59 protein-coding genes and 1 tRNA gene (2 of these 60 running past the window's edge) are annotated in these 55,431 nt (G+C 68.7%); 16 read left to right on the top strand and 44 right to left on the bottom strand.

Going from position 1 to position 55,431, the window contains the following annotated elements; genetic code table 11:
* The 8 genes from ACZYY4_RS09625 to ACZYY4_RS09590 form a co-directional block, all read right to left on the bottom strand.
* Window positions 1-2,779, bottom strand: the 5' portion of a protein-coding gene (locus tag ACZYY4_RS09625; RefSeq protein WP_463809759.1) for a DEAD/DEAH box helicase. 14 nt of this gene lie to the left of the window's left edge; the window shows 2,779 of its 2,793 coding nt (coding positions 1-2,779); it begins with the start codon at window positions 2,777-2,779; its stop codon lies off the left edge, out of view.
* Window positions 2,772-3,608, bottom strand: a complete 837-nt coding sequence (tatC, locus tag ACZYY4_RS09620; protein WP_463809758.1) for a twin-arginine translocase subunit TatC — start codon at window positions 3,606-3,608, stop codon at window positions 2,772-2,774. Before tatC ends, ACZYY4_RS09625 begins: the two co-directional genes overlap by 8 nt.
* 111 nt (window positions 3,609-3,719) lie before the next feature.
* On the bottom strand, window positions 3,720-3,953 hold the full coding sequence (tatA, locus tag ACZYY4_RS09615; RefSeq protein WP_463809757.1) for a Sec-independent protein translocase subunit TatA: 234 nt from the start codon (window positions 3,951-3,953) through the stop codon (window positions 3,720-3,722).
* Between the two features lie 39 nt (window positions 3,954-3,992).
* Complete coding sequence (locus ACZYY4_RS09610) at window positions 3,993-4,226, bottom strand: DUF2510 domain-containing protein (RefSeq protein WP_463809756.1); 234 nt, start codon at window positions 4,224-4,226, stop codon at window positions 3,993-3,995.
* Complete coding sequence (locus ACZYY4_RS09605; protein ID WP_463809755.1) at window positions 4,223-5,173, bottom strand: helix-turn-helix transcriptional regulator; 951 nt, start codon at window positions 5,171-5,173, stop codon at window positions 4,223-4,225. The genes ACZYY4_RS09610 and ACZYY4_RS09605 overlap by 4 nt, the downstream gene beginning before the upstream one ends.
* Window positions 5,170-6,165, bottom strand: a complete 996-nt coding sequence (locus ACZYY4_RS09600) for a helix-turn-helix transcriptional regulator (protein WP_463809754.1) — start codon at window positions 6,163-6,165, stop codon at window positions 5,170-5,172. The genes ACZYY4_RS09605 and ACZYY4_RS09600 overlap by 4 nt, the downstream gene beginning before the upstream one ends.
* Window positions 6,166-6,183: 18 nt before the next feature.
* The gene (pafA, locus tag ACZYY4_RS09595) at window positions 6,184-7,545 is read right to left on the bottom strand and encodes a Pup--protein ligase (RefSeq protein WP_463809753.1); all 1,362 of its coding nucleotides are present in this window, start codon (window positions 7,543-7,545) and stop codon (window positions 6,184-6,186) included.
* Window positions 7,546-7,582: 37 nt separating this feature from the next.
* Window positions 7,583-8,206, bottom strand: coding sequence for an ANTAR domain-containing response regulator (locus tag ACZYY4_RS09590; protein WP_463809752.1), 624 nt, complete (start codon window positions 8,204-8,206; stop codon window positions 7,583-7,585).
* 79 nt (window positions 8,207-8,285) lie between these two features.
* Between ACZYY4_RS09590 and ACZYY4_RS09585 the strand changes: the two genes are divergently transcribed.
* Window positions 8,286-8,362: transfer RNA gene (locus ACZYY4_RS09585), tRNA-Leu, on the top strand.
* Between the two features lie 136 nt (window positions 8,363-8,498).
* Here the strand turns inward: ACZYY4_RS09585 and ACZYY4_RS09580 are convergent.
* Window positions 8,499-8,867 (bottom strand): nuclear transport factor 2 family protein, encoded by a 369-nt coding sequence (locus tag ACZYY4_RS09580; protein ID WP_463809751.1) that lies wholly within the window; start codon window positions 8,865-8,867, stop codon window positions 8,499-8,501.
* Between the two features lie 172 nt (window positions 8,868-9,039).
* On the opposite strand from ACZYY4_RS09580, the gene ACZYY4_RS09575 reads away from it, so the two are divergent.
* Window positions 9,040-9,855: a helix-turn-helix domain-containing protein gene (locus ACZYY4_RS09575; RefSeq protein WP_463809750.1), complete on the top strand. Its 816-nt coding sequence runs from the start codon at window positions 9,040-9,042 to the stop codon at window positions 9,853-9,855.
* On the opposite strand, the gene ACZYY4_RS09570 is transcribed toward ACZYY4_RS09575, so the two are convergent.
* Window positions 9,836-10,162 carry a YnfA family protein gene (locus ACZYY4_RS09570; RefSeq protein ID WP_463809749.1) on the bottom strand — a complete coding sequence of 109 codons (327 nt, stop codon included), beginning with the start codon at window positions 10,160-10,162 and terminating at the stop codon, window positions 9,836-9,838. The genes ACZYY4_RS09575 and ACZYY4_RS09570 overlap by 20 nt on opposite strands.
* Before the next feature lie 77 nt (window positions 10,163-10,239).
* Here ACZYY4_RS09570 and ACZYY4_RS09565 point away from each other — a divergent pair, with 77 nt between their 5' ends.
* The 4 genes from ACZYY4_RS09565 to ACZYY4_RS09550 all read left to right on the top strand — a co-directional run bounded on the left by ACZYY4_RS09565 (window position 10,240) and on the right by ACZYY4_RS09550 (window position 14,131).
* Window positions 10,240-11,550 carry an adenylate/guanylate cyclase domain-containing protein gene (locus ACZYY4_RS09565; RefSeq protein WP_463809748.1) on the top strand — a complete coding sequence of 437 codons (1,311 nt, stop codon included), beginning with the start codon at window positions 10,240-10,242 and terminating at the stop codon, window positions 11,548-11,550.
* A gap of 60 nt (window positions 11,551-11,610) precedes the next feature.
* Entirely contained in the window at window positions 11,611-12,861 is a 1,251-nt protein-coding gene (locus ACZYY4_RS09560) for an alpha/beta hydrolase fold domain-containing protein (protein ID WP_463809747.1), read from the top strand.
* A 23-nt stretch (window positions 12,862-12,884) separates the two neighbouring features.
* Complete coding sequence (locus ACZYY4_RS09555) at window positions 12,885-13,496, top strand: HdeD family acid-resistance protein (RefSeq protein ID WP_463809746.1); 612 nt, start codon at window positions 12,885-12,887, stop codon at window positions 13,494-13,496.
* Window positions 13,497-13,597: 101 nt separating this feature from the next.
* Window positions 13,598-14,131, top strand: coding sequence for a DUF4190 domain-containing protein (locus ACZYY4_RS09550; protein ID WP_463809745.1), 534 nt, complete (start codon window positions 13,598-13,600; stop codon window positions 14,129-14,131).
* A gap of 18 nt (window positions 14,132-14,149) precedes the next feature.
* Here ACZYY4_RS09550 and ACZYY4_RS09545 read toward each other — a convergent pair whose 3' ends face one another.
* The 9 genes from ACZYY4_RS09545 to ACZYY4_RS09505 form a co-directional block, all read right to left on the bottom strand.
* Window positions 14,150-15,028, bottom strand: coding sequence for an acyl-CoA thioesterase domain-containing protein (locus tag ACZYY4_RS09545; protein ID WP_463809744.1), 879 nt, complete (start codon window positions 15,026-15,028; stop codon window positions 14,150-14,152).
* On the bottom strand, window positions 15,028-16,446 hold the full coding sequence (pyk, locus tag ACZYY4_RS09540; protein ID WP_463809743.1) for a pyruvate kinase: 1,419 nt from the start codon (window positions 16,444-16,446) through the stop codon (window positions 15,028-15,030). The genes ACZYY4_RS09545 and pyk overlap by 1 nt, the downstream gene beginning before the upstream one ends.
* Window positions 16,447-16,536: 90 nt before the next feature.
* Window positions 16,537-16,932 carry a TM2 domain-containing protein gene (locus tag ACZYY4_RS09535; RefSeq protein ID WP_463809742.1) on the bottom strand — a complete coding sequence of 132 codons (396 nt, stop codon included), beginning with the start codon at window positions 16,930-16,932 and terminating at the stop codon, window positions 16,537-16,539.
* 45 nt (window positions 16,933-16,977) lie between these two features.
* Window positions 16,978-18,393, bottom strand: coding sequence for a prolipoprotein diacylglyceryl transferase (gene lgt / locus ACZYY4_RS09530; protein WP_463809741.1), 1,416 nt, complete (start codon window positions 18,391-18,393; stop codon window positions 16,978-16,980).
* Window positions 18,390-19,196, bottom strand: coding sequence for a tryptophan synthase subunit alpha (gene trpA / locus ACZYY4_RS09525; RefSeq protein WP_463809740.1), 807 nt, complete (start codon window positions 19,194-19,196; stop codon window positions 18,390-18,392). The genes lgt and trpA overlap by 4 nt, the downstream gene beginning before the upstream one ends.
* A complete protein-coding gene (gene trpB, locus ACZYY4_RS09520) occupies window positions 19,193-20,461 on the bottom strand; it encodes a tryptophan synthase subunit beta (protein ID WP_463809739.1) in 1,269 nt (422 codons plus the stop codon). Before trpB ends, trpA begins: the two co-directional genes overlap by 4 nt.
* On the bottom strand, window positions 20,462-21,280 hold the full coding sequence (gene trpC / locus ACZYY4_RS09515; protein ID WP_463809738.1) for an indole-3-glycerol phosphate synthase TrpC: 819 nt from the start codon (window positions 21,278-21,280) through the stop codon (window positions 20,462-20,464).
* A 69-nt stretch (window positions 21,281-21,349) separates the two neighbouring features.
* Entirely contained in the window at window positions 21,350-22,009 is a 660-nt protein-coding gene (locus tag ACZYY4_RS09510) for a TIGR02234 family membrane protein (protein ID WP_463809737.1), read from the bottom strand.
* Window positions 22,002-23,510: an anthranilate synthase component I gene (locus tag ACZYY4_RS09505; RefSeq protein WP_463809982.1), complete on the bottom strand. Its 1,509-nt coding sequence runs from the start codon at window positions 23,508-23,510 to the stop codon at window positions 22,002-22,004. Before ACZYY4_RS09505 ends, ACZYY4_RS09510 begins: the two co-directional genes overlap by 8 nt.
* A gap of 83 nt (window positions 23,511-23,593) precedes the next feature.
* Between ACZYY4_RS09505 and ACZYY4_RS09500 the strand changes: the two genes are divergently transcribed.
* Window positions 23,594-24,058 (top strand): peroxiredoxin, encoded by a 465-nt coding sequence (locus ACZYY4_RS09500; protein ID WP_463809736.1) that lies wholly within the window; start codon window positions 23,594-23,596, stop codon window positions 24,056-24,058.
* Window positions 24,059-24,086: 28 nt separating this feature from the next.
* Here ACZYY4_RS09500 and ACZYY4_RS09495 read toward each other — a convergent pair whose 3' ends face one another.
* The 10 genes from ACZYY4_RS09495 to hisD form a co-directional block, all read right to left on the bottom strand.
* Window positions 24,087-25,139, bottom strand: coding sequence for a hypothetical protein (locus ACZYY4_RS09495; RefSeq protein WP_463809735.1), 1,053 nt, complete (start codon window positions 25,137-25,139; stop codon window positions 24,087-24,089).
* A 169-nt stretch (window positions 25,140-25,308) separates the two neighbouring features.
* A complete protein-coding gene (locus ACZYY4_RS09490) occupies window positions 25,309-26,034 on the bottom strand; it encodes a M protein (RefSeq protein ID WP_463809734.1) in 726 nt (241 codons plus the stop codon).
* 93 nt (window positions 26,035-26,127) lie between these two features.
* Window positions 26,128-26,490, bottom strand: a complete 363-nt coding sequence (gene hisI / locus ACZYY4_RS09485) for a phosphoribosyl-AMP cyclohydrolase (protein ID WP_463809733.1) — start codon at window positions 26,488-26,490, stop codon at window positions 26,128-26,130.
* Window positions 26,487-27,290: an imidazole glycerol phosphate synthase subunit HisF gene (hisF, locus tag ACZYY4_RS09480; protein WP_463809732.1), complete on the bottom strand. Its 804-nt coding sequence runs from the start codon at window positions 27,288-27,290 to the stop codon at window positions 26,487-26,489. Before hisF ends, hisI begins: the two co-directional genes overlap by 4 nt.
* 1 nt (window position 27,291) lies before the next feature.
* Window positions 27,292-28,110: an inositol monophosphatase family protein gene (locus ACZYY4_RS09475; RefSeq protein ID WP_463809731.1), complete on the bottom strand. Its 819-nt coding sequence runs from the start codon at window positions 28,108-28,110 to the stop codon at window positions 27,292-27,294.
* Window positions 28,111-28,120: 10 nt separating this feature from the next.
* On the bottom strand, window positions 28,121-28,861 hold the full coding sequence (priA, locus tag ACZYY4_RS09470; protein WP_463809981.1) for a bifunctional 1-(5-phosphoribosyl)-5-((5-phosphoribosylamino)methylideneamino)imidazole-4-carboxamide isomerase/phosphoribosylanthranilate isomerase PriA: 741 nt from the start codon (window positions 28,859-28,861) through the stop codon (window positions 28,121-28,123).
* A gap of 20 nt (window positions 28,862-28,881) precedes the next feature.
* A complete protein-coding gene (hisH, locus tag ACZYY4_RS09465) occupies window positions 28,882-29,487 on the bottom strand; it encodes an imidazole glycerol phosphate synthase subunit HisH (protein WP_463809980.1) in 606 nt (201 codons plus the stop codon).
* A gap of 20 nt (window positions 29,488-29,507) precedes the next feature.
* The gene (gene hisB / locus ACZYY4_RS09460; protein ID WP_463809730.1) at window positions 29,508-30,122 is read right to left on the bottom strand and encodes an imidazoleglycerol-phosphate dehydratase HisB; all 615 of its coding nucleotides are present in this window, start codon (window positions 30,120-30,122) and stop codon (window positions 29,508-29,510) included.
* Window positions 30,123-30,129: 7 nt separating this feature from the next.
* A complete protein-coding gene (locus ACZYY4_RS09455; protein WP_463809979.1) occupies window positions 30,130-31,257 on the bottom strand; it encodes a histidinol-phosphate transaminase in 1,128 nt (375 codons plus the stop codon).
* 14 nt (window positions 31,258-31,271) lie between these two features.
* Window positions 31,272-32,588, bottom strand: coding sequence for a histidinol dehydrogenase (gene hisD / locus ACZYY4_RS09450; protein WP_463809978.1), 1,317 nt, complete (start codon window positions 32,586-32,588; stop codon window positions 31,272-31,274).
* A 172-nt stretch (window positions 32,589-32,760) separates the two neighbouring features.
* Between hisD and ACZYY4_RS09445 the strand changes: the two genes are divergently transcribed.
* The gene (locus tag ACZYY4_RS09445) at window positions 32,761-33,165 is read left to right on the top strand and encodes a nitroreductase family deazaflavin-dependent oxidoreductase (RefSeq protein WP_463809729.1); all 405 of its coding nucleotides are present in this window, start codon (window positions 32,761-32,763) and stop codon (window positions 33,163-33,165) included.
* A 23-nt stretch (window positions 33,166-33,188) separates the two neighbouring features.
* Window positions 33,189-33,599 carry a nitroreductase family deazaflavin-dependent oxidoreductase gene (locus ACZYY4_RS09440; protein WP_463809728.1) on the top strand — a complete coding sequence of 137 codons (411 nt, stop codon included), beginning with the start codon at window positions 33,189-33,191 and terminating at the stop codon, window positions 33,597-33,599.
* A 6-nt stretch (window positions 33,600-33,605) separates the two neighbouring features.
* On the opposite strand, the gene nadC is transcribed toward ACZYY4_RS09440, so the two are convergent.
* The 3 genes from nadC to nadA are packed head-to-tail and all read right to left on the bottom strand — an operon-like array spanning window position 33,606 to window position 37,095.
* Window positions 33,606-34,460 carry a carboxylating nicotinate-nucleotide diphosphorylase gene (nadC, locus tag ACZYY4_RS09435; protein WP_463809977.1) on the bottom strand — a complete coding sequence of 285 codons (855 nt, stop codon included), beginning with the start codon at window positions 34,458-34,460 and terminating at the stop codon, window positions 33,606-33,608.
* 11 nt (window positions 34,461-34,471) lie between these two features.
* Complete coding sequence (locus tag ACZYY4_RS09430; protein ID WP_463809727.1) at window positions 34,472-36,046, bottom strand: L-aspartate oxidase; 1,575 nt, start codon at window positions 36,044-36,046, stop codon at window positions 34,472-34,474.
* Window positions 36,043-37,095, bottom strand: coding sequence for a quinolinate synthase NadA (nadA, locus tag ACZYY4_RS09425; RefSeq protein WP_463809726.1), 1,053 nt, complete (start codon window positions 37,093-37,095; stop codon window positions 36,043-36,045). Before nadA ends, ACZYY4_RS09430 begins: the two co-directional genes overlap by 4 nt.
* A 46-nt stretch (window positions 37,096-37,141) precedes the next feature.
* Between nadA and ACZYY4_RS09420 the strand changes: the two genes are divergently transcribed.
* Entirely contained in the window at window positions 37,142-37,852 is a 711-nt protein-coding gene (locus ACZYY4_RS09420) for an NUDIX hydrolase (protein WP_463809725.1), read from the top strand.
* A gap of 25 nt (window positions 37,853-37,877) precedes the next feature.
* Entirely contained in the window at window positions 37,878-39,215 is a 1,338-nt protein-coding gene (locus ACZYY4_RS09415; RefSeq protein WP_463809724.1) for a lipase family protein, read from the top strand.
* Here ACZYY4_RS09415 and ACZYY4_RS09410 read toward each other — a convergent pair.
* The 3 genes from ACZYY4_RS09410 to bioB are packed head-to-tail and all read right to left on the bottom strand — an operon-like array spanning window position 39,181 to window position 41,155.
* Window positions 39,181-39,822, bottom strand: coding sequence for a DUF2567 domain-containing protein (locus tag ACZYY4_RS09410; protein ID WP_463809976.1), 642 nt, complete (start codon window positions 39,820-39,822; stop codon window positions 39,181-39,183). The two genes, ACZYY4_RS09415 and ACZYY4_RS09410, sit on opposite strands and share 35 nt — an antisense overlap.
* Before the next feature lie 59 nt (window positions 39,823-39,881).
* Window positions 39,882-40,118, bottom strand: coding sequence for a biotin synthase auxiliary protein BsaP (bsaP, locus tag ACZYY4_RS09405; protein WP_463809723.1), 237 nt, complete (start codon window positions 40,116-40,118; stop codon window positions 39,882-39,884).
* 14 nt (window positions 40,119-40,132) lie between these two features.
* A complete protein-coding gene (gene bioB, locus ACZYY4_RS09400) occupies window positions 40,133-41,155 on the bottom strand; it encodes a biotin synthase BioB (RefSeq protein WP_463809975.1) in 1,023 nt (340 codons plus the stop codon).
* A gap of 116 nt (window positions 41,156-41,271) precedes the next feature.
* Between bioB and ACZYY4_RS09395 the strand changes: the two genes are divergently transcribed.
* The gene (locus ACZYY4_RS09395) at window positions 41,272-41,853 is read left to right on the top strand and encodes a TetR/AcrR family transcriptional regulator C-terminal domain-containing protein (RefSeq protein WP_463809722.1); all 582 of its coding nucleotides are present in this window, start codon (window positions 41,272-41,274) and stop codon (window positions 41,851-41,853) included.
* Window positions 41,854-41,872: 19 nt separating this feature from the next.
* On the opposite strand, the gene ACZYY4_RS09390 is transcribed toward ACZYY4_RS09395, so the two are convergent.
* From ACZYY4_RS09390 to ACZYY4_RS09375, 4 genes are read right to left on the bottom strand one after another with little or no spacing between them, the layout of a single operon-like run.
* On the bottom strand, window positions 41,873-42,382 hold the full coding sequence (locus ACZYY4_RS09390) for a 2'-5' RNA ligase family protein (protein ID WP_463809721.1): 510 nt from the start codon (window positions 42,380-42,382) through the stop codon (window positions 41,873-41,875).
* 3 nt (window positions 42,383-42,385) lie between these two features.
* Window positions 42,386-43,066 (bottom strand): dethiobiotin synthase, encoded by a 681-nt coding sequence (bioD, locus tag ACZYY4_RS09385; protein ID WP_463809720.1) that lies wholly within the window; start codon window positions 43,064-43,066, stop codon window positions 42,386-42,388.
* Window positions 43,063-44,220 carry an 8-amino-7-oxononanoate synthase gene (locus ACZYY4_RS09380; RefSeq protein ID WP_463809719.1) on the bottom strand — a complete coding sequence of 386 codons (1,158 nt, stop codon included), beginning with the start codon at window positions 44,218-44,220 and terminating at the stop codon, window positions 43,063-43,065. The genes bioD and ACZYY4_RS09380 overlap by 4 nt, the downstream gene beginning before the upstream one ends.
* Before the next feature lie 32 nt (window positions 44,221-44,252).
* The gene (locus ACZYY4_RS09375) at window positions 44,253-45,545 is read right to left on the bottom strand and encodes an adenosylmethionine--8-amino-7-oxononanoate transaminase (protein WP_463809718.1); all 1,293 of its coding nucleotides are present in this window, start codon (window positions 45,543-45,545) and stop codon (window positions 44,253-44,255) included.
* 161 nt (window positions 45,546-45,706) lie between these two features.
* Here ACZYY4_RS09375 and ripD point away from each other — a divergent pair, with 161 nt between their 5' ends.
* From ripD to glgX, 3 genes are all read left to right on the top strand, one after another.
* Entirely contained in the window at window positions 45,707-46,390 is a 684-nt protein-coding gene (ripD, locus tag ACZYY4_RS09370) for an NlpC/P60 family peptidoglycan-binding protein RipD (protein WP_463809717.1), read from the top strand.
* An 82-nt stretch (window positions 46,391-46,472) separates the two neighbouring features.
* Window positions 46,473-48,698 carry an acyltransferase family protein gene (locus tag ACZYY4_RS09365; protein WP_463809716.1) on the top strand — a complete coding sequence of 742 codons (2,226 nt, stop codon included), beginning with the start codon at window positions 46,473-46,475 and terminating at the stop codon, window positions 48,696-48,698.
* Window positions 48,689-50,836, top strand: coding sequence for a glycogen debranching protein GlgX (gene glgX, locus ACZYY4_RS09360; RefSeq protein ID WP_463809715.1), 2,148 nt, complete (start codon window positions 48,689-48,691; stop codon window positions 50,834-50,836). Before ACZYY4_RS09365 ends, glgX begins: the two co-directional genes overlap by 10 nt.
* A 13-nt stretch (window positions 50,837-50,849) precedes the next feature.
* Here glgX and ACZYY4_RS09355 read toward each other — a convergent pair whose 3' ends face one another.
* The 3 genes from ACZYY4_RS09355 to ACZYY4_RS09345 all read right to left on the bottom strand — a co-directional run bounded on the left by ACZYY4_RS09355 (window position 50,850) and on the right by ACZYY4_RS09345 (window position 54,064).
* Window positions 50,850-52,199, bottom strand: coding sequence for a threonine/serine exporter family protein (locus ACZYY4_RS09355; protein WP_463809714.1), 1,350 nt, complete (start codon window positions 52,197-52,199; stop codon window positions 50,850-50,852).
* 85 nt (window positions 52,200-52,284) lie between these two features.
* Window positions 52,285-53,580 (bottom strand): threonine ammonia-lyase IlvA, encoded by a 1,296-nt coding sequence (gene ilvA / locus ACZYY4_RS09350; protein ID WP_463809974.1) that lies wholly within the window; start codon window positions 53,578-53,580, stop codon window positions 52,285-52,287.
* A 46-nt stretch (window positions 53,581-53,626) separates the two neighbouring features.
* Complete coding sequence (locus ACZYY4_RS09345; protein WP_463809713.1) at window positions 53,627-54,064, bottom strand: nitroreductase family deazaflavin-dependent oxidoreductase; 438 nt, start codon at window positions 54,062-54,064, stop codon at window positions 53,627-53,629.
* Between the two features lie 145 nt (window positions 54,065-54,209).
* Here ACZYY4_RS09345 and ACZYY4_RS09340 point away from each other — a divergent pair, with 145 nt between their 5' ends.
* Entirely contained in the window at window positions 54,210-54,419 is a 210-nt protein-coding gene (locus ACZYY4_RS09340) for a hypothetical protein (protein ID WP_463809712.1), read from the top strand.
* Window positions 54,420-54,425: 6 nt separating this feature from the next.
* On the opposite strand, the gene ACZYY4_RS09335 is transcribed toward ACZYY4_RS09340, so the two are convergent.
* The gene (locus tag ACZYY4_RS09335; protein WP_463809973.1) at window positions 54,426-54,914 is read right to left on the bottom strand and encodes a DUF488 domain-containing protein; all 489 of its coding nucleotides are present in this window, start codon (window positions 54,912-54,914) and stop codon (window positions 54,426-54,428) included.
* A 59-nt stretch (window positions 54,915-54,973) separates the two neighbouring features.
* Window positions 54,974-55,431, bottom strand: partial view of a fatty acid--CoA ligase FadD11 gene (fadD11, locus tag ACZYY4_RS09330; protein WP_463809711.1) — the 3' portion only. It continues 1,351 nt past the right edge of the window; only the last 458 of its 1,809 coding nucleotides appear in the window; the start codon falls outside the window, past its right edge — the gene reads right to left on this strand; it ends in the stop codon at window positions 54,974-54,976.

The following is a 55,431-nucleotide window of genomic DNA, read 5'->3' as shown; positions in this document are numbered from 1 at the left end:
CGGCGACGACGCCGCGCAAAACCGTGTCGATCGCCCGTTTTGCGGTGGCCCGCAGTTCCGGGCTGGGCGCCGCATTGCGCAGCTGATCCAGCAGGTCGAGCACCTGGCGACACCAGCGCACGAAGTCGCCCGCCGACAACGGCGAACCCGCGCCGCCCGCATCGCTGGCGTCCAGTGCCGAGGCCAGGTCACCGGAGCGTGCCCAGCGATACACCGCGGCGACGAAGCCGTCGTCGGGTTCACGGCTCGCGGTGATGCCGTGCCGGCGCTCGTCGGCTCGCAGCGCCGCCGAGAGCTTGCGGGTCTGATACAGCGCGCGGCGCACCGGCTCGGTGGGCGGTTGCAGGGTCGGGGGCCCACCCGGGCCGTCCGCACCCCGTGTCTCGTAGAGCACCGCGGAGACCACCGCGGCCAGTTCTTCGGGCCCGAGCCCGTCCCACGCCCCGGTGCGCAGACATTCGGCGACCAAAAGGTCGCTCTCGCTGTAGATCCGGGCCAGCATCCGGCCGCCGGCCGTCACTTTCGGATCGCCGTCACCGATCGCAATGAAATCCCGCTCCGCGAGCAGCCCGACGATCCGGTCGAAAGTGCGGGCCAGCGAGTTGGTGGCCGCTTCGACCTTCCTGCGCAGTTGCGCGTTGTCAGCCTCGACTCGCAGGTAGCGCTCGGCAGTGTGCACCTTGGCCTCGCGATCGGGCTCACCGTGGGTGGGATGGTCGCGCATCCGCTGGCGTAGGGCGATCAGTTCCGGATCTGTCGGTCCCTCATCCTGCGGGCCGGCGCCGCGGCGTCCGCGCGAGCTGGGCACCACCAGGTCGGCTGCCGCGGAACGCAACGCCGAGGCCAGATCGCGGCGGACCCGCGGCTGGCGGTGTTCTACCCGCTTGGGCAGGCTCATGGTGCCGATCGGCGGCACGGTGCCCGAGTAGTCCGCAGAGGAGATCCGGCCCGCCCAGCGGTGCTCGGTGAGCACCAGCGGCCGCGGTTCGTCCGAATCCCGATCGGCTTGCAGCACCACCGCCAGACCACCGTGGCGGCCGTGGTTCAGGGTGATGATGTCCCCCTTTCGCAGCGCCGCCAAGGCGTCACCGGCGGCCCGACGGCGCTGCAGGCGGGACGCACGAGCCTGGGCGCGTTCGCGGTCGGAGATCTGCGCCCGCAGCCGGGCGTAGTCCAGCACCGCCGAATCGCGGCCGCCGAATTCGGCGGCAATCTCGTCGAGGGTCCGTTCGCCACGTTCGGCGCCGCGCACCAGGCCGACGACGGACCGGTCGGCCTGATATTGGGCGAACGACTGTTCCAGCAGCCGGTGCGCCTGCTCGGGGCCCATCTGCGCGACGAGGTTGATCGTCATGTTGTAGGACGGCGCAAACGAGCTGCGTAGCGGGAAGGTACGGGTGGAGGCCAGTCCGGCCACCTGGTCGGGATCGGCGGTGCTCTCCCCCGGATGCCACAACACCACCGCATGGCCCTCGACGTCGATGCCGCGGCGGCCTGCCCGGCCGGTCAACTGGGTGTACTCGCCCGGGGTCAGGGCGGCGTGCTGCTCGCCGTTGAACTTGACCAACCGTTCGAGTACCACCGTGCGGGCAGGCATGTTGATGCCCAGCGCCAGGGTCTCGGTGGCGAACACGGCTTTGACCAGGCCGGCGGCGAACAGCTCTTCGACGGTGTGGCGGAACACCGGCAGCAGCCCGGCATGGTGGCCGGCCAGCCCGCGCAGCAGCCCCTCCCGCCATTCGTAGTAGCCGAGGATGTCCAGGTCGTCGTCGGCGAGGTCACCGCAGCGGTGGTCGATCACTTCGGCGATGCGGGCTCGCTCGGACTCGGTGGTCAACCGCAGCGGTGAGCGCAGGCACTGTTTGACGGCGGCATCGCAGCCGGCCCGGGAGAACACGAAGGTGATCACCGGAAGCAGCCCGGCCGAGTCGAGGACCGCGACCACGTCGGGGCGCATCGGCGGCCGGTAGCTCGGCCGTCCGGACCGCCCCGGGCCTCCATGTCCCTGCCGGCGGGGCCCTCGCCACTCGGTCAGCCGGTCGGCCTCTCTGCGATGCGCGATGTGCCTCAGCAACTGGGGGTCGACCCGCGGGCGGCCCGCGGTGCCGGAACCGTCGCTGTCGGGCCGCGATTCGAACAAGTCGAAAAGGCGCTTGCCGACCATCATGTGCTGCCACAGCGGCACCGGGCGGTGTTCGTCGACCACCACGGTGGTGTCGCCGCGCACGGTCTGGATCCAGCCGCCGAACTCCTCGGCATTGCTGACCGTCGCCGACAGGCTGACCAGCCGCACCTCGTCGGCGAGGTGCAGGATGACCTCCTCCCAGACCGCGCCGCGCATCCGGTCGGCCAAAAAGTGCACCTCATCCATCACTACATGGGAAAGTCCTTGTAGTGCAGGAGAATTCGCATAAAGCATGTTGCGCAACACTTCGGTGGTCATCACCACTATCGGCGCGTTGGCGTTGATCGACAGATCGCCGGTCAAAAGACCCACCCGATCCTTGCCGTAACGGGCGACCAAGTCGGTGTGCTTCTGGTTGCTCAGCGCCTTGATCGGGGTGGTGTAGAAGCACTTTCCGCCCGCCGCCAGGGCAAGGTGGACCGCGAACTCGCCGACGACGGTCTTGCCGGCGCCGGTCGGGGCGCACACCAGCACGCCTCGACCGTCCTGCAGGGCCTGACATGCCCGGCGCTGAAAGTCGTCCAGCCCGAACGGCAGTTCCGCGGTGAACCGGCTCAGCTCGGTCGGCCCGGGCTTCTCCGGCGGGTTACTCATGCGGCGCGGTGACGGGTGCGGGGGCCTCGATGGGAGAGGCCTCGTCGTCGCGCAGCTGCGCGGCGCCCTCCCGCCTGGCCTTGCGCTTGTCGTGCAACCGGGCGATCTGGATCGCGAACTCCTGCAGCAGGGTCAGTGTGCAGCCGAGCACGATCATCGAGAACGGGTCCGATCCGGGAGTGAAGAAAGCCGCGAACACGAACATCGCGAAAATCAGCCCGCGTCGCCACTCCTTCAACTTGGCGTAGCTCAGGATGCCGACCATGTTGAGCATGACGATCATCAGCGGGAACTCGAAGCTGATCCCGAACACCACCAGCAGGTTCAGCAGGAACCCGAAATAGCGATCGCCGGACAAGGCGGTCACCTGGACGTCACTGCCGACGGTCAGCAGGAAACCCAGCGCCTTGGCCAGCACCAGGTACGCCAGGATGGTGCCGGTCACGAACAGAAGGGCCGCCGACACGACGAAGACCACCGCTAGGCGCCGCTCCTTGCGGTAGAGCCCCGGGGTGATGAACGCCCACAACTGGTAGAACCACACCGGGCAGGCCAGCACGATTCCGGCGGCCAAACCCACCTTGAGCCGCAGCATGAACTGGTCGAAGGGCGCGGTGGCCAGCAGCCGGCACTGCCCGTCGGGCGCGATGGAGGCGCGCGCGGAGGCCGGCAACTCGCAGTAGGGGTGGCGCAGCCACTCGCCGAGGCTTTCCAGCCCGAAGAACGGCCGGCCGTACCAGATGAAGCCGATGATCGTGGTGAGCACGATCGCGGCCAGCGAGATCAGCAGCCGGGTCCGCAACTCACGCAGGTGGTCGACGAGCGACATCGACCCGTCAGGATTGGTGCGACTGCGCCGCAGACGCGGATCCAGCCGTCGCAGAGCTCCGAGCGTGGGCACAGTCGATGGATGCGTGGTCGCCGCGACGGCGAGGCCGGGCTACGCCGACTGACCGCCGCCCGCCGGCGGATCGACCCGCTCGGACTGGACGGTGGTAGGAGTGGCGGTCGAATCCGGCTTGCTGTCGCCCTGCAGTTCACGAACCTCGGATTTGAAAATGCGCAGTGACTTACCGAGCGAGCGCGCCGCGTCGGGCAGTCGCTTGGAACCGAACAGGACGACCACCGCGACCGCAAGGATCGTCAGGTGCCACGGTCCTAACGCATTGAACACTTTGGTTACCTCCAGACGTCGCCACGATGCTACCGCAGCTCAGGACCCCGGCGGTGCAGCCTGCGGCCGGGTGGCACCCGTCCAGCTTTGACCGTCGAAGTAGCGCAGCAGCTCCGGGTCGACGGGATCCGGGTACCAGTCCGGGACCGCTGCCGGTTGGCTCGCCGGCTTCGACTTGGCCTTGACCAGGAAAACGATGCCCGCCACGACCCCGACCGCCAGGACCAGAAAGACGATATCGGCCATCAGGGCTCCGGTGTTGTATGCGGTCACGGGCGAACTTTCTCATACACCGCCACCGCGGCCGCCGCGGCGTCACGCACCCGGGCCGCCAGCGATTCGGGCGCCACGACCTGCACCTCGTCTCCCATGCCCAGCAGCAGCCGGGTCAACCACTCGTCGGAGGCATAGGTCATCTCCGCCTCGCGCCAGCCGTCAGCCGACTCACCGAGCAGCCGCATCGGGTAGTACTCGAACGTCCACGCCGCCGACGGCGCCACCCGCACGGTGGCGACCGGCAGTGACGGGTCGGCGTCGAACAGCGAGGTGTCGGTCTCGGCCTGCCGCGCCGGTTCCGGTGGCGCCGACGGCTCGTCGAGCAGCTCGGCGTCGTCGATGCGGTCGAATCGGAACAGCCGCACTCCCCCGGATTCGCGGCACCAGGCCTCCAGGTAGCTGTGGTTGGCGATCAGCACCACCCGGATCGGGTCGACGACCCGGCGCGACGAGCTGTCGCGTGAGGCGGCGTAGTAGTCGATGGACAGCGCCCGGTGCCGGTGCACGCCGTCGCGGACGATCCCGGCGACCGGGTTGTCCTCGCCCGCGGATTCGGTCGCCCGGTGGGCGGCCTCGCCGGCGGCGTTCTCGATCTTGGCGATCGCGCTGCGGGCCGCGCGGGGGTCGACGATGCCGGGCATGTCGACCAGCGCCCGCAACGCCATCAGCATGGCGGTGGCCTCCGGCGAGGTCAGCCGGAACGGCCGATCCACCCCCGCGGACTCGTGGACGTCGAGGCGGTCCTCGTAGAACGTCACGTCGATCAGTTCGCCGGGCCCGTAGCCGGGCAGGCCACACATCACCAGCTGATGCAGATCGGCCTGCAGCTGAGTGAGGCTCACGCCGAGTTCGGCGGCGGCCTGCGTCTTGGTGATCCCGGGGCGAGCCTGCAGATACGGCACCATGTTCAACAGCCGGACCAGCCGCTTCGACAGATGGCTCACGCGGGCACCTCCCGGCCGGCGGCGGTCAGTCGGGCGACCACGTCGTCGCGCAGTGACGGCGGATCCAGTACGACCGCGTCGGCCCCGTGTCCGGCGATTTCGCGGGCCAGCCGATCGTGGGTGCCGATGTCGACACCGATGACGTCGCCGTCGCGGCCGGCCAGGCACCGGCGCTCCAAGACGGTGCCGGCCCGGCGCAGTGCCACGGCGCGGCCGTCGGCGACCCAGATGCGGGCCTGCAGACCGCTGGGGGCCTCGCCGACGGCGTCCGCGACGATCGAGCGCAGGTCAGCGCTGTCGGGGCGGGTGACAGCATCCGGTGGCCCGATCGATTTGACGTCATCGGCGATTCGCGACATCCGGAAGGTGCGTACCGCGTCGCGGTCGCGGTCATGGCCGACCAGGTACCAGCGGCCGCCGTGTGTGACCACACCCCACGGCTCGACGGTGCGGGTGACGTACGGTGCGACCGGCGACGGGCGGTGATCGAACTGCACGGCCTGTCCCGCCTGAACGGCATCCATCAGGGCACCCAGCGCCGGCTCGGCTCGATGGATGCCCGGAAGCGCCGCCGGAGGCGCCACCAGCACATCGGCTCGATCCGGGTCCACCTCGACGCCGGCGGCGTGCAGTTTGGCCACCGCGCCCTGGGCATTGGCCCGCAGCTCCGGCGACTGCCACAGCTGGACCGCCACGGCGACCGCGGCCGCCTCCTCGCTGGTGAGCTCGATCGCGGGCAGCGCGTAGACGTCGGGGTTGATGCGGTACCCCTCGATCGTGTCGAATCCCGAGGCCTTCCCGGTTTCGAGCGGAATGCCCAAATCGCGCAGCTCGTTCTTGTCGCGCTCGAACATCCGGGAGAACGCCTCGTCGCTGGGGCTGTCGCCGTAGCCGACCACGGTGGCGCGGATCTTCTCCGCGGTGAGATAACCGCGGCTGGACAGCAACGCGATAACAAGATTCAGAAGTCGTTCGACTTTGGCGGTCGCCATGAACACAGAGGATAAGCGCTACATGCTGGCGATGAGCCGCTTGACCCGCTCGTCGACCGACCGGAACGGATCCTTGCACAGCACGGTGCGCTGCGCTTGGTCGTTGAGCTTGAGGTGCACCCAGTCGACGGTGAAGTCACGGCCGGCCGCCTGTGCGGCACTGATGAATTCGCCGCGCAGCTTGGCGCGGGTGGTCTGCGGCGGGGTGTCAACCGCCTCGTCGACTTCCTCGTCGGTGGTGATGCGGGTGGCCAGCCCCTTGCGCTGCAGCAGGTCGAACACGCCGCGGCCACGCTTGATGTCGTGGTAGGCCAGATCCAGCTGGGCGATCTTCGGGTCCGACAGCTCCATGTCGTAGCGATCCTGGTAGCGCTGGAACAGTTTCCGCTTGATCACCCAGTCGATCTCGGTGTCCACCTTGGCGAAATCCTGGGTTTCCACCGCGTCGAGCTGACGACCCCACAGGTCGATGACCTGCTCGAGCTGCGGATTGCTGGCCGCCCGCGTCTGCACGTACTCCACGGCCCGCCCGTAATACTCGCGCTGGATGTCCAGTGCGCCGGCCTGACGGCCCCCGGCCAGACGCACCGGCCGTTTACCGGTGACATCGTGGCTGACCTCGCGGATCGCCCGGATGGGGTTGTCCAACGAGAAGTCGCGGAAGGGCACCCCCGCCTCGATCATCTCCAGCACCAGTGCCGCGCTGCCCACCTTGAGCAGTGTGGACGTCTCGGACATGTTGGAGTCGCCGACGATGACGTGCAGCCGCCGGTACTTCTCGGCGTCGGCGTGCGGTTCGTCGCGGGTGTTGATGATGGGACGCGAGCGGGTGGTCGCGCTCGAGACGCCCTCCCAGATGTGCTCGGCGCGCTGCGACAGGCAGAAGGTAGCGGCCTTCGGCGTCTGCAGCACCTTGCCGGCGCCGCAGATCAGCTGGCGGGTCACCAAAAACGGCAACAGCACATCGGAGATCCGGGAGAACTCCCCGGCGCGGACGATCAGGTAGTTCTCGTGGCAGCCGTAGGAGTTGCCGGCCGAGTCGGTGTTGTTCTTGAACAGGTAGATGTCGCCGCCGATTCCCTCATCGGCCAGCCGCTGCTCGGCGTCGATCAGCAGGTCTTCGAGCACCCGTTCGCCCGCCCGGTCGTGCGTGACCAGCTGGATCAGGTTGTCGCACTCCGCGGTGGCGTACTCGGGATGGCTTCCGACGTCCAGGTACAACCGAGCCCCGTTGCGCAGGAACACATTCGAGCTGCGGCCCCATGACACCACCCGGCGGAACAGGTACCGCGCCACCTCGTCGGGTGACAGGCGCCGATGACCGTGGAAGGTGCAGGTGACACCGAACTCGGTCTCGATGCCCATGATTCTGCGCTGCACGTCATCGAGCGTACTGGTTGAACAACCGCAACGGTGCTCAGGCCGGGGGGTTCGCCGCCGTGTCGAGGGTTTCCAACACAACCTCGGCCACCTGCCGCATGGTGGTCCGCTTGTCCATCGCCGCCCGCTGAATCCACTTGAACGCCTCCGGCTCGCTCAGCCCCTGTTTGGCCTGCAACAGGCCCTTGGCGCGCTCGACGAGCTTGCGGGTGTCGAGTTGCTCCGACAGGGTGCTGACTTCGCGTTCCAGCGCCTTGATCTCGTCGGACCGACTGACCGCCAACTCGATGGCGGGAACCAGGTCGCTGGCCGTGAACGGCTTGACCAGGTAGGCCATCGCCCCGGCGTCGCGGGCCCGCTCCACCAGTTCGCGCTGGCTGAATGCGGTGAGCATGACGATCGGCGCGATGCGTTTCGCGGCGATCTCGGCGGCGGCGTCGATGCCGTCGCGGCGCGGCATCTTCACGTCGATGATCACCAGGTCCGGGCGCAGAAGTTCGGCCAGTTCCACGGCCTCCTGGCCATCGCCGGCCTCGCCCACCACCTCGTAGCCCTCTTCTCGCAGCATTTCGGCGAGATCCAGCCGGATCAACGCCTCGTCCTCGGCGATCAGGACCCGGCGAGCCGGGCGCGGGGTGCTCTCGGACGTGGGCTCGGTCATCCCCCCATTCTGTCGCGCCTGCCGGCTGGGGCAACAGTGCGGGGCATCGTCTAGGGTGGAGAGCCGCGCGCAAGCGCTCGCCCTCGTATCCCAACTGGCAGAGGAAACGGATTCAAAACCCGTGCAGTGTGAGTTCGAATCTCACCGAGGGCACCACAGTCACCGGGGTTGTCGCCGACGGTGTTCGAGGCTGCGGACCTGTGCTTTTGAGAATGAGGCGATCTGCGCCGATGCGAGGCAGACCCGGTGTTTTCCGGGCCGGCCTCGCATCAGGTATTGACGGCGGAAAAGGTCAGGCGCCGGCGGGCACCTTGTCGAGAAACCCGAGCACGGTGTGGATCTGGCCGGCCGTGTCGGTGACGGCGACGTCGAACCCGATGATGGGTGCTTCCTGGCCGGCCGGACCAAGCTCCCAACTGAATCGTGCCTGGTCGTGGTGGCCGTCGACCGGGCCGGCCAGCCGGAACTCGAATCCGGGAAACTGGCCCTGCACCGCCCCGATGGTGGCGGCGATCGCCTCCCGGCCTTCGGCGGCGGCCATCGGGTCGATGTAGCGGGCGTCCTCGCTGTACAGCGCGTCCACCGCGGCCCGGCGAGCGTCAGCGTCGGTTTCGTTCCAGGCGTCGATGTAGCGCTGCGCCAGTGCGTCGAAGTTGGTCATGGGGTGCCCTTCTGGATTGGTGGCCGGCCGGTCCGGCCCCGCCGGTCCGATCTTTGCGAGCCGAGTTCTGCGGGTCGATTACCCGTCAGGTAATGCCGGTGGGCGCCGGATCGGGCGAACATGACCTCTGAGGTCATCGCCGCGCTCGACGTGTTGGTTCTACCGTGAACAGGTGAGTCCGACACCCGAGCCCGCCGGCACGCTGATCCGCCGGTGGCGCCAACGCCGCCGGCTGTCACAACTTGAGCTGGCCGGTATCGCCGGTACCTCGACGCGTCACCTGTCGTTCGTGGAGACCTGCCGGGCGACCCCGAGTCGGGAGATGGTGCTGCGGATAGCGGGTGCGCTGGACGTTTCATTGCGGGAGACCAACCAGATGCTGCTCGGCGCCGGCCTCGCGCCGGCCTATCCCGATGCCCGAGTCGATCGTGCTGCCCGCGCGGCGTTGCTCGACCTGCTCGACGGGGTCCTCGAGGGGCACCTGCCCAATCCGGCACTGGTCCTCGATGCCGAGTTCGACGTAGTTGCCACCAACTCGGCCCTCGACCGCCTGCTCGGTGCCCTCATCGATGCTGACCTGCTCGACCCGCCCATCAATGTCGTGCGGGTCACGCTGCACCCGCGCGGCCTCGCCCGCCACCTGGTCAACTTCGGGCCCTGGCGTGCGCACCTGCTCCGCCAGGTGCGTCAGCACGCGAGCGCCGCGCCGAGCCCGACGCTGGATGCGCTGCTCACCGAAGCCGAGACCTTCCCGCACCCCGAACACGCCGAGTCCGACGGCAGTACATTCGCACTCCCGATGCAGCTGCACGTCGGCGATCAGACGCTGCGGCTGTTCAGCACCGTCGCGACGTTCGGCACCCCGCTGGACGTCGCCGCCAGCGAACTCGCGATCGAGACCTTCCTGCCCGCCGACCCGGCAACCCGACAGTGGCTGGCCCAGCAGCACCAGGCCACGGTCACCTCGGTCAGCGCGGCGCGTACATGATCACGCCCACCCCGAGCAGGCAGATCAGCGCGCCGAGAACATCGGCACGGTCAGGCCGGAAACCGTCGAAGGCCATGCCCCACACGAGTGAGCCCGCGACGAATACCCCGCCGTATGCGGCCAGGATCCGGCCGAACTGGGCGTCGGGCTGCAGCGTCGCCACGAAGCCGTACAACCCCAGTGCGATCACCCCCGCTCCGGCCCACAGCAGTCCGCGATGCTCACGCACCCCCTGCCATACCAGCCAGGCGCCGCCGATCTCCGCGACGGCGGCCAGCACGAACAGCGCGACGGAACGCATCACCATGGCCGCTGACCCTAGCGGGACGGCTGCCACCAGATGAAACCGCCAACTGCGCAGCTCACAGGTTTAGGCTGTTGATTGTGACCGTCAAGCGGTTCCTCGCGGTGCCGACCGAGGCCCAGACCTCCTACCGGCACTCGCACTGCATGCCGGCCCGCACCCGGCACTACGCGGAGCGGCTGTCGCAGCGGCTGCGGATCTTGAAAGTCTCCGCCGGGCTGGCCGCGATAATCAGCGCCAGCTTCGGACTGCTCGAGATCTGGGCTGACCCCACCAACTGGTGGCTCGGCGCGCTCAATCTGGTCGCCGCCACCGCATTCATGCTGACCCCGTGGCTCTACCCTTACGGCGAGCTCATCGCACCGCTGACGTTCGTCGGCATCGCCTACCTGACGACCTTCGTGATCTGTTGGGTGGTCGGGACCGGATCGGGCATCCAGTTCTACTTTTTGGCCGCGGGATCGATCAGCGTGCTCATCCTCGGCGTGGACCGGATCAAGTTAGCCGCCCTCATGGCAGGCGTCGGCGTTGCGCTGACGATAGCCCTGCAGTTTCTGGTCCCCGCCTACAAACTGGACCAGCCGGCCTGGCTGCGCGACCTGTCTTTCGTGTTGGTGGTCGTCTCGGCCTGCTTCATGGTGGTGGCCACGGTCTGGTACGCGCTGCGCGAGATCGCCCAAGCCGAAGCGGCCATGGAGGCCGAGTACGAACGCTCCGAAGCCCTGCTGGCCAATATCTTGCCCACGGCTGTCGCCGACCGGCTCAAGGATCCGGTGGCGGACGTGATCGCCGACAGTTATCCGGATGCCTCGGTGCTGTTCGCCGATATCGCCGACTTCACCCGGCGGGCCAGCCAGACCGACCCGGGGCAGCTGGTCGAATTCCTCAACGAGCTCTATACCGGGCTGGACCGGCTCGTCGAGCGGCACGGGCTGGAGAAGATCAAGACCAGCGGTGACTCCTACATGGTGGTCAGCGGGGTTCCCGACCCGCGGCCGGACCACCTGCACGCGCTGGCGCGGCTGGCGCTCGACATCGCCGATACCGTCGCTGACCTGCGCGATCCGCTGGGGCGACCGGTGTCGCTGCGGATCGGCCTGGCTGCCGGGCCGGTGGTCGCCGGAGTGGTCGGAAACCGCCGGTTCTTCTACGACGTGTGGGGCGACGCGGTGAACCTCGCCTCCCGGATGGAGTCGACCGGGGCCCAGGACCGTATCCAGGTGCCGCAGGACGTTTACGACCGGCTGAGCAGCGATTTCGTGTTCGAAGAACGCGGCGACGTCGATGTCAAAGGCAAGGGCGTGATGCACACCTGGTTCCTGGTGGCTGCGCGCCCGCCGGATACCCACGGTCCGGCACCCCGGTCGCTGTCGGTCGCTCCTGCGCGCTGACCGGGTGACTCGACCGGCTTCGGTAAGGTGCCGGGTTGTCCCACAACGCAGAGGAGCGCAATGACGAGGCTTCTGGCTGTGTTCGGCTCGCTGGCCGGACTCGCCACCACCCTCAATGGCTATCGCCCGCTGACCAAGCACGGCTATCCGTCGCTGTATGCGTTCGCCTTCGGCCTGTTCGCCTCGGAGCTTCCGCTGCAACTCATCGCCGGGCAGTCCGCGACCTTGGCCGCGGTGTCGCGGTGGTTGTCACCACAGGCACGACGGTTCGGTTGGCTGGTTTCGGCGCTCTCGTGGGTGGGCCTGCTCGGGCTGCATCATCTCGGCCGCACCGCGAATCGGCCGCTGACCGCGGCACTGGATGCCGAACTCGGCACGGGCCGCCGTACCGACGGCCGTGACATCTGGAAGTCTCCGGGCCCGGACGGCGAAAGTGTGGCTAAAGCGCCCGGCCTGGTGCGCACGCTGCGGGCCTACCGTGATTACGCCACCGACGCCGACATCCCCTACGGCGAATACGGCAGCCGCAACACCCTCGACGTGTGGCGGCACCGTGACCTGCCTCGGGACGGCCGCGCTCCGGTCCTGCTGCAGATACCCGGCGGCGCCTGGATGGTGGGAAGCAAACGCGGCCAAGCACATCCGCTGATGAGTCACCTGGTGGAACGGGGTTGGGTGTGTGTTTCGATCAACTACCGGCTCAGCCCGCGTTCCACCTGGCCGGATCACATCGTCGACGTCAAGCGCGCCCTGGCCTGGACGAAGGCCCACATCGCCGACTACGGCGGTGACCCGGACTGGGTCGCGGTCACCGGCGGTTCGGCGGGCGGCCACCTGTGCGCGCTGACCGCGTTGACCGCCGGCGACCCCCGATTCCAGCCCGGTTTCGCCGACGCCGACACCAGCGTGCGCGCGGCGGTGCCGTTCTACGGCATCTACGACTTCACCGGCGACACCGACCTGCACCCGCTGCTGACTCCGGCGCTGCGTGCTTACGTGTTCAAGCAGAGCCGGCGTCGGTTCCCGGACACTTACCGTGCCGCGTCACCGGCGACCTACATCTGCGCTGACGCCCCACCTTTTTTCGTCCTGCACGGCCGTAACGATTCGCTGGTGCCGGTCGAGCAGGCCCGCGCCTTCACCGCACGACTGCGTGACGTCAGCGCAAACCCCGTCGTCTACGCAGAACTGCCGGTCGCCCAGCACGCCTTCGACATTTTCGGCTCGCCGCGGGCAGCGCACACGGCGATAGCCGTCGAGCAGTTCCTCGCCGAGGTCTACACCCGGCGGCATGCATCGAAGTCAGGCTGAAACCGTCCCCTCGGCCAAGGCAGATGTGCCAAACTCCGGGCATGGAAACGACCGCCGCTCCGAAACTGCTGCCGCATCTGTGGAAGTCGACGCTGGTCTCCGGTGTCCTGGCTCTGGCTCTAGGGGTGCTGATCCTGGTGTGGCCTGGCCGGACCATGCTGGCCGCCGCCGTGTTGTTCGGCATCTACCTGCTGATAACCGGTGTGGCGCAGACGATTTTCGCATTCAGTCTGCCTGTCATGAGCGCGGGCGGGCGGGTGTTGCTCTTCATCAGCGGGGCGGCCTCCCTGATCCTCGCCGTGCTGTGCTTCCGCCATTTCAACTCCGACGAGGAAGCCCTCGGGGTGCTGCTGCTGGCCATCTGGATAGCCGTCGGCTTCATCTTCCGCGGTGTGGCCACCGCCGTGGCGGGCATCAGCGACCCGGCCCTGCCGGGCCGCGGCTGGCAGATCTTCATGGGTTTGATCAGCCTGCTGGCCGGTCTGGTGACGTTGGCGGCGCCGTTCACCTCGTTGTGGATCCTGGTCCTGGTCGTCGGCAGCTGGCTGATCGTCATCGGCATCGCCGAGATCGTGACGGCCTTCAACATCCGGCGGGCCTCCCGCAAGATCGACACGGTGCTTTCGGCGCCCTAGCCCGTGTCCACCTGCTCCGGCACCCCGCCGATGCCGACGCGGGTACCCTGAGGCTTGACCCTGCTGACACCTGTCGAATGCCCTGATGTGGAGCCCGCGCCATGCCCGAGTCTCAACCGTCCTGGCCTCCGGCCGGCGGTGGCTATCCCCCGCCGGCGTATCCGTACCCGTATCCGGCACCTGGGAACTATCCGGGCTACCCACCGCCCGGCCAGGCCAGCGCCCCCAGGAACGGCGCGGGGATCGCGGCCCTGGTGGTTGCCATTGCGGGCATCGTGACCGCGCTGTCGGTCGTCGGCGGTGTGGTGCTCGGCATCGTCGCGGTGGTGCTGGGTTTCATCGGTCACGGCCGGGCCAAACGTGGTGAAGCAGATAACGGCGGCGTCGCGATCGCCGGCATTGTGCTCGGTGCGCTGGCGGTGGTCGCAGGAATCGGCTGCATCTTCGTCTACGTCGGCATCTGGCGGACGGCCGGCGGCGGCGACTACGTGGACTGCATGACGAAGGCGGGTTCGGACGCCGGCGCGCAGGAGCAGTGCACCGAGCGCTTCCGTGAGCATTTCGAGAACAAGTTCGGTACCGCCGAAGCCCCATCGGTGCAGGAGTCCTCGGACTCGGCGCTGATGCCCGCCTAGCAGGTCTGCGCCATCGGCCTAGCGTTTGACGCTGGGGAAGTACTTCAGGACGCCCTCCTGGGTAACGGTGGCGACCAGCTGCCCGGATCGGTCGAAGAAGTGCCCGGTGCCCAACCCGCGGGAGTCCGTCGCCACCGGTGACGATGTCGAGTACAGCACCCAGTCGTCGAAGCGCACGGGCCGGTGAAACCACAGGGTGTGGTTGGCGCTCGCCGCGAAGATCCGGTCGTAGCCCCACGACAGCCCATGGGTGGTGATGATCGAATCCAGCACCGTGGTGTCCGACGAGTAGACCATCAGCGCGGTGTGCAGCACCGGATCCTCGGGCAACACGCCGTCGGCTTTCATCCAGACCCGGTTGTGACCGAGCCGCTCTCCCTTGTCGCGCATCACCCAGGCCGGATCATTGGTGTACCGCCACTCGATCGGGTGCGGCGCCTTGACGAAGTTGGGCACCACCTCCTCGTAGCCCCGCAATAGCTCCCGGACCCTGGGCAGCGCCTCCGGATCGGCGACTGCGGGCGCTTCGGCGCTGTGCTCGAGCCCGCGACCACCCAAGAGGTAGGAGACCATCGCGGTGGCGACCAGGGTGTCACCCTGCACCGCGTCGACCCGCCGGTTGGCGAATCGGCGCTCGTCGCGCAGCCGGTGCACCCGGAACTCGATGTCGCAGCTCGGGTCCCCGCCGTTGATGAAGTGGACCGACAGCGCGCCGGGCGGCAGGTGCTCGGCCACGGTGCGGCTGGCGGCAACGAACAATTGCGCCATCAGCTGTCCGCCGAAGGTGCGCACCGGGGTCTTGCTGGGATGCGATCCGACGAACACGTCCGCTTCGGTGGCCTTGAGGTCCAGTACGGCCAGTAGCTCCTCGAAGTCGGTGTTCGGCTCGGCCGGCACTAGACGTCGTCCTCCCCGATCCGATGCACGTGGATCAGGTTGGTCGAGCCCACCGTGCCCGGCGGGGCGCCCGCGACGATGACCACCAGGTCACCACGCTGGTAGCGGCCGAGTTCCAGCATGGCTTTGTCTACCTGGCGGATCATCCCGTCGGTCGACTGCATCTGCGGGACGATGAATGTTTCAGTGCCCCAGGTCATCGCGAGTTGACTGCGCACCTCGGGCAGCGCGGTGAAGGCCAACAACGGCAACGGGGTGTGCAGCCGGGCGAGCCGGCGCACGGTGTCGCCCGACTGGGTGAATGCCACCAGCGCCTTGGCGTCGAGGCGTTCACCGATCTCGCGGGCCGCATAGGAGATCACCCCGCGCTTGGTGCGCGGAACATGCGTCAAAGGTGGTGCCGCAGTGGAATTCTCCTCAACAGCGCACACGATCCTGCTCATCGTCCGCACCGCCTCCAGGGCGTACTTGCCCACTGCGGTCTCTCCGGACAGCATCACCGCGTCGGCGCCGTCGAGCACCGCATTGGCCACATCGGACGCTTCGGCCCGGGTGGGCCGGAAGTTCTCGATCATCGACTCCAGCATCTGAGTCGCGACGATCACCGGCCGGGCATTCTCCCGCGCCACCTGAATGGCGCGCTTCTGCACCAGCGGCACCTCTTCGAGGGCCAACTCCACCCCGAGGTCACCGCGGGCGACCATCACCGCGTCGAACGCCAGCACCACGGCCTCGAGGTTGTCGATCGCTTCGGGCTTCTCCAGCTTGGCGATCACCGGGACCCGGCGACCGACCCGGTCCATCACCTCGTGCACCAACTCCACATCCGACGGCGAGCGCACGAACGACAGTGCGACTATGTCGACACCGAGGGTCAGCGCGAATTCCAAGTCGGCGATGTCCTTTTCGGACAGCGCCGGCGCGGAGACTTTCATACCGGGCAGTGACATGCCCTTGTGATTGCTGACCGGGCCGCCCTCGGTGACCGTGCACACCACGTCGTCGCCGTCGATGTGCTCCACCACGAGCCCGACCTTGCCGTCGTCGACCAGAACGCGGTCACCGGGCGCGGCGTCGGCGGCCAACTGCTTGTAGGTGGTGGACACCCGGTCATGGTCACCGGGGCAGTCGGCGGTGGTGATCCGCACGGTCTCGCCGTTCGCCCAATAGGTGGGGCCGTCGGCGAAACGCCCCAGTCGGATCTTGGGCCCCTGCAGATCGGCGAGCACGCCGACCGCACGCCCGGTCGAGTCCGAGGCGCTGCGCACCCACTCGTAGGAGGCTTGGTGGTCTTCGTGATCGCCGTGGCTGAAGTTCAGTCTGGCCACGTCCATGCCCGCATCGACCAACGCCCTGACCATCTCCGCGGAGTGGGTCGCCGGACCGAGAGTGCAGACGATCTTGCCGCGTCTATTCACGAGGCCAGCATAGTCTGACGGGCTGAGCCGCCCTCCTCAGGAACGGTTGGCGCCAACGGAAAACCGGGCGGCGCCCGGCCGTCTGGTGAGTCAGATCACCTCGCGCAGCGGCCGGCCCTGCCTGTCGCGCACCCGGCCGGTGAGTATCAGAATCGCCTCGACGATGCCCCAGATGATCGGAACGGCGATACCGATCCCCCACGTCGCCACGGTGGCCAGCAGACAGGTCAACAACTGCGCGATCCCCAAGCCTGTTTGGCCGAGGTAAATACGTCCGAACCCCAGGAATCCGAACAGGCCGATCAGTTGTAGCAGAGCCGCGATGACTTTCGACTTGTCCGAGAACGGCTGTCCGGTCACCGGATGGCGGCCATAGGGTGCCGACGTATCGGGGTAGCCCGGATACGGGGGCGGATAGCCCGGCGGCTGCGGGTTGGGCTGCCAGCTACCCTGTGGCCCTTCCGGTGGCCACGACGAATCGGTCATATCTGCAGCATGCCAGAAAAGCCGACGATGCCGGTCGGACTGATATCAGCGCTGCTCAGCGTCGTCGGGGGCGTCGTCTTCGGGTTCGGTGTCGGGGTCGGATTCGTCTTCGGATTCGCCCTCGGATTCGTCGTCCGCTTCGGCGGTCTCGTCGGCTTCGCCCTCGGGCTCGGGCTGGGTATCGTCGTCGACTTCCGGTGCAGGCCCGGCGTCTTCGGCGCTGTCCTCGTCGTCTTCGGCGCTGTCCTCGTCGACTTCGACGTTGTCCTCGTCGTCTTCGGCGCTGTCCTCGTCTTCTTCAGCGTGGCCGTCGGTGTCCTCGTCGGCTTCGTCCTCGGACTCGTCGGCTTCGATGTCGTCGGTCTCTGCGGTGTCGTCGCTGTCGTCTTCGGCGTCGTCTTCGACATCGGCGACATCGCTGTCAGCCGCGTCATCAGCGGACTCGGTTTCGCCTTCGTCCGTAAGCCTTTTCGGTATCCGCACCACCGAACCGACGCCGTTTGCGGCGGCGACCGCTACCAACTCCTGCTCTGCTGCGCCTTCCGGTTCCGGCTCGGCGGCAGTGGCCTGGTCGTCGGCACCCGACGGCTCCCAGGCACGACGGATGGCTTCCGGATCCTCGCGGCCCTTATTTGCGAGCAGGATGTAAACCACCGCGCCGATGAACACGAACGTCGACGTGAACGAGTTGACCCGGATCCCGGCGATGTGGGTGGCCGCGTCATCCCGCAGCAGTTCGATGCCGAATCGCCCGATGCAATAGCCGGCGACGTAGAGCGCGAACAGCCGTCCGTGGCCCATCCGGAACCGCCGGTCGGCGTAGACCAACACGGCGAACACGACCAGGTTCCAGAGCAATTCGTACAGGAACGTCGGCTGGACGATTTTGTACAGTTCGCCGGTCGACACCCCGTCGAGCAGGTGTGGATCGCGCACACCGGCGGCGTCCTCCCGCCAGAAGATCTCCAGGCCCCACGGCAGTGTTGTCTCCCGGCCGTAGAGCTCCTGGTTGAAGTAGTTGCCGATACGCCCGATCGCCTGCGCCAGCACGATGCCGGGCGCGACGGCGTCGCCGAAGGCGGGCAACGGGATCCCGCGACGACGGCAACCGATCCATGCGCCGACCCCGCCGAGTGCCACCGCACCCCAGATCCCGAGTCCCCCGTCCCAGATCCGTGGCGTCGCCTCCCATCCCGCGCCGCCCTCACCGAAATAGGTCCGCCAGTCCGTCATCAGGTGGTACAGCCGCCCACCGATCAACCCGAACGGCACGGCCCACAACGCGATGTCGTAGATGACCCCCGGCTCACCGCCGCGGGCCCGCCACCGCCGGTCACCGACCAGCAGGGCGACGACGATGCCGATGATGATGCACAGCGCATACGCCCGGATCGGGACCGGGCCGAGATGCCAGACACCGCGCGCGGGGCTGGGAAAGTAGGTGAGCCAGTTCAATGTCATGTCTGTGAAATCCTTTGACGTACACCAGACGCCAGTTCCTCGCTCAGGGCCCGTAACCCGGCCAGCCCGTCAGCAAGTGCGGTGACCAGTGCCGAACCGACGATGACGCCGTCGGTGTAGGCGCCGATCTCGGCGGCCTGCTCGCGCGACCGCACGCCAAGTCCCACGCCGACCGGAATGTCGGAGACCTCCCGCACCCTGCGCACCAGTTCCGGCGCCGCGTTCGACACCGAGTTGCGGGCGCCGGTGACACCCATCGTCGAAGCGGCGTAGAGGAATCCGCTCGACGCACGTGCGGTCTCGGCCAGTCGCTGCGGTGTTGACGACGGCGCCACCAGGAAGATCCGGTCCAGCGCATGCTGTTCGGAAGCCGCCAGCCACTCGTCCGCCTCGTCGACGATCAGGTCGGGTGTGATCAGCCCCAGGCCACCGGCGGAAGCCAGATCGCGGGCGAATGCGTCGACCCCATAGCGCAGCACCGGATTCCAGTAAGTCATGACCACCGCGCGACCACCGGCCTTGGTGATGGCCTCGACCGCGGTCAAGGTGTCGCGCACCCGGACACCGCCCTGCAGGGCCGTCTCGGTGGCCCGCGCGATGGTCGGGCCGTCCATTCCCGGATCGGAGTACGGGACGCCGACTTCGACGAGGTCGCAACCCGATTCGACCAGGGCGGTCATCGCCGCGATAGAGCCCGGCACGTCCGGGTAGCCGGTCGGCAGGTATCCGATCAGCGCGGCGCGGTCCTCGTCCCGGCACACAGCGAACATCGAGGCCAGCCGGTCGCCGGCGTGACCACTCATGCCGGGTCGCTTTCGCCGTCCAGCAGACCGAACCACTTGGCCGCGGTCTCGACGTCCTTGTCACCGCGACCGGACACGTTCACCACGACGACCTTGCCCGGGCCCAGTTCGGCGGCCAACTTGAGCGCACCGGCCACCGCGTGCGCTGACTCGATCGCCGGAATGATTCCCTCAGTGCGGCAGAGTATTCCGAATGCCTCCATCGCCTCGGCGTCGGTGATCGGCTGGTAGGTGGCCCGTCCGGTCTCGCGTAGCCAGGCGTGCTCCGGACCGACGCCCGGGTAGTCCAGCCCCGCCGAGATCGAGTGCGATTCGATCGTCTGGCCGTCGTCGTCCTGCAGCAGGTAGGAGAACGAGCCCTGAAACGCCCCCGGGGATCCACCGGCGAAGGTCGCGGCATGCCGGCCGGTGGCCACGCCGTCGCCGCCGGCTTCGTATCCGACCAGCCGTACCCCCGGGTCGTCGAGGAACGCGTGGAAGATGCCGATGGCGTTCGACCCCCCGCCCACGCAGGCCACCACGGCGTCGGGCAGCCGCCCCGCCATCTGCTGGATCTGCGTGCGTGCCTCCAGGCCCACAACCCGCTGGAAGTCCCGCACCATGGTCGGAAACGGGTGCGGCCCGGCCGCGGTGCCGAAACAGTAGTAGGTGCGATCTGCGTTGGTCACCCAGTCCCGGAACGCCTCGTTGATGGCGTCCTTCAAGGTCTGCGAGCCCGTTTCCACCGAGACCACCTGCGCGCCCAGCAACCGCATCCGGGCCACGTTGAGCGCCTGGCGGCGGGTGTCGACGGCGCCCATGTAGACCACGCACTCCAGGCCCAGCAGGGCGCAAGCGGTGGCGGTGGCCACCCCGTGCTGGCCGGCACCGGTCTCGGCGATCACCCGGGTCTTGCCCATCTTTCGTGCCAGCAACGCCTGGCCGAGGACATTGTTGATCTTGTGCGAGCCGGTGTGGTTCAGATCCTCCCGCTTCAGGAAGATGCGTGCGCCGCCGGCGTGGGCGGCGAGTCGCTGCGCCTCATACAGCGGCGATGGCCGGCCGGTGTAGTGGGTTTGCAGGTCATCGAGGGTGTTGAGGAATTCGCGGTCATTGCGCACCTTGTCGTAGGCGGCGGTGACCTCCTCGATGACCGCCATCAACGCCTCGGCGACATACCGGCCGCCGTAGACCCCGAAGTGCCCGCGGGCATCGGGGTCGTGCCCGCTCGGTTCGGCAACTCCGGCGCTGGCACGCGGAAGATTCGGGTGCGCGGTATCCGACATTTAGCGAGCTGGCTTCGGGCAGGACGGATGCTTACCCGCACTGACCAAATCGGCTACGGCCGCCCGCGGGTCGCCACTGGTGACCAGTCCCTCACCGACCAGAACGGCGTCCGCACCGGCACCGGCGTAGGCCAGCAGGTCCGCGGTGCCGCGCACGCCGGACTCGGCGATCTTGACCACCTCGGTGGGCAGGCCCGGCGCGATCCGCGCGAAGCAGTCCCGGTCGACCTCCAGGGTGGTCAGGTCGCGGGCGTTGACCCCGATCACCTTCGCACCCGCGGTCAGGGCCCGGTCGGCTTCTTCCTCGGTGTGCACCTCGACCAGGGCGGTCATCCCGAGCGACTCGGTGCGGTCCAGCATCGACACCAGGGCTTGCTGTTCGAGCGCTGCGACGATCAGCAACAGCATGTCCGCGCCATGGGCGCGGGCTTCGTGAATCTGGTAGGGCCGCACGATGAAGTCCTTGCGCAGCACCGGAACCGACACCGCGGCACGCACCGCGTCCAAGTCGGCCAGCGAGCCGTTGAACCGGCGCTGTTCGGTCAGCACACTGATCGCGCGGGCACCGCCGTCGGCGTAGGCGCGGGCGAGCTCGGCCGGGTCGGCGATGGCGGCCAATTGGCCCTTCGACGGGCTGGCGCGCTTGACCTCGGCGATGACTGCGATGCCAGGCTCTCGCAGTGCCGCCAGGACGTCCCGCGGCGCGGGCATGGCCTCAGCTGCCGCCTTGACTTGCGCCAGGCTGACGACGGCCTCCCGGGCGGCAACGTCGGCGCAGACTCCCTCGATGATGGAGTCGAGCACGGTTGCCGAACTCATGTCTGCCGGTTCCTCTCCCGCTTGTCGAAGGCCTTCATCGAAGGGTAACCACCGTCACCGCCCGGGGTGTCACCGGCCCTCGGCGTCCGGGCCGGGCGGCGGTTCGGTCGGGTCGCATCCCTCGTCGAGCGCGTCCCACATCATTCGTTCCGACATCTCCGGGTCACCCGGAACGGCTGGAAGGGCGGTATTGAGACCCCGGGTAGCCTCCCGACGCACCGCCGGCGCCGCGTATTTCGCGTTGTCGGTCGCGTCATGCGAGGCCGCCCGCATCAGTAATGCCGCCGCGGCCATCACGCACAGCGCGGCCACCAGGCTCACAACGGCACCGGTGAGCCGACGATCGGCCCCCAGCAGCGAGGTCACCGGGACTTCGGCGATGTCGAGCGCCCGGACCGCGATGTCGCGGACCACCCACATGCTCACGGCGAGATATCCGCCCGCCAGGCTCACCACGGCCATCAACACGGCCAGCGCCCGCAGCTTCCAGCCCCGCACCGCCACCGCGGCGACGGCAGCGGCCAGGCACAACAGCGCCAGCGGCACCAGCGCCGTCGACCACGCCGCGCCGGTGACCGTGACCTGCCTGGGCTGCCCCAGCCCGTCGAACGAACGGATCAGCACCCACGGCAGCCGGGATGCGCCCCACAGCCCGCCGGCGGCTACGACCAGCAGCAGTTGGGCCACCCGCAGCGCTGCGTTGCCGCGCCGGGCCGGAGGGTCAGTCATCGGTCCCGGGCGCCGTCAGCGTTTCGGCGGCGGCGATCGCGGCCAGCACCGCGCGGGCCTTGTTCGAAGCCTCGGTGTACTCGTAGGGGCCGTTGGAGTCGGCTACCACCCCGCCGCCGGCCTGTACGTAGGCGGTGCCGCCGGCCAGCAGGGCGGTGCGGATCGCGATCGCGAAGTCGGCGTTGCCGGCGAAGTCCAGATAGCCGACGACGCCGCCGTACAGGCCGCGCCGGGTCTTCTCGACCTCCTCGATCAACTCCATCGCGCGCACCTTGGGCGCCCCGGACAGCGTGCCGGCCGGGAAACAGGCGGTCACCGCATCCAGCGCGGTGCGATCCTCGGCGAGCGTTCCGGTGACCGTGGACACCAGGTGCATGACGTGGCTGTAGCGCTCGATGTGGCTGTAATCGGCCACCCGCACGGTGCCGGGAACGCAGACCCGGCCCAGATCGTTGCGGCCGAGGTCGACCAGCATCAGATGCTCGGCGCGCTCCTTGTCGTCGTTCAACAGGTCCTTCTCCAGGAGCTGGTCTTCCTCCTCGGTCGCACCCCGCCAGCGCGTTCCGGCGATCGGGTGGGTGGTCGCGCGGCCGTCCTGGACCGTCACCAGCGCCTCGGGGCTCGACCCCACGATCGAAAACGCAAGTCCCCCATCGTCGTCAGGCACCTGCAGCAGATACATGTACGGGCTCGGATTGGACACCCGCAGCATCCGGTAGACGTCAATGGGGTCCGCCGGGGTCGCCATCTCGAAACGCTGGGACGGCACCACCTGAAACGCCTCGCCGGCCTCGATCTCGCCGACCAGCCGCTCGACGATCGCCCCGTACTCCTCCGGGGTGCGCTGCCCTCGATAGACCGGCTCTGGCCGGTCGAACGTGGCGACGCTGGACTCCAGCGGCTGGCTCAGTGCCGCGGTCATCACGTCGAGCCGGGCGATCGCGTCGTCGTAGGCCTCGTCAACCCGCTCGTCGGTACCGTTCCAGTTGACTGCGTTGGCGATCAGGGTGATGGTGCCCTCGTGGTGGTCGACCGCGGCCATGTCGGTGGCCAGCAGCAGCAGCATGTCCGGTAACTGCAGGTCGTCGACCGCCAGCTCGGGCAGTCGCTCCAGCCGGCGCACCATGTCGTAGGCGAAAAAACCCACCAGGCCGCTCGACAGCGGCGGCAGCCCGGGCATGACCGCCGTTTCCAGCAGGGCCAGCGTCTCGCGCAGGGCCTGCAGCGGGTCCCCGCCGGTCGGGGCATCCTGCGGCGCCGCCCCCAGCCACACCGCTTGGCCGTCGCGCACCGTCAGCGCCGATGACGTCCCGGCGCCGATGAACGACCACCGCGACCACGACCGCCCGTTCTCGGCGGACTCCAGCAGGAAGGTGCCGGGTCGGTTGGCGGCGAGCTTGCGGTACGCCGACAGCGGCGTCTCGGCGTCGGCCAGCACCTTGCAGGTCACCGGGACCACCCGGTGCTCGGCGGCCAGCGCCCGGAAGTCCGCCCGGGACATGATGCCGGCTCGGGAAGTGCCAGTGGTTTGCACCGGCCCATCTTCCCAGACCCACTTGTGGGCTCAGGAGTAGCCTGGCGGCCATGAAAACTGGCGACACGGTGGCAGACTTCGAGCTCCCCGACCAGGCCGGGGCGCCGCGCAAACTCAGCGCCCTGCTGGCCGACGGGCCGGTGGTGTTGTTCTTCTACCCGGCGGCGATGACGCCCGGGTGCACGAAGGAGGCCTGCCACTTCCGCGATCTGGCCGGCGAGTTCACTGCCGTCGGTGCCCAGCGCGTCGGGATCAGCGCCGATCCGGTCGCCAAACAGGCCAAGTTCGCCGACCAGCAGGGTTTTGATTACCCGCTGCTGTCTGACACCGACGGCACGGTGGCCACGCAGTTCGGCGTCAAACGCGGCCTACTGGGCAAACTGATGCCGGTTAAGCGGACCACGTTCGTCATCGACACCGATCGCACCGTGCTCGGCGTGATCGCCAGCGAGTTTTCGATGGACACCCACGCCGACAAGGCGCTGGAGCTGCTGCGGGCGCGTTCCTCGGCCTAACACCACTGCCGGCCCCGGTGATCGGTGCCTAGCCGGCGTCCTGTTCGTCGTCCTGGTCGGCTTCGGCTGGTTCTTCCGCGGCCGCGGCCACCGGGGCGTCCCCGACGAGCTTGCGACTGTCGCCGACGGCGGTGTCGATCCAGTTGCGGATCTCGTTGAGGTGGGTGACGATCCCCGAACGCTCCCGTACCAATAGATCCACTTCGGCCTGGGTCCGCTCGGTGACCGATTTGGCCTCGCGTTTGGTGCTGGCGATGAGCGTGGACGCCTCCAGGCGGGCTTCCTTGTCGAGCTTGGCGATGGTCTCCTCGGCCTGCTCCCAGGCCGCCTGCATCTTCTGGTCCAGACGCCGCTGCGCCTCCCGGCGGTTGCGCTCGTCCTCCTCCCAGGCCAGCTTGATCTGCTCGTCCAGGGATTCCTGCGCCGCCCGCCGGTTGCGCTCGTCCTCCTCGGCGAGGCGCTGATAGACCTCGCGGCGGCTGCGTTCGGCGTCCTCGATCTCCTGTGCGATCCGGCTGCGCTCCTCATGCCCGATTCGGAGGATCTCTTCGGCTTCGGCCGTCGCGGCTTCGAGGATCTTGGCCCGGCGCGCGTTGGTGGAGGTCTGAAACTCAGCCAGCGCCTCACTGGCGGCGGCCCGGTCATGGCTGGCCGCTTCCAATTGTTCGCGGAGTTCCTCGGTGAGCGCCTCCGCGTCTTGGCGGGCCAATTCCTTGGTGCGGCGCGCTTCCTCGGAGGCGATACGCATCATCCGGGCGATGCGATCCGACATGCCCTCCACGGAGTCGACCGGACCGGTCACCTGCTCGAACTGGGATTGCAGCTGGGCCAGTTCGGCGGTCAGACGCTGACGTTCGGCATCGGCTTCCGCGGTCATCCGCACGATGTCGTTCTGCAGTCGCGTCACCTCGGCGGTGAGTTGTTCACGATCAAATCGCGTCTGGGCCTTGACCGCGTCGAGGGATTTGGCGCGATCCTGCAGGATTTCGATTTCATGATGGAGGCGCGCGATGTAGTCGGAAACCTCATTGCGATCGAAACCGCGCATCTGCGTTTCGAATTCCGGAATCTCTAGCGCCACCGGCTTACTCCTAGCACCTGAAACGTTGGGTCATCGGTTCGACAGGCAACCAGCGCTCGACCGAGTTGGCTTGTGCGCGAGGCCAAATGGCTCACTCAAGTCGCCGTGCGACGGAGCGTACCAGACACCGGTAAGTGTGTCACCGGTCGCATTGTGGCCCAACAGACGGTCAGCGCGGACGATTTTCGCGAAACCAGGACTCTTTGGCCGGGGGCAGGGATTCACGTTTAACGTGACCCGTCGAACGCTGTATCTGGTCGACGATTTTCGCGCGCGCTTCCATGAGCTCGGTCAACCGATGCTGGGCGTCCGCCACGTGAGTGTTGATCGCCTTGTTCATTTCGGTCAATATCTCCGAGGCGTGGTTCTCGGCTTCCTTCATGATATCGGCGGCGCTCATGACGGCCTGCCTGCGCAGTTGCGCGGCATGAACCCGCAGTTGCTTGTGCTGGGTCTCCAGCTCGGCACGCAGCTCGGCCGCCTCCCGGCGCTGCGCCTCGGCATCGTCGAGGATCGCCGCGGCCTCGTTCTGGGTGGCGCCGCGCAGCTCATCGGCGAAGCGCTGTGCCTCCGCGCGGATGTCGTCGGCTTCCGCCATGGCGCCGTTGAGGATTCCGGCGAGCCGGTCACTGAGATCCTCGATGTCACCGGGGATCGCCGACGCCAACTCGTTGAAACGTGCGGACGTCGATTCCAGATTCGCCTGCGACTTGCTCAGCTGGTTGGTCAGCGCGATGATCCGCGAACCGGCGCGCGGAAGGTGCGCCTCGGTGTCACTGACCGTGCCCTGGGCATAGTGGGAGTCGATTTCCAGGGAAACCCGCTCCAACTCGAAACCCGCCGGACCGTCGGTGTGGTCCAACGGATACGAGTCGTCCGGTTCGTCGGAGTTCACAGTCGGCCAGCATACCGCCCGGCCGGTGTCGGAGGTTCAGCGAAGCTCGACGGAGGAGAGGTGAAGCTGGGACCGCCGCACGAACCCGGCGGATCAGTCGTCGGGAGCCAGCAAGACGTCGGCGTCAAAGCAGCTGTGGTCCCCGGTGTGACAGGCTCCCCCGCGCTGATCGACCTCCAGCAGCACCGTGTCGCCGTCGCAGTCCAACCGCACCGAGTGCACGTACTGGGTGTGCCCGGACGTCGCGCCTTTGACCCACTGCTGGGCCCGGGACCGCGAAAAATACGTCGCCTCACGGGTTGCCAGGGTGCGCGCCAGGGCGTCGTCGTCCATCCAGGCGACCATCAGCACGTCGCCGCTGCCCCGCTCCTGCGCCACCGCTGCGATCAAGCCCTCGGCATTGCGCTTGAGCCGGGATGCGATCGCCGGATCGAGTCCCGTCTTCGGTTCACTCATCTCACGGTGATCCCTTCGGCCGCCATCGCCGCTTTGACCTGGCCGATGGTCAGTTCCCGGAAATGAAACACGCTCGCCGCCAGCACCGCATCGGCACCCGCGGCGACCGCGGGGGCGAAATGTTCCGTCGCGCCGGCTCCCCCGCTGGCGATCACCGGAACGCTCACCGCCGCGCGAACCGCGCGCAACATCGGCAGGTCGAATCCGGCCTTGGTGCCGTCGGCGTCCATCGAGTTCAGCAGGATCTCCCCGACGCCGAGTTCGACACCGCGGACCGCCCACTCGACCGCGTCGATACCGGTGCCCTGCCGACCGCCGTGGGTGGTCACTTCCCACCCGGACGGGGTGGGCTTGGGTCCGATAGGCCCACTGGGCCCGATAGGCACTGTGCGGGCGTCGACCGACAGCACGATGCACTGGGAGCCGAATTGGCGAGCCAGTTCGGCCAACAGTTCCGGACGGGCGATCGCGGCGGTGTTCACCGACACCTTGTCCGCGCCGGCCCGCAGCAGGACGTCGACGTCGGCGACAGTGCGTACCCCGCCACCGACGGTGAGCGGGATGAAGACCTGATCGGCGGTGCGCGCGACCACCTCGAGCATGGTCGCCCGGCCCGATGACGAGGCCGTGACGTCGAGAAAGGTCAGTTCGTCGGCGCCCTCGGCGTCGTAGGCGGCGGCGAGTTCGACCGGATCGCCGGCATCGCGCAGGTTCGCGAAGTTGACTCCCTTGACGACGCGGCCGCCGTCGACGTCCAGACACGGGATGACCCGTACCGCCACGTCGCTACCCTGGTCCATCTCAGTAGTCCTCCGGTGCGCCGACCGCGGTCAGGATGTCGAGGATCTCGGTGTGCACCCCCGGCGCGCCGGCCAGTGCCGAGCGCGAGTGCGCAGTCCAGGGCGCCCCGGTCAGGTCCGTGACGATCCCGCCGGCCGCGCGCACCAGTGCGACACCGGCGGCGTGGTCCCAGATGTGGTCGCCGAAACTGATGGCACCGCCGAGGATTCCGTCGGCGACGTAGACCAGGTCGATCCCGGTGGCGCCGTGCATCCTGGGCCGCGAGGTCACTCGACTCAAGCCCTCCAACACTGCGAGCCGGTAGCGGCCCGGGAAACGCCCGCGCCACTCGACGTTGAACGTGCCGATGCCGACCAAAGACTGGGCGAGATCGGCCGCCGGTCCCAGCTCCGGCCGCGCCGCCCCGTTGCGGAGCAGCGGGCCGCCGGCCACGGCGGTGTAGCGCTGGTCGGTGAACGGCAGCCAGGTCAGCCCGGCCACCGGTTCACCATCATGGAGCAGGCCCAACAGGATCGCCGCCATCGGGGACCCGGCGGCGTAGTTGAACGTCCCGTCGATCGGATCCAGCACCCACACCAGGCCCGAGTCGATCGGTGGGCCACCGAACTCTTCGCCGTGCACCCCGATACCGGTGGCAGACACCAGATCGTCGGTGATCTGGCGCTCCAGGGCCAGGTCGACTTCGGTGGCGAAGTCGTTGCTGCCCTTGCGGACTGCCGAACCGGCGCGGTGTCCGTCGAGGAAGGGCTGCGCCGCGACATCGAGGATCTTCGACGCCTCGGCGACCAGGGCGCTCAGATCCGCGGTGTCCAACGCCATGCCGGGACCCCTAGCCTTGCACCGCGGTCAGGGCCTGCGGCAGGGTGAACCGCCCCGCGTAGAGGGCTTTTCCGACGATCGCGCCCTCGACCCCGCGGTCCACCAGGGTGGCGATGGCCCGCAGATCATCGAGGCTGGACACTCCGCCGGAGGCGATCACCGGCGCGTCGGTGCGGTCGGCTACCTCACCGAGCAGCTCCAGGTTGGGCCCGCCCAGGGTGCCGTCCTTGCTCACGTCGGTGACGACGTAGCGCGAACATCCTTCGCGGTCAAGACGTTCCAGCACCGGCCACAGCTCACCGCCGTCGGTCTCCCAGCCGCGTCCCCGCAGTCGATAGGAGCCGGCCGGACCGCTGTTGTCGAGCTGCACGTCCAAGCCGACGGCGATCCGGTCGCCGTGGTCGGCGATCGCGCGGGCGCACCACTGCGGGTTCTCCAGGGCCGCGGTGCCCAGGTTCACCCGGGTGCAGCCGGTGGCCAGCGCCGCCGCCAGCGACGCGTCGTCGCGGATACCGCCGGACAATTCGACCTTCACGTCAAGGCGGCCAACCACATCGGCGAGCAGCTCGCGGTTCGAGCCGCGGCCGAAGGCGGCATCCAGATCGACCAGGTGAATCCATTCGGCGCCGTCACGCTGCCAGCCCAGCGCGGCATCCAGCGCCGAACCGTACTCGGTCTCGCTGCCGGCCTTGCCCTGCACCAGCCGCACCGCGCGCCCGTCGACCACGTCGACGGCGGGCAACAGAACCAACGCGTTGTTGACAGACGTACTCACAGTGCCTCCACCCAGTTGCTCAGCAGTCTCGCCCCGGCATCCCCACTCTTTTCGGGGTGAAACTGGGTGGCGGCCAACGGCCCGTCCTCGACAGCCGCCAGGAACGGTACCTGATGGGTCGCCCGGGTCACCAAAGCCTCGGGACGGCCCTCCCACCGCTGCGCGGCATAGGAGTGCACGAAGTAGAACCTGGTGTCGGCGTCCAACCCGGCGAACAGCGTGCTGCCGGGTGCGGCGTCGACGACGTTCCAGCCCATGTGCGGGATCACCGGGGCGTCCAGTCGGGTGACCGCACCCGGCCATTGGCCGCAGCCGGCAGTCTCGACGCCGAACTCCACGCCGCGGGCGAACAGGATCTGCATCCCGACGCACACCCCCAGCACCGGACGCCCGGCCTGCACTCGTTCGGCGATGATCTTCTCTCCGTGCACCTTGCGCAGCCCGGCCATGCACGCCGCGAAGGCTCCGACGCCCGGGACCACCAGGCCGTCGGCGGCTGCCGCGGCATCGGCGTCGGCGGTCACCTCGACCGCCGCACCGGCCCGCTGCAGGGCGCGCTGGGCTGAGCGCAGGTTGCCGGAGCCGTAGTCCAGGACCACCACCCTGGGCTGGGCGGATCTGGTCACAGGGTGCCTTTGGTGGACGGCACGCCGGTCACCCGGGGGTCGGGCTCGACCGCCTGTCGCAGCGCCCGGGCCACCGCCTTGTACTGCGCCTCGGTGATGTGGTGCGGGTCGCGCCCGTAGAGCACCCGCACGTGCAGCGCGATACGGGCGTTCGACGCCAGCGTCTCGAACACATGCCGGTTGATGACGGTGTGGTACGGGGTCTGTGATCCAGCGATCGTGGTGTGCACCAAGTGATCCGGTTCGCCGGTGTGCACACAGTAGGGGCGCCCGGACACGTCGACGGCGGCGTGCGCCAGCGTTTCGTCCATCGGGATGAAGGCATCGCCGAACCGGCGGATGCCCAACTTGTCACCCAGCGCCTCGCCCAGGGCCCGCCCGAGCACGATCGCGGTGTCCTCCACGGTGTGGTGCGCTTCGATCTCGACGTCGCCCTTGGCGCGAACCGTCAGGTCGAAGCTGGCGTGAGTGCCCAGCGCGGTCAGCATGTGGTCGTAGAACGGCACCCCGGTGTCGATGTCGACGATCCCGGTGCCGTCCAGGTCGAGTTCGACAACGATGTCGGATTCGCGGGTCTTGCGCTCTACGCGGGCGCGACGGTGCTCGGTCACTGGACTCCTACTCGTCGGTGGGTGGCTCGGCCAATTCGGTGACGACAAGTTGTGCGCTGGCGGCCAACAGGGCGTCGTTCTCCTCCGGCAATCCGGTGGTGGCGCGCAGGTATCCGGCGATGCCGACATCGCGGATCAGGATGCCGGCATCCAGATAGCGCTGCCATGTTGCTGGCGCATCGGCGAACCGGCCGAACAACACGAAATTCGCGTCGCTGGGGATGACCTGAAATCCCATGGCGGTCAGCGCCGCACAGACCCGTTCCCGCTCGGAGATGAGCTGTGCAACGCTGCCCAGGGTGTCGTCGGCGTGCCGCAGTGCGGCGCGGGCGGCCGCCTGGGTGACCACCGACAGGTGATAGGGCAACCGCACCAGCAGCATCGCGTCGATCACCGCCGGGGCGGCGATCAGGTAGCCGAGCCGGCCGCCGGCGAACGCGAACGCCTTGCTCATCGTGCGGGTGACGATCAGCTTGGCCGGATAGTCGCCGATCAGCCCGATCGCGCTGGGCTGCGACGAGAATTCCCCATAGGCCTCATCCACGATCACGATCCCCGGCGCGGCGTCGAGCAGACTGCGCAGCTCATCGAATGAAATGCTCTGCCCGGACGGGTTGTTGGGGCTTGCGACGAACACCACATCGGGTTTGTGCTCGGCGATGGCCGCTACGGCGACAGCGACGTCCAGGCCGAAGTCGCCGGCCCGGTTCGCGGCCAGCCACTGCGTCTGGGTGCCGTCGGAGATGATCGGGTGCATCGAATACGACGGGACGAATCCGATTGCGCTGCGGCCGGGCCCGCCGAACGCCTGTAGCAGCTGCTGCAGGATCTCGTTGGAGCCGTTGGCCGCCCAGACGTTCTCCGACCCGACCTCGACACCGATCTGGGTGCTCAAATAGCGGGCCAGGTCAGTGCGCAGCGCCACCGCGTCGCGGTCGGGATAGCGGTGCAGCTCGGCTGCTGCGTCACGCACTGAAGCGGCGACGTCGTCGATCAGCGCCGCACTCGGCGGGTGCGGGTTCTCGTTGGTGTTCAGCCGCACCGGCACCTCCAGTTGCGGCGCCCCGTAGGGCGACTTGCCGCGCAGGTCGTCACGCAGCGGCAGGTCGGCGAGCGTGATGTCGCGGCCCGGCAGCCGGTCGATGCCGGTCACTGTTCGAACCTCCGCCGGACCGCTTCGCCGTGCGAGGGCAGGTCTTCGGCGCGGGCCAGCGCGATCACGTGCCCGCTGACATCCTTCAGTGCGGCCTCGGTGTAGTCGACGACGTGGATACCGCGCAGGAAGGTCTGCACCGACAGCCCGCTGGAGTGCCGGGCACTGCCCGCGGTCGGCAGCACGTGGTTGGAGCCCGCGCAGTAGTCACCGAGGCTGACCGGCGCATACGGGCCGACGAAAATCGCTCCCGCCGAACGGATCCGGGCCGCCACCGCGACGGCGTCAGCGGTCTGGATCTCCAGGTGCTCGGCGGCGTAGGCATTGACCACGCGGATACCGGCGTCCAGGTCGTCGACCAAGACGATCGCCGACTGAGGTCCGGTCAGCGCCGTGGTGACCCGCTGTTGGTGCACGGTGGTCTGCAGCTGCGCCGCCACCTGGCGATCGGTGGCATCAGCCAGTTCGGGACTGGTGGTGACCAGCACGCTGGCGGCCATTTCATCGTGCTCGGCCTGGCTGATCAGGTCGGCGGCCAGATGCGCCGGGTTGGCGGTGTTGTCGGCGAGGATCGCGATCTCGGTGGGGCCGGCTTCGGCGTCGATGCCCACCTGCGAACGGCACAGCCGTTTGGCCGCGGTCACGTAGATGTTGCCCGGCCCGGTGATCATGTCGACCGGGGCCAGTTCGGCCTGATCTGTGTCGGTGCCGCCGTAGGCCAGCAGGGCGACCGCCTGGGCGCCACCGACCGCCCAGACCTCGTCGACGCCGAGCAACCGGGCCGCGGCCAGGATCGTCGGGTGCGGCAGGCCGCCGAAGGCAGCCTGCGGCGGGCTGGCGATCACCAGTGAGGGCACCCCCGCGGTCTGGGCCGGGACGACGTTCATCACCACACTGGACGGGTAGACCGCGTTGCCGCCCGGAACGTACAGGCCGACCCGCTCGACCGGAACCCAGCGTTCGGTGACGGTCGCGCCCGGTGCCAGCGTGGTGGTGGTGTCGGTGCGCCGCTGGTCGGCGTGCACCGCGCGGGCGCGGGTGATCGCTACTTCCAGCGCGGCCCGCACGGCGGGGTCCAGCTCGACCAGTGCGGCCTCCAGCGCCGCGCCCGGCACTCGTACCGCGGCCGGGCGCACCCGGTCGAACGATTCCCCGAACTCCAGTGCCGCGGCGGCCCCGCGCTGCGCGACCGCCTCGACGATCGGGCGCACCCGCGGCAACACCGCCTCGACGTCGACACCACCGCGCGGCAGGGCGGCCCGCAGCGCAGCTGCGGACAGGTTCGCGCCGCGCAAATCGATGCGCGCCATCAGCGGGGTGGTCACGCCGACCATTGTCCCAGAACGGCTCAAGTGGATTTCGCCAAGCTCGGCAGACCGGCCGGTGTCCGGTGTGCGTTCACGGCGGCGAGTGCGGAATCCGGGGGTGTTGGACAGCACGACTAGGGTGGTGAACAGATGGACCTCGTGAACGGAGTCGCCTGAATTGTCTGGCAATGAGCACCCCAAGAGCGTGCCCGGGGTGCCTTACATCTTCCCGGACTGGCTGGACTACCTGCAGCGCAAGATCGAAAGCCCCATAGTCAAACGATTCCACCTCCCCACCTTCGCGGTGTTCGAGCATCGGGGCCGCAAGTCCGGCAACCCATACCGGACCGTGGTGCGCGCGTTCTGCAAGGGCCAGCGGCTGGCGGTGATGCTCGGCCACGGCAAGGCAGACTGGGTCAAGAATGTCCTGGCCGCCGGCGAGGCCGACGTGCACTTGTTCCGGCGCGACGTGCACATCACCAACCCGCGGATAGTGCCGATCGGCGGCGACACCAGCGGTCTGCCCTGGATCGTCCGCCGGGCAGCTGGCCGGGTCGGGATCTTGGTCGCCGATATCACCTGAACCCTTCTAGGAACGGAGTGGCCATGGCCGCCAACGCTGATCGCAACAACGACTCGAGCCTGCCGGTGGTTTTCCCGCCGTGGCTGGACCGGGTGCAGATCAAATACATGAACCCGGTGGTCAAACCGCTGTCGCGATTTCTGCCTGGCACGTCGGTGATCAAGCATCGGGGCCGCAAGTCCGGCAAGCCCTACGAGACGGTGGTGACGACCTACCGCAAGGGCGATGTGCTGGCGATCGCGCTGGGCCACGGTAAGGCCGACTGGGTGAAGAACGTGCTGTCCGCCGGGGAGGCCGACGTGCGGTTGTTCCGCAGCGAATTGCACCTGACCAACCCGCGGATTCTGCCGGCCGGCACCGCCGACACGTCCCTGCCATGGGCGGTGCGGCTACAGAACCGCAAAGTGGCGGTGCTCGTCACCGACATCGCCTGAGCCTGCCTACATGTCGAGGCCGATATCGAGCACCTGTACCGAATGGGTGAGTGCACCCACGGCCAGGTAGTCGACGCCGGTGCCGGCGTAGGCGGCCGCACTGTCCAGGGTCAGTCCGCCGGATGACTCCAGCAGCACCCCGGGCGCCCGGGAGTCGCGGCGCTGCGCCGCCATCTGGGTCTGCCAGACTTCGAAGTTGTCCAGCAGCACCAACTCGGGCCCCTCGGCGAGCACTTCGTCGAACTGCTCCAGCGAATCGACCTCGACCTCGCAGGCCACTTCGGGAGCGGCCGCGCGGACCGCGCGCAGCGCCGCGGCCACCGACCCCGCCGCGGCGACGTGGTTGTCCTTGATCAGCGCTGCGTCGCCCAACCCCATCCGGTGGTTGACCCCGCCGCCTACCCGTACCGCGTACTTCTGCAGCACCCGCAGACCCGGCAGCGTCTTGCGGGTGTCGCGGATCTGCGCCGACGTGCCGTCCACGGCATCCACCCAGGCGGCGGTGGCGGTGGCGATCCCGGACAGGTGACACACCAGGTTGAGCATGGTGCGTTCGGCGGTCAGCAGGCCTCTGGTGTCGGCCTTCAGGCTCAACACCGGTGCGCCGGGCTCCAGTCGGGCACCGTCGGCCACTCGGTCCAGCACCTGGTAGCCGTCAGCACCGAGTACCTCGTCGAGCACCAGCAGGGCGACGTCGACGCCGGCGATCACCCCGGCCACCCGGGTCACCAGTGCTGCCTCGGTCACCGCATCGGCCGGCACCGTCGCCGTGGTGGTGACATCGGGCCCGTAACGCAGGTCCTCGTCGAGAGCCCGGGCGATGATCTGGCGGGCCTCGCCGAGTTCGGTCTGCGACAGCATCCGCGACGGTGTCACGACGCCACCGCCGTCGGCGCCTCGAGCACGACCGCGCCGTCGCGCAGTCGGACCGTGGTGCTGCGGGCCTGGCCGGGGTCGGCGCCGGAGTACTCGGCCCGGTGGTGGCAACCCCGGCTCTCGGTGCGCCCCAACGCGGCCCCGGTGACCACCCGGGCGGCCAGCGTCAACGCTGCGTCCTCGAAACCGGTCCGGTCGGCGGCCGTCCGCTCCGTGGCGGTCGACAGCAGATCGTTCAGCCGCCGCAGCCCGTGCGCGTCGCGGACCACCGAGGCATCGCGGGACATCGCCTGTTGCAGGGTCTGTCGGTCAAGGGTGGCCCACCCGTCCGCCCCGGCTGCCTCGGCGCACACATGCCCGGCTGCCACGGCGTGCGCCGCTGCCGCCGATCCGGCGCGTTCGCCCACCACCAAGCCCTCCAGCAAGCTGTTGGAGGCCAACCGGTTCGCGCCGTGCATACCGGTTCTGCCCACCTCGCCGGCGGCGAACAGACCGGGCAGCTCCGTGCGGCCGGTGACGTCGGTGACGACACCACCGCAGCTGTAGTGCGCGCCCGGCACCACGGGGATCGGTTGGCCGGCCGGGTCGATACCGGCGGCCCGGCAGGCCGCGGTGACGGTCGGAAACCGGCTCTCGAAGCCGGCGATACCGCGGGCGTCGAGGTAGACGCAGGGGTCTCCGGTCTCACGCAGCCTGGTGTCGATGGCACCCGCCACCACGTCACGCGGCGCCAGGTCCCCCATCGGGTGCAGTCCCGCGGTAACCGAGTCGCCCCGGGAGTCGATCAGTGTCGCGCCCTCACCGCGTACCGCCTCGGTGACCAGCGGTCGGCGACCTCCGGCGCTCCCGTCGTAAAGCATCGTCGGGTGAAACTGGATGAATTCCAGATCGCTGACCGCAACGCCCGCTCGTAGCGCCAGGGCCACCCCGTCGCCGGTGGCACCGCCGGGGTTGGTGGTCGCCCGGTACAGGTGGCCCAGACCGCCGGTGGCCAGTACCACCGACGGCGCGTGGATCACCCCGATCCCGTCGGCGTTGGCCACCAACACACCGGTGGCCGCGTCGTTGTCACGCAGGATCTGCAGCACCACCTGGCCGTAACGGATGTCCAGACCGGCCGCGGCGTGATCCAGTGCGCGCTGGACCTCGGCTCCGGTGGCATCGCCGCCGGCATGAATGATGCGTCGCCGCGAGTGCCCGCCCTCGCGGGTGATCGCCCAACTCCCCTCGGGATCCCGGTCGAATTGTGCACCGGCACCGGCCAATTCGGCGACCGCACGATAGCCGTCGGCCACGATCGAGGTCACCGCGTCGCGGTCGCACAATCCGGCGCCCGCGGCCAGCGTGTCGGCGACGTGAGCTTCCACCGAGTCGTCGGTGCCCGGCAGCACCACCGCGATCCCGCCCTGGGCGTAGTGCGTCGCGGTCACTGCGTAACCGGTGTCGGCCTTGCTGAGCACCACCACGTTCCGGCCGGCGCGACGTGCAGCACGGGCCGCGGCCAGCCCGCCGACCCCGGTGCCGATGACGACGACATCGGCCCGCTGCTGCCAGCCGGGGCCACCGGTCACTTGCTGACCGGGGCGGAGTGTCCGATCGAGACCATGCGCTGCACGCTGCGCGCCGCCAAGCGCGCCGTCTCCGGGTCGACATGGATCTCGTCGGCGCCCTCGGTCAGGCTGCGCAGCAGGGCCGCCGGGGTGATCATCTTCATGTACTTGCAGGCCGCCTTGGAGTTGACCGCCTCGAAGTCGACCTGCGGCGCCGCCTTCTGCAGCTGGTAGATCATGCCGATCTCGGTGGCCACCAGCACCTTGCGGGCCTGGGTACGCCGGGCCTCCTCGAGCATTCCGCCGGTGGACAGGATCTTGACCCGCTCCTCGGGGAAGTGACCCTCGCCGACCAGGTACAGCGCCGAGGTCGCACACCCGCACTCCGGATGCACGAACAGCTCGGCGTCCGGGTTGGCTCGCGCCTTCTCCTCGAGTTCGTCCCCGTTGATCGCCGCGTGCACGTGGCACTCGCCCGCCCAGATGTGCATGTTCTTGCGCCCGGTGACCCGCTGGACATGCTGGCCCAGGAACTGGTCGGGCAGAAAGAGCACGTCGCGGTCCGGTTCGATCGCGTTGACCACGTCGACGGCGTTCGACGACGTGCAGCAGTAGTCGGTGAGCGCCTTGACCGCCGCCGTGGTGTTCACATAGGACACCACCGCCGCGCCGGGATGGTCGTCGCGCCAGGCCTGCAGATCCTCGGCGGTGATCGAGTCGGCCAGCGAGCAACCCGCCCGGGCGTCCGGGATCAGCACCGTCTTGTCCGGGGAGAGGATCTTGGCGGTCTCGGCCATGAAGTGCACGCCGCAGAACACGATGGTGTCCGCGTCGGTCTCGGCAGCGATACGGGCCAGGCCCAGCGAGTCCCCGACGTGGTCGGCGATGTCCTGGATGGGCGGCAGCTGGTAATTGTGCGCCAGGATCGTCGCATTGCGTTCTTTTTTGAGCCGGAGGATCTCGGCCACCCACTCCTCATCGGGCTCGACACCGCTGTAGCCGGCCGGCGAGTTGACGATGCGGTCGGCCAGGCTGCCCGCCTGCACACCGGTGTCGGTGAGGGTGGTCATGGCGACTCCTTCTCGCGAATTAGGTTTTCGACTTACAATCGAAAACATGGTTCATACTAGCACCGCGCATGAAGTGCTCACCGCGGTCTTCCGGGTTGGCGACCTCGACAGCCGCCGTCCTCGACTGAACGTTCTGCTGTGGCAGCGGGCTCGGGAACCCCAGCTCGGACGGTGGTCGCTGCCCGGTGGACTGTTGCGTCACGACGAGGACGTGACGGCCTCGGCACGCCGCCAACTCGCCGAGAAGGTCGATCTGCGTGAGATCGCCCACCTTGAGCAACTGGGTGTGTTTTCCGACCCGGCCCGGGTGCCGGGAGCGCGCACCATCGCCTCGACGTTTCTGGGCCTGGTGCCCTCTCCCGCGGACCCCGAACTGCCGGGCGACACCCACTGGCATCCGGTCGACGACCTGCCCCCGATGGCATTCGACCACGCCACGATGGTGGCGCACGCGCACAGCCGGTTGGTCGCCAAGATGTCCTATACGAATATCGGATTCGCTTTGGCGCCAACGGAATTCATTATTTCTACGCTGCGCGATATCTACAGCGTCGTGCTCGGACACCAGGTTGATGCCACCAACCTGCAGCGGGTACTGGTGCGCCGCGGAGTGATCATCCGCACCGGCACCACCGCCCGCTCCGGGCGTAGCGGGGGCCGCCCGGCCGCCCGCTACCGGTTCACCGAGTCCGAGCTGCGGGTGACGGACGAATTCGCGGCACTTCGCCCTCCAGGGTGGGTCGGACTGGAATCTTAACGGTCGCTTAAGTAAGAATGCCTGGATGGACTTCGACAGCTTGGCCCGCGAAACATCTGTCGAGTGGATCGGGCAGGCTCTCCACCAGCCGCTGCAGTCCGGCGACCGTCCGCTGAAGCCTGCCGACGACCCGTTCTACGAACCACCGCCAGGCTTCCAGCACGCCGTGGCCGGCACCGTGCTGCGCTCCCGCGACGTCGAGCTGGCTTTTCTGGGCCTGATCCCCCAGCAGCTGCACGCCACCCAGCTGCTCTACCGCACCGTCGACCGCAACAACGCGCCGCAGGCGACGGTGACGACGGTGCTGGTCCCCGCCGACCGTGATCGGAGCCGTCCGTGCCCGATCGTGTCGTACCAGTGCGCGATCGACGCGGTGGACGGCCGGTGCTTCCCCTCCTACGCGCTGCGCCGGCGCGCGCGGGCGCACGGCTCGTTCACCCAGCTCGAGTTCTTGCTGATCGCCGCCATCCTGTCGCAGGGCTGGGCGGTGACGATCCCCGACCACGAGGGCCGCGACGGGCACTGGGGGGCACCGTACGAGCCGGGCTACTTCGTGCTCGACGGGGTGCGCGCCGCGCAGAACGCCGAGCAGGTGGACCTGTCCCCCGCCGACCCGGTCGGATTGTGGGGCTATTCCGGCGGCGGCCTGGCCACCGCCTGGGCGGCCGAGGTCAGCAGCGGCTACGCCCCCGAACTCAACCTCGTCGGTGTCGCGCTCGGCTCTCCGGTGGGCGATCTCGGTAACACGCTGCAACGGCTGAACGGTTCATTCTGGTCCGGCCTGCCGGCCATCATGATCGCCGCCCTGGCGCGGACCTATCCCGAACTCGACGAGGTCGTCGAGGAACACACCACCGTCAGCGGCCGGGCACTGCTGCACTCGCTGGAGTCGGCGTCCACCGCCGCGGCGGTGCTGCGCCTGCACCACCGCACGCTGGACACCTACATCGACCGGCCACTGGACCAGCTGATCGAAAACCCCGTCGTGCAACACGTCTTCGACGACACCAGGCTGGGCACCGCGGTGCCGGTTCCGCCGGTGCTGATGGTGCAGGCCATCCACGACCAGGTGATCTCCGTCGAGGACATCGACACGCTCGCCGAGTGTTACGCGGCTGGCGGCGCACGACTGACCTATCACCGCGACCTGCTCAGCGAGCACATCCTGCTGCACCCGCTGTCGACACCGATGGTGCTGGACTGGTTGCGTGACCGCTTCGCCAACCGGCCGTTGCCCGAAGGCGCGGTGCAGAGCCAGTGGCCGACGCTGCTGAACCCCAAGACCTACCTGGGCCTGGCCCGGCTGGGCCTGGTAGCGGTGCGGGTCATCACCGGTGGCGCGCTGAGCCGCCTTCCGCTGTGACGGCCGGGCTTATTCGGCAGTCCCAGCTTCGCCTCTCCTCCGTCGAGCCTCGCTGAACCGCCGGGACCGGCGCCCGGTTGGTGGGCTCGGGCGGATAGCCGCCCAGATCGTCGCGGGTGCTCCAGGTGGCGCACAGGCCGTACACCAGTGCCGCCGTCGCCGCCGGCAACAGCAGTGTCGCCGCGATCTGCAGCGGAGTGTGCCCGAAGAACACCGGCGGGGCGTCGGCGATGTAGTGCACCCGGTGCTCGGGAGACACCGGCGCACCGTCCACGTCGACCGTGCCGTATCGGCGGTGCACCGAGGCGCTGCCGATCAGCACCGCCAGCGCCGCGCCGGCGGTCAGGCCGACCGACAGGGCGGCGACCATGCCCGGGCCCCGGTGGGCTCGCCACTGCCAGGCCAGGGTGGCAGACACCACCGCCACCACGCCCAACATCCCCAACAGCAGAAACGGCGCAACGAAGAAATGGTCCGGTTCGTGGCCCAGGTAGGCCTGTACCCGCTCGCCGCCGCGGGTCAGCGCCACCACGCCGTGGATCGGAGGGGCGACCCACGACCACAACGCACCGACCGGCAGCCCGGCGACGGCCAGCCCGGCCGCCATGGTGGCGATGGCGCCCAACCGCGAGATGCGCGGCACTCCGACCTCTCGTGCGCGCGCCACTACCCGGCTGCCAGCTCCGCGGAATCCACCACCCCGTGCCGGGAACACTTCGCCCACCACCCGTGCGGCCGGACCTGCACCGCCATCTTGCGGCCGCAGGCGGCGCAGTACCGGGGTGGCCGCAGGGCCAGCTGTGCGGCGGTCTGCGGCACCGGGCGCTCCGAGTCGCCGATCAGCGTGCCGTTGTGGACGTTGTAGACGCCGGCGCCGATCAGATCCGGCAGTTCGGTAGCCATCCGCTGTCTGCGTTCTACAGGCTGGCGCTGAGGGCTTTGATCGGCATCTTCAGCTCCTCGAGCATCTCCAGGTCGTCGTCGATGGAGCGGCCCAGCGTGGTCAGGTAGTTGCCGACGATCATCGCGTTGGCGCCGCCGAGCAGGCTGCGCTTGGCACCCAGGTCACCCAGGGTGATCTCGCGGCCGCCGGCGAACCGCAGCGTGGTGCGGGGCAGCGCCAGCCGGAAGGCGGCGATGATGGAGAGTGCCTCGAAGGCGGACAGCGGCTCCATGTTCTCGAACGGGGTGCCCGGCTGCGGGTTGAGGAAGTTGATCGGCACGTCGTCGGGGTCCAGCGCGGCGATCTGGCTGGCGAACTCGGCGCGCTGCTCCAGGGTCTCGCCCATCCCGATGATCCCGCCGCTGCACAGCTCCATGCCGTTCTCGCGGACCAGCTCCAGGGTCGCCAGCCGCTCGTCCCATTCGTGGGTGGTCACGACGCTCGGGAAGTAGGACCGGGCGGTCTCCAGGTTGTGGTTGTACTTGTGGACGCCGATCTCCTTGAGCTTCTTCGCGGTGCGCGAGGTCAGCAGACCCAGCGACGCGGCGATCGGGATGTCCAGGCCCTCGGCGCGGATCGCCTGGATGCCCTCGTCGACCTGCTTGAGCAGCTTGTCGTCGGCGCCGCGCACGGCGGCGACGATGCAGAACTCGGTGGCGCCGGTCGCCGCAGTCGCCTTGGCGGCCTCCACGAGTTCGGCCTTGTCGAGCCAGACGCCACGCACCGGAGAGTCGTCGAACACCGCGGACTGCGAGCAGAAGTTGCAGTCCTCGGTGCAGCCACCGGTCTTGAGGCTGATGATGCCCTCGACCTCGACCTCGGGCCCGCACCAGCGCATCCGGACCTCGTGAGCAAGGTCGAGCAGGTCGTCGAGGCGGTCCTCGCCCAACTGCAGCACCGCGAGCACCTGCTCGGAGTTCAGCCCCTCGCCGCGACCCAGCACCTGCTCGCGGGCCACCGCCAGAATGTCGGCGTTGCCGGTGTCAGTACTGGTCATAGCCGCCTGGGTCACCTGATGCTCCCTCAACTCGTGTCCGTGTCGTCGCTCGATCGGCATGGCGTGCGGTAGGTCGCGAAGGCCGCCTAGAACGGTGTTCAGGTTAGGGTAGCGGAGTGCAGCTGCACAAACCTGACGTGGTCGCCGCGGCGGCCACCATCCTGGACAACTACGGCATCGCCGATCTGTCGATGCGCCGATTGGCGCGCGAGCTCAACATCAGCCCCAGCGCCCTGTACTGGCATTTCGCCAACAAACAGCAACTGCTCGGCGCGGTCGCCGACCGGGTGCTGGCCCCGGCCTGCGCCCACCCGGGGCCGGGCAGTTGGCAGTGGCGCATCCAGACGGTGTGCGAACGACTGCGCGATGCGCTGCTGTCCCATACCGACGGCGCCGAGCTGGTGTCGGCGAGCCTGGCCGCCGGCCAATCGCGGGCCGCCACCGACATCGTGGCGCTGCTGGCGGAGGCGGCCACGGCGGCCGGCGTGCACGCGGATCAGGCGGTGCAGGTCGCCCGCACCGTCGTGTACTACGTGCTGGGATTCACCGCCGACGAGCAATCCCGGCTGCAGTGGGACGCCGCCGGGGCAGCCGAGATGGCGCCCGACGCCGACCCGGGAAGCGCATTCGCATTCGGGCTGGGATTACTGATCGACGGCCTGGCGGTACGGGCGGGGCTCGCCGTCCCGAGCCGCTGAAGGCAACCCGTCCCCGCGATCACCGCGAGACCGGATATTCGGTGCGGGCGTTGCCATCCCAGCGCCGCAATCCGACAAACCGGCCGGAGATATCGGAGCGTCCGGCGATGCGCTGGGCGCGGCCCAACTGAGCGGGGCCGACTCGACGGGCCAGCGTGACGTGGCCGGTCCACTGGCCCGGCAACACGTTGGGCATGGGACCGGGGATCAGGTGCGGTGCACAAATCCGATGTACCTGCGCATGCATTTCCAGCAATTCCAGGGTCGGCACCACCAGCCGTGCCAGCACACCGTGCGAGCGGCCGAAGATCAGCGTCGCGCCCAGGACACAGTCCAGCGGCAGCGGGTCGAGGACAGTGGCCAGCGCGGCGTCGACCGCGGGGTCGATGCGCTGGGCGACGGCCAGGGTGACGTGCGGACGGCTGGCCGGGGCTTGGCTGGGCACCCCGGCAGCGGCCAGGTCAGCCCATATCCGCCGGATCGTCGTCTCGGTCTCGTCGTCGAAGACCAGCTCGATCGAGTGCACCATTCCTCAGCCCACCAGGGTGCGCACCCAGTCGACGTCAAAGGCGCTGCGGCTCATGGCAGCGAACTCCGCGACGTCCAGTGTCGCCGAACCCGCCGGCAGCGCAGCGCGCACCGGCGCCAGCCGCTCCAATGCCGGCCGATTGCCGACGGCGGCCGGTCCGGGCCGCGTGGGCCAGCTGCCGATCACCAGTCCGGCGCATGGAACCCTTTGCCCGGCAAGTGATTCCAAGGTAAGAGCGGTGTGGTTGAGGGTGCCCAGTTCGGCGTTCACCACCACGAGCACGGCGGCGCCGAGGTCCACTGCCAGATCGCGCAGGGTGACGCCCTCGGCGGCCAGTTCGACCAGCAGCCCGCCGGCGCCTTCGACCAGGGTCAACCGGCCGGGCCGGTCGGCGGCGCGGATCATTGCCAGCAGGCCGGCACGGGTCGGCAATGCCATCCCGGCCTGCTCCGCGGCGGCGAGCGGGGCCAGCGGCGCCGGGTACCGGGCGGATCCGGACAGCTCGGTCACTCCCGAGAGCCGGCCGACCTCGGCCAGGTCGTCGTCGCCGTCGGCGGTGCCGGTCTGCACCGGCTTGCACACCGCCACGTCCAGGCCGGCTTGACGGGCGCAGCCGGCCAGCGCGGCGGTGGCGATGGTCTTACCGACACCGGTGCCGGTGCCGGTGATGACCAGGACGGTCATGACGACAGGACGGGGTGCTCGCGCAGCACGTCACGCAACACCCGTCGCGCCAGCTCCAGGTCGTCGGCGGTCAACGACGCCCGCGCGGTCAGCCGCAACCGCGACGTGCCCGCCGGTACGGTGGGCGGCCGGAAGCACCCCACCCGCACCCCGGCATCCAGGCAGGCGCTCGCGGCGGCCACCGCCACCTCGGCGTCCCCGAGAATCACCGAGACCACCGAGGATTCCGGCTGGTGGCCCAGCCCGCAGATCTGCGCCAGCACGCCGGCGTGCCGCAAGACGTCGGTGGCGCGGGACGGTTCGGCGACCAGCACATCCAGGGCGGCCGATGCGGCGCCGAGCGCCGCCGGGGCCAGCCCGGTGTCGAAGATGAACGTGCGAGCGGCGTCGATGAGGTGGTCTCGCGCCGCGGCCGGCCCCAGCACCGCGCCGCCCTGGCTGCCCAGCGCCTTGGACAGCGTCGTCGTCATCACCACGTCGGGCGCCCCGGCCAGCCCGACCTCGTGCAGCAGCCCGCGACCGCCGTCGCCGCGCACACCCACCGCGTGCGCCTCGTCGACGATCAGCAGCGCGCCGTGCCGTCGGCACACCTCGTGCAGGTCGCGTAGCGGCGCCAGGGCCCCGTCGGCGCTGAAGACCGACTCCGTGAGGACGAGGGCGCGCTCCTCGGTGCGGGCGGCCAGCGCCGCGGCCACGGCGTCGACGTCGCGGTGACCGGTGACGACCACCCGCGCCTTCGACAGTCGGCAGGCGTCCACCAGCGAGGCGTGGCAGTAGGCGTCGGAGACCAGCAGCGAACCGGGGCCGGACAGGCTGACCACGGCGCCGATATTGGCCGTGTAGCCCGAGGAGAACACCAAGCCCGTTGGCGCACCGACGAAGTCGGCCAACTGTTGCTCGAACCGCTGGTGCAGTTCGGTGTTTCCGGTCACCAGTCGGGACCCGCCGGCGCCGCCGCCCCAGGTGCGCAGCGCCTCGACACCACCGGCGATCACGGCCGGATGCGTCGACAGCCCGAGGTAGTCGTTGGACGCCAGGTCGAGTTCGGCGGCGACCGCGGGACGCACCCGCAGCGAGCGCCGCAGACCGGCCTGACGACGCTGCTGCTCCACCTCGGCCAGCCAGGCCAGTGGAGACAGATCCGTGCGGGTCACCGTGTGCTCCCTCGACGACAGTTGAACACCGTTCAGGTTAAGGCACGGACCACGCCGACCATGCCGGCACCGATCTGGGCGATCTGCTCGGGTGTGCAGACGTAGGGCGGCATCGCATACACCAGGTTGCGGAACGGGCGCAGCCACAAGCCCTGAGCCAGCGCGGCGGGGGTGGCCACCGCCAGGTCCACCGGCTGTGTGCATTCGATGACCCCGATGGCGCCGCACACTCGCACGTCGGTGACCCCGGGCAGGGCACGGGCCGGCTCCAGGGCGGCGGTCAGCCCGGCACTGATTCCGGCGACGCACGAGCGCCAGTCCTGGCTCAGCAGCAGCTCGGTGCTGGCCACCGACACCGCGCAGGCCAACGGATTGGCCATGAAGGTGGGGCCGTGCATCAGGGCGCCGGCCTCCCCGCCGCTGATCGCGTGGGCGATCTCGGTGCTGCACAGGGTGGCGGCCAGGCTGAGGTAGCCGCCGGTGAGCGCCTTGCCGACACACATGATGTCGGGACTGACCCCGGCATGGTCGGCGGCGAACAGCTCGCCGGTGCGGCCGAACCCGGTGGCGATCTCGTCGAAGACCAACAACACGTCGTGGCGGGTGCAGGCCTCGCGCAGATCCGTCAGGTAGCGCGGGTCGTGGAAGTGCATGCCGCCGGCACCTTGCACCACCGGTTCCACGACCACGGCCGCCAGTTCGTCGCGGTGCCGTTCCAGCTGCGCTTCGAATGCGGCGCTGTAGGCGGGGTCGTAGTCGCCCGGCACCTGCGGGGCGAACACCTGTGCGGCCAGCACGTCAGACCACAGGGCATGCATGCCGCCGTCGGGGTCACAGATGCTCATCGGGGTGAACGTGTCCCCGTGGTAGCCGCCGCGCCAGGTCATCAGCCGGTGCTTGCCGGGGCGGCCGCGGGCGCGCCAGTACTGCAGCGCCATCTTCACCGCGACCTCCACCGACACCGAGCCCGAGTCGGAGAAGAACACCGTGTCCAGTCCCGGCGGGGTGATGTCCACCAGCAGCTGTGCGAGCCGGGCGGCGGGTTCGTGGGTGAGGCCGCCGAACATGACGTGATTCATGGTGGCCAGTTGCGCGCTCAGTGCGGCGTCCAGCTTCGGATGGCCGTGGCCGTGGATCGCGGTCCACCAGGAGCTCATCGCGTCGAGCACGTCGACCGGCGCGCCATCGACGATCAGCGTCAGATAGGGGCCCCGGGCGGCCACCGCCACCGTCGGCGTCGGCGTCTCGGCGCCGATCGTGCTGTAGGGGTGCCACAGGTGGGCGGTGTCGATGGCGCTGATCTGCTCGGGACTCAACGCGGACATGACTGACGACAGTAGTGCGGGCCGCCACCGGCGTAACCGTTCGGTCACAGGTTGCGGAATTTCTCTGCAGCGGCGGCGCACGGCGCGTACACGCCGGTAGGCTCTGTGACAGAAGTGACGAATGATGCTGCCGTGATAACCGGCGTGAAAGGGGATTTCCGATGAAACGCGTCTGCGCCACCGCGATCGCACTGACGGCGGCATTGGCCCCGGCGTTGAGCGCCGCCGGCCCCGCCGGCGCTGACCCGATCGCCCAGTCCGGTCAGGGCCAACTCATCGAGCGGGTGATCCAGCGCGCGATGTCCCAGCGCGGGGTGCCCTTCGTCTATGGCGGCGGCGACATCTCCGGGCCCACCAACAATGCCAGGGCCAGAGCCGCCACCGCTCGGAGCGCGCTGACCGATCGCACCGGCCGCACCGGCCTGCCGAGCGGCCCCACGGTGGCCGGCAGCGCCACGCCGGGCCTGCCGGGGACGACGCTGCCACCCACGGTTGCCGGCAACACCACCCCGGGCCTGCCGGGGACGACGCTGCCACCCACCGCGGACGTCCCGGACACCACCACCGTCGGTTTCGATGCCTCCGGCCTGATCCAGTACGCGTTCGCCGGTGCCGGTATCAAGATGCCGCGCACCTCCGGCGAACAGTGCAGTGTCGGCCACAAGGTTCCGCCCGCGCAGGCGCTCCCCGGCGACCTGCTCTGCTACGGGCCGGGCGGAACGCAGAGCGTCGCGCTGTACCTCGGCAACAATCAGATGATCGAGGGCACCAGCCCCGCAGTGGCCGTCTCACCGGCCCGTACCTCCAACATGGTCCCCTACCTGACCCGGGTGATCGGCTCCTGACCGACGCCGCGAATACACGGCGGATGTCACAGCGGTTGGAATGCGGTTTCTACAGCCGGGTTAGGTAGATTATCGGGCGATCATGATTGCCCTGTCCCCGCCTCGACCGGCGGCAACACCTGTTGCGGCACCCTCTGCTGGGCGATCCGTTGTCAGGTCCGTATCGGCCGCCGGGTCGGCTGTCGTGATGGGAACCCGCAAGGCGGGCTTCTACCGGCACGACCTCGACGGGCTGCGTGGCGTGGCGATCGCGTTGGTGGCGGTGTTCCACGTCTGGTTCGGGCGGGTGTCCGGCGGGGTGGATGTCTTCTTGGCGCTGTCGGGTTTCTTCTTCGGCGGCAAATTACTGCGGGTCGCACTGAACCCGTCCTCGTCGCTGTCACCGGTGCCGGATCTGATCCGGCTGGTCCGCCGCCTGCTGCCCGCCCTGGTGGTGGTACTGGCCGCATGCGCGGGGCTGACCATCTGGATCCAGCCACAGACCCGCTGGGAGACCTTCGCCGACCAGAGCCTGGCCAGCCTCGGCTATTACCAGAACTGGGAATTGGCCCACACCGCCGCGGATTACCTGCGCGCCGGTGAGGCGGTCAGTCCCCTGCAGCACATCTGGTCGATGTCGGTGCAAGGCCAGTTCTACCTCAGCTTCCTGCTGCTGATCTTCGGCTTCGCGTTCGCTTTACGGCGACTGCTGCGCAAACACCTGCGAACCGCATTCGTCGTGCTGCTCACCGCGCTGACCGTGGCGTCGTTCTGGTTTGCGATCGTCGCGCACCAGTCCAACCAGGCCCTGGCCTACTACAACAGTTTCGCCCGCGCCTGGGAACTGCTGCTCGGCGCGCTGGCCGGGGCGCTTGTCCCCTACATCCGCTGGCCGATGTGGCTGCGGACCATCGTCGGCACCCTGGCGCTGGCAGCGATCCTGAGCTGCGGCGCCCTGATCGAAGGCGTACGGGAATTCCCCGGCCCCTGGGCGCTGGTACCGGTCGGCGCCACGGTGGCGTTCATCCTGGCCGGCGCCAACCGGCATGCGCATCCGGGCAGCAGCGGAAAACTGCCGTGGCCGAACCGGTGGCTGGCGGCCGGCCCGCTGGTGACGCTGGGGGCGATGGCCTACTCGCTGTACCTGTGGCACTGGCCGCTGCTGATCTTCTGGTTGTCCTACACCGGACATCGGCACGCGACGGTGTTGGAGGGCGCGGCGATCCTGCTGCTGTCGGGTGTATTGGCCTATCTGACCACCCGGTTCGTCGAGGATCCCCTGCGCTACCGCGCGCCGGCCGGAGCCGGGCCCACCCCGGTGCTGACCATTCCCTGGCGTAAGCCCTCGTCGGATTGGTGGAAACGCCCGACACTGGTCCTGGGTTCGACGGTGGTGCTGCTGGGCGTGGCGCTGACGGCCACGTCGTTCACCTGGCGAGAGCACGTCACCGTGCAGCGTGCCAGCGGCACCGAACTGGTCAAGCTCAGCAAGGACGACTACCCGGGCGCGCGCGCCTTGATCAAGCACCAGCGGGTGCCCAAGCTGCGGATGCGGCCCACCATCCTCGAAGCCAAGAAGGACCTGCCGCGTTCCACCCGGGACGGGTGCATCAGCACCTTCACCGATCCGGCCCTGATCAACTGCACCTACGGCGACCAGGAGGCAACCCGGACCGTTGCCCTGGCCGGCGGGTCGCATGCCGAACACTGGCTGCCCGCGCTCGACATCCTCGGCCAGCGGCACCACTTCAAGGTGGTCACCTACCTCAAGATGGGCTGCCCGCTGTCCACCGAGAAGGTGCCGCTGATCATGGGCAACAACGCCCCCTACCCGCAGTGCTACGACTGGGTGGGAAAGACGATGGACAAGCTGGTCGCCGATCACCCGGACTTCGTATTCACCACCGCCACCCGGCCGTGGAACATCAAACCCGGCGACGTGATGCCGGGAACCTACATCGGGATCTGGAAGAAGCTGTCCGAGAACAAGATTCCCATTCTCGGGGTCCGCGACACCCCGTGGCTGGTGCGCGACGGCGACCCGTTCCAGCCGGCGGACTGCCTGGCCTCCGGAGGTGACGCGGTGTCCTGCGGGATCAAACGCTCCGAGGTCCTGGTCGACCGCAACCCCACGCTGGATTTCGTCGGCCGGTTCCCGCTGCTCAAACCGTTGGATCTGTCCGACGCCGTGTGCGACGCGGAGCTCTGCCGCGCGGTGGAGGGCAATGTGTTGATCTATCACGATTCCCACCACCTGTCCGCCACCTACATGCGCACCATGACCGGTGAGCTCGGCCGGCAGATGGGTGCGGCCACCGGATGGTGGTGAGCTCGGTCGCCACGGTGTGGCCCGGCCACAGCTACCCGCTCGGCGCCGTCTATGACGGGGCCGGAACCAATTTCGCGGTGTTCTCCGAGGTCGCCGAGCGTGTCGAACTGTGCCTGATCGACGACCGCGACAACACCGAGTCCCGGATCGGTCTCGACGAGGTCGACGGATATGTCTGGCATGCCTATCTGCCCGGTATCGGGCCCGGTCAGCATTACGGGTTCCGGGTGCACGGGCCGTTCGACCCGTCCGCGGGCCACCGCTGCGATCCGAGCAAACTTCTGCTGGATCCGTATGGGAAGGCGTTCCACGGCGACTTCGACTTCGGTCCGGCGCTGTTCTCCTACGATCTGAGCGACCCCGAAGGCCCAGGCAACGGGGGGCCTCCCCCGGCGCTTGACTCGTTGGGCCACACCATGACCAGCGTGGTGATCAACCCATTCTTCGATTGGGCTGCCGACCGCTCACCGCGCACCCCGTATCACGAGACGATCATCTACGAGGCGCACGTCAAGGGCATGACCCAGACCCATCCCGGAATCCCGGAAGAGCTGCGCGGCACCTACGCCGGACTGGCGCACCCGGTGATCATCGAGCACCTCAAGTCGCTGAGCGTGACCGCGATCGAACTGATGCCGGTACACCAGTTCCTGCACGATCATCGCCTGTTGCAGCTGGGACTGCGTAACTACTGGGGGTACAACACATTCGGGTTCTTCGCGCCGCACAACTCCTACGCGGCCAGCCGCCAGGCCGGCGGCGCGGTGGCGGAGTTCAAGGCGATGGTGCGCGCCTTCCACCAGGCGGGCATCGAGGTGATCCTCGATGTGGTCTACAACCACACCGCCGAAGGCAACCATCTGGGCCCGACGCTCAACTTCCGCGGCATCGACAACGCCGCCTACTACCGGCTCGACGAAGACGATCCACGCTTCTACACCGACTACACCGGCACCGGAAACAGTCTCAACGCCCGGCATCCGCACACCTTGCAGCTGATCATGGATTCCTTGCGCTACTGGGTTACCGAGATGCACGTCGACGGATTCCGCTTCGACCTCGCCTCGACACTGGCCCGGGAACTGCATGACGTCGATCGACTGTCCGCGTTCTTCGATCTGGTGCAACAGGATCCGGTGGTCAGCCAGGTCAAGCTGATCGCCGAGCCCTGGGACGTCGGCGAAGGCGGCTACCAGGTGGGCAACTTCCCGGGGCTGTGGACGGAATGGAACGGCAAATACCGCGATACCGTGCGCGACTACTGGCGCGGCGAGCCGGAAACCCTCGGCGAGTTCGCCTCCCGGTTGACCGGGTCCTCGGACCTGTACGAGGCGACCGGCCGGCGTCCCAGCGCCAGCATCAACTTCGTCACCTGCCATGACGGTTTCACGCTGGCAGACCTGGTGTCCTACAACGAGAAACACAACGAAGCCAACGGCGAGGACAACCGCGACGGGGAGAGCTACAACCGCTCGTGGAACTGCGGTGTCGAGGGGCCGACCGACGACCCCGCCGTCCTGGCGTTGCGCGCGCACCAGATGCGCAACATCATGGCCACCCTGTTGATCAGCCAGGGCACCCCGATGATCGCGCACGGCGACGAGATGGCCCGCACCCAGCACGGCAACAACAACGTCTACTGTCAAGACTCCGAGCTGTCGTGGATGGACTGGTCGTTGCTCGACAAGAACGCCGACCTGCTGGCATTCACCCGAGCATTGACCGCCCTGCGCACCGCGCATCCGGTCTTCCGCCGGCGCCGGTTCTTGCAGGGCCGGCCGATCCTCGGCGGCGGCGAGGTGCGCGACATCGCCTGGCTGACGCCGGCCGGACACGAGATGACCCAGCAGGATTGGGACAGCGAATTCGGCAGGTGCGTCATGGTTTTCCTCAACGGCGAGGCACTGCCCGAACCCGATGCCCGCGGCCAGCGCATCATCGACGACTCGTTCCTGTTGTGCTTCAACGCCGGTGAGACGCCGCTGGACTTCGTCACCCCGAATACCGAGTACGCGCAGAGTTGGCAAGCGGTGATCGACACCGCCGATCCCTCCGGCGACAGCGATCTCGCGGTCCAGGCCGGCCAGGCCGTGACGGTGACGGCACGCTCGCTGACGATCCTTCGGAAGAGCAGCTAGACCGGTCGGCTTCCTAAACTGCCCGGCGCCCGAAGTAGCGGATGCCGGCCAGCTGCGGAATCCGATAAGGGTTGCGGAGGCGACGCGTCGCATGTCCGCGACCGCGCAGGTGATACCGGCCGAGTTCGTGCCGCACCGAGGGCGCCAGTAGCGGGCCCAACACCGCGCCCGCGCCCAGTGCCAGTGCCAGCCCGACGGCCATCCCGAGCGAGCCCCCGGCGTTTGGCTGGCCGTTGACCAACTGCACAAAACCGCGGAACAACGTCAACCCAGGAACCAGCGGGATGATGCCGGCCATGATGATCACCAGTGGCGTCACCCGCAGCCGGGGCGCCAGCAGGGTCCCGACCAGACCGGTCGCGGCGGCCGCTGCAAACGAGCTCACGATCGGGTTGGTCTGCACGAGTTGCAGCCCGAAGAACAGCAGCGCCGCCGTCGCCCCGGCGAGACCTGCCGCCAGGGCCGCCTTGAGCTGTGCATAGCCCGCAATCGCGGCCGCCGCCGCGCCGATGGCGCCCGCCAGCACATACATCGGCACGCTCAGCACCGCGACCGATATCTCGGGACTCACCCGGACTTGGCCGCCGAAGGCCCCACCGATCCGCACCGCGATGGAGACGCCGACCAGGATGCCCGCCGACGAGAGCAGGATGTCCATGCCCCGCGAGACGGCCGTGAGCTGATAGCCGGTGATGGCATCCTGCACGGAGCCGACGGTGGCCAGCCCCGACAACAACACCACGATGTTGGCGGCCACCACCGGCGACACCGAGGTGCCGGCGGGCAGCCAGCCGACCGCGTGCAGGCCGATGGCGACGCCGGTGGCCACCGCCGCGGCGACCACCTGCTGGAACAGCAGTGGCAGCTGCCAGCCGTTGAGCACCCGGCCGACCCGGTCGATCAACGCGGTGGTGCCCGCCGAAATCAGCGCCACCAGCGGCCCGGCGCCGATCAGCACCGAGAAGCTGCCGGCCATCACCGCCCAGCCGGCGGTGGCCACCCAGCGCGGATAGGGGTGAGCGGCCCGGCTCACGGTGTCCAACTGCTGTTGGACCCACTCGGGATCGGGTGTCGTGGTCACGACGTGCTCGGCGAGATCGGTGGCCAACTGCAGCCGCGTGTAGTCCAGAGAGCGTGACTGCACCAGGTACATCGCGGTGACCGGCGCGCCCGGCACCCCGCGGGGCACCGACACCCTGATCGAGTTCGCCATGATGTCCACCTGGGTCTGCGGCAGCCCGTAGGCGGTGGCGATGGCCAGCATGCTCGAAGCAACGTCGGCGGTTCCCGCCTGCGAGCCCAGCAGCAGCTGCCCGAATCGCAGGGCGATATCGAGAACCCGGCGGACGTCGGTTTCATCCATGCGCTTTGTCTCTGCTGACACCATGGCCGTCGGCTACCCATTCGGAGCCCAGACCTCACCTGCAGCGGCGGATTCGTACCGGTCTCTACAGCAGGTAGCGGTACGCCGGCGAACCCGGCTCCAGGGGCTCGACGTGGATATCCGAGGAGCGCATCCGGGCCAGCAAACCGCCGAGATCGGCCGCCGACCCCAGCTGCACTCCGACCAGCGCTTCGCCGGTCTCCCGGTTGTTGCGCTTGACGTACTCGAACAGCGTGACGTCGTCCCCGGGTCCGAGAACCTCGTCGAGGAACCGCCTCAGTGCGCCCGGTTCCTGGGGAAAGTCGACCAGGAAGTAGTGCTTGAGGCCCAGGTGAACCAGGGAGCGTTCCAAGATCTCGCCGTACCGGGAGACGTCGTTGTTGCCGCCGGAGATCAAGCAGACCACCGTGGAACCCGGGGCGATATCGGCCTCCAGCAGGCCGGCCACCGACAGCGCGCCCGCCGGCTCGGCGATGATCCCCTCGTTCTGGTAGAGGTCGAGCATCGCGGTGCAGACCGCGCCCTCGTCGACGGTGGTGACCGACACCATGTCGCCGGCGGCGGCCAGTGCCGCATAGGGCAGTGCGCCGGCGCGCTTGACGGCGGCGCCGTCGACGAACTGGTCGACGTGGTCCAGGGTCACCAATTCGCCGGCGGCCAGCGCGGCCATCATCGACGCCGCCCCGGCCGGCTCGACACCCAGCACCGCACACTGGTCGGCCTGCTCCGCCAGGTAGGTGGTGATGCCGGCGATACAGCCCCCGCCGCCGACCGGAACGATCACCAGATCCGGTGTTGTGTTGAGCCGGCTGAGTTGGTCGAGCATCTCCACGGCGATGGTGCCCTGGCCTGCCATCGTCCGCAGGTCGTCGTAGGGCGGCACCAGGGTGGCGCCGGTGCGGGCCACGTCGGCCAGCGCCGCCTCCGCAGCCAGGTCGTAGGTAGCCCCGTCGACGATCAGCTCGATGAATTCTCCGCCGTGATAACGGATCCGGTCACGCTTCTGCTTCGGCGTCTTGGCCGGCACATAAACCCTGCCGCGGATGCCCAGCGAGCGGCAGGCGTAGGCGAAGCCCTGCGCATGGTTGCCGGCCGACGAGCACACCACGCCGGCGGCCATCTCGTCCTCGGTCAGCTGTACCAGCAGGTTGTAGGCCCCGCGCATCTTGTAGGAGCGGACCGACTGCAGGTCTTCGCGCTTGAGATAGACGTTGGCGCCGGTGATCTGCGAGAGACGGTCGCTGTGCTGCAGCGGGGTGGGCGCCACCACTCCGGCGATCCGGGTGGCCGCCGCGTCGATGTCGGCCGCCGTCAGCGGGCAGGCGTTGGGGCCACTTGGGTTCTGGCTACTTTGGTTCAAGCGGGGTTCGGCGGACACCGCAATATGGTGCCACCCAGCAGCGCGTTCAGCCCACCTGGGTCAGGACGAACACCGGGATCTCCCGGTCGGTCTTGTTCTGATAGTCGGCGTAGTCCGGGTATGCCGCCACCGCGCGTTCCCACCACTGTGCCTTCTCGTCGCCGAACACCTCGCGGGCGTCGTAGTCGCCGGTGACGGTTCCGTCCTGCAGTTCGACCCGCGGGTTCTTGACGACGTTGTAGTACCAGACCGGGTTCTTCGGGGCGCCACCCAGCGAGGCGACGATCGCGTACTGACCGTCGTGCTCCACCCGCATCAACGGGGTTTTGCGTAGCTTGCCGGTCTTGGCGCCGATCGTGGTCAGCAGGATCACCCGCATACCGCGCATCTCGGTGCCCTCGGTACCGCCGGACGCCATGATCTGCTCGGCGTTCTTGCGGGCCCAATCCAACGTTCCGGGTGCGTATTCTCCGTCAAGAGGCATGCCGCCAGCGTAGCGGCGGTTGCAAGCGCGGCGGAGCCGGGTGCAGCAGGCCGCCGCCGGCTGTCTAGCCCGATGCTGCGACACGACAACCCGACCACGAGATTTCGGCTGGCCTAACAATTGGTTATCGCGTACCGTTATTCTCATGACCACCGCCGAGCGCCCACGGCAGCAAGTGCCGATCGCGGGGGTGCTTTGGCCGGCCTACAAGCTGGTCGCGCTGGCAGTCGGGCTGGCAACCCTGCTGGCCGTCGCCGCCGCTACGGCCAGTGCCGCCGCCGCGGTCCTGAGTGCGGCCGCGGTCTGCACAGTGGCGTGGCTCGTACTGGGCCCGTTGCACCTTTCGCGCCGCTGACCGGGGCTATCCGGTATCCGGCGACGGGCCGTCGTACACCAGAACGTCACCGTCCACTCGTGCCTCCGGGATCGGACGATGTGGGCGCAGCTTTCCGTCGTGCATCAGGTGGCCCACCTCGACTCCACGAACCAGGGTGAGGTAGTCCGCAATCATCCTGCGGTGGCAGCGCCACCACACGGTTTCGGCGCACATCACCGCGACCTGCTCGTCAACTGCAATCGCCAGCAACTCGTCGATCGCGATCCGGAACTCTGGCGTGCGCATGTAGCCGGCATAAGACCGGAACGACTCGACGCGCAACCCGACATCCGGGCTGTCCCCCTTGACCCGGCGCCAGCCCCCCAGCCGCCGTTCCCACTGGTAGGCGATACCTGCCTCCGGTAGCCAGTGCGCCATGGCTTCGCGCGAGGAGTCCGGGTTGTGCCGACTGCCCGGTGCGGTGCGCACGTCGACGAGCCGGCGCACTCCAGCACCGCGCAGTAGCGAGATGATCTCCGCCGCGTCCGCGGTGCCGTGACCGAAGGTGAAAACCGTTGGTGTCGTGATACTCCCTACTGGTGTGCCGGCTGGTGCACGTGCGGTCCGGGCTCACCGGCGTAGAGCGCCTCGATCTCATCGGCGTACTTCGTGGCGATCGGCCGGCGTTTGAGCTTCATGGTAAGCGTCACCTCGTCGCCGCCGGGCTCCCACAGCGAGGGCAACACTCGGAAGCGCTTGATCTGTTCGACCCGCGAGAGTTTGGCGTTGCCGTCGGCCACCCCGGCGGCGATCAGTGCGATCACTGCCGGGTCCGCGGCCAGGGCGGCCGGTGTCGCCTCCGCCAACCCGTGCGCGGCGGCGTACGGGCCGACCGAGTCGGCGTCGAACACCATCAGCGCGGTGTTGTAGGGCCGCGCTTCGCCGATGGTCACCATCGCCCCGATCATCGGGCAGGACGCCAGGATGGCGTTCTCGATGTTCGCCGGCGACATGTTCTTGCCCGCGGCGTTGATGATCAGCTCTTTCTTGC

The organism is Mycobacterium sp. IDUB_21 (assembly GCF_055419425.1).
This window is presented reverse-complemented; position numbering and strand designations above follow the sequence as displayed.

Excerpts from the sequence above, each read along its gene's own strand:
- ripD (WP_463809717.1), top strand. The coding sequence starts at position 45,707 with ATGAAACGCGTCTGCGCCACCGCGATCGCACTGACGGCGGCATTGGCC.
- ACZYY4_RS09340 (WP_463809712.1), top strand. The coding sequence starts at position 54,210 with ATGACCACCGCCGAGCGCCCACGGCAGCAAGTGCCGATCGCGGGGGTG.
- ACZYY4_RS09570 (WP_463809749.1), bottom strand. The coding sequence starts at position 10,162 with ATGGTGATGCGTTCCGTCGCGCTGTTCGTGCTGGCCGCCGTCGCGGAG.
- ACZYY4_RS09410 (WP_463809976.1), bottom strand. The coding sequence starts at position 39,822 with ATGGCGGCCGGGCTGGCCGTCGCCGGGCTGCCGGTCGGTGCGTTGTGG.
- ACZYY4_RS09365 (WP_463809716.1), top strand. The coding sequence starts at position 46,473 with ATGATTGCCCTGTCCCCGCCTCGACCGGCGGCAACACCTGTTGCGGCA.
- ACZYY4_RS09375 (WP_463809718.1), bottom strand. The coding sequence starts at position 45,545 with ATGTCCGCGTTGAGTCCCGAGCAGATCAGCGCCATCGACACCGCCCAC.
- ACZYY4_RS09600 (WP_463809754.1), bottom strand. The coding sequence starts at position 6,165 with ATGGCGACCGCCAAAGTCGAACGACTTCTGAATCTTGTTATCGCGTTG.
- lgt (WP_463809741.1), bottom strand. The coding sequence starts at position 18,393 with ATGACATTGAACTGGCTCACCTACTTTCCCAGCCCCGCGCGCGGTGTC.
- hisI (WP_463809733.1), bottom strand. The coding sequence starts at position 26,490 with ATGAGTGAACCGAAGACGGGACTCGATCCGGCGATCGCATCCCGGCTC.
- trpC (WP_463809738.1), bottom strand. The coding sequence starts at position 21,280 with ATGAGTTCGGCAACCGTGCTCGACTCCATCATCGAGGGAGTCTGCGCC.
- nadA (WP_463809726.1), bottom strand. The coding sequence starts at position 37,095 with ATGACCACCCTCACCGACACCGGTGTGCAGGCGGGCAGCCTGGCCGAC.
- tatC (WP_463809758.1), bottom strand. The coding sequence starts at position 3,608 with ATGTCGCTCGTCGACCACCTGCGTGAGTTGCGGACCCGGCTGCTGATC.
- ACZYY4_RS09580 (WP_463809751.1), bottom strand. The coding sequence starts at position 8,867 with ATGACCAACTTCGACGCACTGGCGCAGCGCTACATCGACGCCTGGAAC.
- bsaP (WP_463809723.1), bottom strand. The coding sequence starts at position 40,118 with ATGGCTACCGAACTGCCGGATCTGATCGGCGCCGGCGTCTACAACGTC.
- trpB (WP_463809739.1), bottom strand. The coding sequence starts at position 20,461 with ATGTCGGATACCGCGCACCCGAATCTTCCGCGTGCCAGCGCCGGAGTT.
- ACZYY4_RS09550 (WP_463809745.1), top strand. The coding sequence starts at position 13,598 with ATGCCCGAGTCTCAACCGTCCTGGCCTCCGGCCGGCGGTGGCTATCCC.
- ACZYY4_RS09510 (WP_463809737.1), bottom strand. The coding sequence starts at position 22,009 with ATGACTGACCCTCCGGCCCGGCGCGGCAACGCAGCGCTGCGGGTGGCC.
- ACZYY4_RS09505 (WP_463809982.1), bottom strand. The coding sequence starts at position 23,510 with ATGTCCCGGGCGGACTTCCGGGCGCTGGCCGCCGAGCACCGGGTGGTC.
- ACZYY4_RS09560 (WP_463809747.1), top strand. The coding sequence starts at position 11,611 with ATGACGAGGCTTCTGGCTGTGTTCGGCTCGCTGGCCGGACTCGCCACC.
- ACZYY4_RS09390 (WP_463809721.1), bottom strand. The coding sequence starts at position 42,382 with ATGGTGCACTCGATCGAGCTGGTCTTCGACGACGAGACCGAGACGACG.
- ACZYY4_RS09500 (WP_463809736.1), top strand. The coding sequence starts at position 23,594 with ATGAAAACTGGCGACACGGTGGCAGACTTCGAGCTCCCCGACCAGGCC.
- trpA (WP_463809740.1), bottom strand. The coding sequence starts at position 19,196 with ATGAGTGGTCACGCCGGCGACCGGCTGGCCTCGATGTTCGCTGTGTGC.
- bioD (WP_463809720.1), bottom strand. The coding sequence starts at position 43,066 with ATGACCGTCCTGGTCATCACCGGCACCGGCACCGGTGTCGGTAAGACC.
- nadC (WP_463809977.1), bottom strand. The coding sequence starts at position 34,460 with ATGCTGTCGCAGACCGAACTCGGCGAGGCCCGCCAGATCATCGCCCGG.
- ACZYY4_RS09415 (WP_463809724.1), top strand. The coding sequence starts at position 37,878 with ATGGACTTCGACAGCTTGGCCCGCGAAACATCTGTCGAGTGGATCGGG.
- ACZYY4_RS09440 (WP_463809728.1), top strand. The coding sequence starts at position 33,189 with ATGGCCGCCAACGCTGATCGCAACAACGACTCGAGCCTGCCGGTGGTT.
- ACZYY4_RS09420 (WP_463809725.1), top strand. The coding sequence starts at position 37,142 with ATGGTTCATACTAGCACCGCGCATGAAGTGCTCACCGCGGTCTTCCGG.
- ACZYY4_RS09555 (WP_463809746.1), top strand. The coding sequence starts at position 12,885 with ATGTGCCAAACTCCGGGCATGGAAACGACCGCCGCTCCGAAACTGCTG.
- ACZYY4_RS09590 (WP_463809752.1), bottom strand. The coding sequence starts at position 8,206 with ATGACCGAGCCCACGTCCGAGAGCACCCCGCGCCCGGCTCGCCGGGTC.
- ACZYY4_RS09475 (WP_463809731.1), bottom strand. The coding sequence starts at position 28,110 with ATGGCGTTGGACACCGCGGATCTGAGCGCCCTGGTCGCCGAGGCGTCG.
- ACZYY4_RS09345 (WP_463809713.1), bottom strand. The coding sequence starts at position 54,064 with ATGCCTCTTGACGGAGAATACGCACCCGGAACGTTGGATTGGGCCCGC.
- ACZYY4_RS09355 (WP_463809714.1), bottom strand. The coding sequence starts at position 52,199 with ATGGATGAAACCGACGTCCGCCGGGTTCTCGATATCGCCCTGCGATTC.
- bioB (WP_463809975.1), bottom strand. The coding sequence starts at position 41,155 with ATGACCAGTACTGACACCGGCAACGCCGACATTCTGGCGGTGGCCCGC.
- ACZYY4_RS09535 (WP_463809742.1), bottom strand. The coding sequence starts at position 16,932 with ATGACCGATTCGTCGTGGCCACCGGAAGGGCCACAGGGTAGCTGGCAG.
- hisF (WP_463809732.1), bottom strand. The coding sequence starts at position 27,290 with ATGGACCAGGGTAGCGACGTGGCGGTACGGGTCATCCCGTGTCTGGAC.
- glgX (WP_463809715.1), top strand. The coding sequence starts at position 48,689 with ATGGTGGTGAGCTCGGTCGCCACGGTGTGGCCCGGCCACAGCTACCCG.